50 protein-coding genes and 1 pseudogene (2 of these 51 running past the window's edge) are annotated in these 57,457 nt (G+C 62.7%); 30 read left to right on the top strand and 21 right to left on the bottom strand.

Annotated elements, in window-relative coordinates:
• The 3 genes in view from NKI47_RS04355 to tolA are tightly spaced (at most 5 nt apart) and all read left to right on the top strand, a layout consistent with a single transcriptional unit that may run on beyond the window.
• Positions 1-772, top strand: the 3' end of a protein-coding gene (locus NKI47_RS04355; RefSeq protein ID WP_502894570.1) for a TonB-dependent hemoglobin/transferrin/lactoferrin family receptor. The gene continues 1,442 nt to the left of window position 1, outside the view; only the last 772 of its 2,214 coding nucleotides appear in the window; its start codon lies off the left edge, out of view; the stop codon is at positions 770-772.
• A gap of 5 nt (positions 773-777) precedes the next feature.
• A complete protein-coding gene (locus tag NKI47_RS04350; protein WP_352568901.1) occupies positions 778-1,209 on the top strand; it encodes a hypothetical protein in 432 nt (143 codons plus the stop codon).
• A 2-nt stretch (positions 1,210-1,211) separates the two neighbouring features.
• On the top strand, positions 1,212-2,543 hold the full coding sequence (gene tolA / locus NKI47_RS04345; protein ID WP_352587781.1) for a cell envelope integrity protein TolA: 1,332 nt from the start codon (positions 1,212-1,214) through the stop codon (positions 2,541-2,543).
• Positions 2,544-2,609: 66 nt separating this feature from the next.
• Here tolA and putA read toward each other — a convergent pair whose 3' ends face one another.
• Positions 2,610-6,221 carry a bifunctional proline dehydrogenase/L-glutamate gamma-semialdehyde dehydrogenase PutA gene (gene putA, locus NKI47_RS04340; protein WP_352587778.1) on the bottom strand — a complete coding sequence of 1,204 codons (3,612 nt, stop codon included), beginning with the start codon at positions 6,219-6,221 and terminating at the stop codon, positions 2,610-2,612.
• A 162-nt stretch (positions 6,222-6,383) separates the two neighbouring features.
• Here putA and NKI47_RS04335 point away from each other — a divergent pair, with 162 nt between their 5' ends.
• A complete protein-coding gene (locus NKI47_RS04335; protein ID WP_352587775.1) occupies positions 6,384-6,836 on the top strand; it encodes an Lrp/AsnC family transcriptional regulator in 453 nt (150 codons plus the stop codon).
• A 201-nt stretch (positions 6,837-7,037) separates the two neighbouring features.
• On the opposite strand, the gene NKI47_RS04330 is transcribed toward NKI47_RS04335, so the two are convergent.
• Both NKI47_RS04330 and NKI47_RS04325 read right to left on the bottom strand, forming a co-directional pair.
• Positions 7,038-8,237 carry a cytochrome-c peroxidase gene (locus NKI47_RS04330; protein ID WP_352587772.1) on the bottom strand — a complete coding sequence of 400 codons (1,200 nt, stop codon included), beginning with the start codon at positions 8,235-8,237 and terminating at the stop codon, positions 7,038-7,040.
• Positions 8,238-8,244: 7 nt separating this feature from the next.
• Positions 8,245-8,691: a FixH family protein gene (locus tag NKI47_RS04325; protein WP_352568996.1), complete on the bottom strand. Its 447-nt coding sequence runs from the start codon at positions 8,689-8,691 to the stop codon at positions 8,245-8,247.
• A gap of 158 nt (positions 8,692-8,849) precedes the next feature.
• Here NKI47_RS04325 and NKI47_RS04320 point away from each other — a divergent pair, with 158 nt between their 5' ends.
• Positions 8,850-9,779, top strand: coding sequence for a sugar kinase (locus NKI47_RS04320; protein WP_352587770.1), 930 nt, complete (start codon positions 8,850-8,852; stop codon positions 9,777-9,779).
• Here the strand turns inward: NKI47_RS04320 and NKI47_RS04315 are convergent.
• The 3 genes and pseudogenes from NKI47_RS04315 to NKI47_RS04305 form a co-directional block, all read right to left on the bottom strand.
• Positions 9,772-10,773, bottom strand: a complete 1,002-nt coding sequence (locus tag NKI47_RS04315) for an NADP-dependent oxidoreductase (protein ID WP_352587767.1) — start codon at positions 10,771-10,773, stop codon at positions 9,772-9,774. The genes NKI47_RS04320 and NKI47_RS04315 overlap by 8 nt on opposite strands.
• A gap of 90 nt (positions 10,774-10,863) precedes the next feature.
• Positions 10,864-10,980 (bottom strand): annotated as a pseudogene (locus NKI47_RS04310) (alpha/beta fold hydrolase); the annotation flags it as partial.
• Positions 10,981-10,997: 17 nt separating this feature from the next.
• Positions 10,998-11,813: an oxidoreductase gene (locus NKI47_RS04305; protein ID WP_352587764.1), complete on the bottom strand. Its 816-nt coding sequence runs from the start codon at positions 11,811-11,813 to the stop codon at positions 10,998-11,000.
• Between the two features lie 107 nt (positions 11,814-11,920).
• Here NKI47_RS04305 and NKI47_RS04300 point away from each other — a divergent pair, with 107 nt between their 5' ends.
• Positions 11,921-12,505 carry a TetR/AcrR family transcriptional regulator gene (locus tag NKI47_RS04300; RefSeq protein ID WP_352587761.1) on the top strand — a complete coding sequence of 195 codons (585 nt, stop codon included), beginning with the start codon at positions 11,921-11,923 and terminating at the stop codon, positions 12,503-12,505.
• Between the two features lie 12 nt (positions 12,506-12,517).
• Here NKI47_RS04300 and NKI47_RS04295 read toward each other — a convergent pair whose 3' ends face one another.
• Positions 12,518-13,567, bottom strand: a complete 1,050-nt coding sequence (locus NKI47_RS04295; RefSeq protein ID WP_352587758.1) for a LacI family DNA-binding transcriptional regulator — start codon at positions 13,565-13,567, stop codon at positions 12,518-12,520.
• Positions 13,568-13,713: 146 nt separating this feature from the next.
• Here NKI47_RS04295 and NKI47_RS04290 point away from each other — a divergent pair, with 146 nt between their 5' ends.
• From NKI47_RS04290 to NKI47_RS04270, 5 genes are all read left to right on the top strand, one after another.
• Complete coding sequence (locus tag NKI47_RS04290) at positions 13,714-14,754, top strand: ABC transporter substrate-binding protein (protein WP_023676450.1); 1,041 nt, start codon at positions 13,714-13,716, stop codon at positions 14,752-14,754.
• Between the two features lie 127 nt (positions 14,755-14,881).
• Entirely contained in the window at positions 14,882-15,919 is a 1,038-nt protein-coding gene (locus NKI47_RS04285; RefSeq protein ID WP_352568997.1) for an ABC transporter ATP-binding protein, read from the top strand.
• Positions 15,916-16,803: an ABC transporter permease gene (locus NKI47_RS04280; protein ID WP_352587755.1), complete on the top strand. Its 888-nt coding sequence runs from the start codon at positions 15,916-15,918 to the stop codon at positions 16,801-16,803. The genes NKI47_RS04285 and NKI47_RS04280 overlap by 4 nt, the downstream gene beginning before the upstream one ends.
• Positions 16,796-17,587: an ABC transporter permease gene (locus tag NKI47_RS04275; protein WP_352587752.1), complete on the top strand. Its 792-nt coding sequence runs from the start codon at positions 16,796-16,798 to the stop codon at positions 17,585-17,587. The genes NKI47_RS04280 and NKI47_RS04275 overlap by 8 nt, the downstream gene beginning before the upstream one ends.
• 14 nt (positions 17,588-17,601) lie before the next feature.
• Entirely contained in the window at positions 17,602-18,522 is a 921-nt protein-coding gene (locus tag NKI47_RS04270) for a phosphorylase family protein (protein ID WP_352587749.1), read from the top strand.
• A gap of 499 nt (positions 18,523-19,021) precedes the next feature.
• Here the strand turns inward: NKI47_RS04270 and NKI47_RS04265 are convergent, their stop codons facing one another.
• From NKI47_RS04265 to NKI47_RS04235, 6 genes are all read right to left on the bottom strand, one after another.
• Positions 19,022-19,504: a GNAT family N-acetyltransferase gene (locus NKI47_RS04265; RefSeq protein WP_352454573.1), complete on the bottom strand. Its 483-nt coding sequence runs from the start codon at positions 19,502-19,504 to the stop codon at positions 19,022-19,024.
• A 187-nt stretch (positions 19,505-19,691) separates the two neighbouring features.
• The gene (locus NKI47_RS04260; RefSeq protein WP_352587746.1) at positions 19,692-21,428 is read right to left on the bottom strand and encodes an adenylate/guanylate cyclase domain-containing protein; all 1,737 of its coding nucleotides are present in this window, start codon (positions 21,426-21,428) and stop codon (positions 19,692-19,694) included.
• A 1,316-nt stretch (positions 21,429-22,744) separates the two neighbouring features.
• A complete protein-coding gene (locus tag NKI47_RS04250; protein WP_352568919.1) occupies positions 22,745-24,673 on the bottom strand; it encodes an adenylate/guanylate cyclase domain-containing protein in 1,929 nt (642 codons plus the stop codon).
• Positions 24,674-25,008: 335 nt separating this feature from the next.
• On the bottom strand, positions 25,009-26,034 hold the full coding sequence (locus NKI47_RS04245; RefSeq protein WP_352587743.1) for an aldose epimerase family protein: 1,026 nt from the start codon (positions 26,032-26,034) through the stop codon (positions 25,009-25,011).
• Positions 26,035-26,116: 82 nt separating this feature from the next.
• Positions 26,117-27,574, bottom strand: coding sequence for an NAD-dependent succinate-semialdehyde dehydrogenase (locus NKI47_RS04240; RefSeq protein ID WP_352587740.1), 1,458 nt, complete (start codon positions 27,572-27,574; stop codon positions 26,117-26,119).
• 191 nt (positions 27,575-27,765) lie between these two features.
• A complete protein-coding gene (locus tag NKI47_RS04235) occupies positions 27,766-28,716 on the bottom strand; it encodes an AEC family transporter (RefSeq protein ID WP_352470327.1) in 951 nt (316 codons plus the stop codon).
• A 149-nt stretch (positions 28,717-28,865) separates the two neighbouring features.
• Between NKI47_RS04235 and NKI47_RS04230 the strand changes: the two genes are divergently transcribed.
• The 7 genes from NKI47_RS04230 to NKI47_RS04200 all read left to right on the top strand — a co-directional run bounded on the left by NKI47_RS04230 (position 28,866) and on the right by NKI47_RS04200 (position 37,674).
• Positions 28,866-31,877 carry a caspase family protein gene (locus NKI47_RS04230; RefSeq protein ID WP_352587737.1) on the top strand — a complete coding sequence of 1,004 codons (3,012 nt, stop codon included), beginning with the start codon at positions 28,866-28,868 and terminating at the stop codon, positions 31,875-31,877.
• 106 nt (positions 31,878-31,983) lie between these two features.
• On the top strand, positions 31,984-32,532 hold the full coding sequence (locus NKI47_RS04225; protein ID WP_352587734.1) for a histidine phosphatase family protein: 549 nt from the start codon (positions 31,984-31,986) through the stop codon (positions 32,530-32,532).
• Positions 32,533-32,745: 213 nt separating this feature from the next.
• Entirely contained in the window at positions 32,746-33,030 is a 285-nt protein-coding gene (locus NKI47_RS04220; protein ID WP_023676462.1) for an acyl carrier protein, read from the top strand.
• Positions 33,031-33,069: 39 nt separating this feature from the next.
• Positions 33,070-34,257, top strand: a complete 1,188-nt coding sequence (locus NKI47_RS04215; RefSeq protein ID WP_352587731.1) for a beta-ketoacyl-ACP synthase — start codon at positions 33,070-33,072, stop codon at positions 34,255-34,257.
• A 75-nt stretch (positions 34,258-34,332) separates the two neighbouring features.
• The gene (locus tag NKI47_RS04210) at positions 34,333-35,622 is read left to right on the top strand and encodes a beta-ketoacyl-ACP synthase (protein ID WP_352587728.1); all 1,290 of its coding nucleotides are present in this window, start codon (positions 34,333-34,335) and stop codon (positions 35,620-35,622) included.
• A gap of 29 nt (positions 35,623-35,651) precedes the next feature.
• Positions 35,652-36,680: a zinc-binding dehydrogenase gene (locus tag NKI47_RS04205; RefSeq protein ID WP_352587725.1), complete on the top strand. Its 1,029-nt coding sequence runs from the start codon at positions 35,652-35,654 to the stop codon at positions 36,678-36,680.
• A gap of 1 nt (position 36,681) precedes the next feature.
• Positions 36,682-37,674, top strand: a complete 993-nt coding sequence (locus NKI47_RS04200; RefSeq protein ID WP_352587722.1) for a lipid A biosynthesis lauroyl acyltransferase — start codon at positions 36,682-36,684, stop codon at positions 37,672-37,674.
• A 143-nt stretch (positions 37,675-37,817) separates the two neighbouring features.
• Here NKI47_RS04200 and NKI47_RS04195 read toward each other — a convergent pair whose 3' ends face one another.
• The gene (locus NKI47_RS04195) at positions 37,818-38,246 is read right to left on the bottom strand and encodes a L,D-transpeptidase (RefSeq protein ID WP_254818202.1); all 429 of its coding nucleotides are present in this window, start codon (positions 38,244-38,246) and stop codon (positions 37,818-37,820) included.
• A gap of 222 nt (positions 38,247-38,468) precedes the next feature.
• Between NKI47_RS04195 and NKI47_RS04190 the strand changes: the two genes are divergently transcribed.
• The 7 genes from NKI47_RS04190 (at position 38,469) to NKI47_RS04160 (ending at position 47,068) form a co-directional block, all read left to right on the top strand.
• Positions 38,469-39,758, top strand: a complete 1,290-nt coding sequence (locus NKI47_RS04190) for an acetylornithine deacetylase/succinyl-diaminopimelate desuccinylase family protein (protein ID WP_352587720.1) — start codon at positions 38,469-38,471, stop codon at positions 39,756-39,758.
• Between the two features lie 130 nt (positions 39,759-39,888).
• Entirely contained in the window at positions 39,889-41,367 is a 1,479-nt protein-coding gene (locus tag NKI47_RS04185; RefSeq protein WP_352587717.1) for an ABC transporter substrate-binding protein, read from the top strand.
• A gap of 236 nt (positions 41,368-41,603) precedes the next feature.
• A complete protein-coding gene (locus NKI47_RS04180) occupies positions 41,604-42,551 on the top strand; it encodes an ABC transporter permease (RefSeq protein WP_352587714.1) in 948 nt (315 codons plus the stop codon).
• Entirely contained in the window at positions 42,548-43,417 is an 870-nt protein-coding gene (locus NKI47_RS04175; RefSeq protein ID WP_352587711.1) for an ABC transporter permease, read from the top strand. Before NKI47_RS04180 ends, NKI47_RS04175 begins: the two co-directional genes overlap by 4 nt.
• Positions 43,414-45,036 (top strand): ABC transporter ATP-binding protein, encoded by a 1,623-nt coding sequence (locus tag NKI47_RS04170; protein WP_352587708.1) that lies wholly within the window; start codon positions 43,414-43,416, stop codon positions 45,034-45,036. Before NKI47_RS04175 ends, NKI47_RS04170 begins: the two co-directional genes overlap by 4 nt.
• 150 nt (positions 45,037-45,186) lie before the next feature.
• Complete coding sequence (locus NKI47_RS04165; protein WP_352587705.1) at positions 45,187-45,939, top strand: CPBP family intramembrane glutamic endopeptidase; 753 nt, start codon at positions 45,187-45,189, stop codon at positions 45,937-45,939.
• A gap of 820 nt (positions 45,940-46,759) precedes the next feature.
• Positions 46,760-47,068: an immunity 53 family protein gene (locus NKI47_RS04160; RefSeq protein ID WP_352587702.1), complete on the top strand. Its 309-nt coding sequence runs from the start codon at positions 46,760-46,762 to the stop codon at positions 47,066-47,068.
• Between the two features lie 179 nt (positions 47,069-47,247).
• Here NKI47_RS04160 and NKI47_RS04155 read toward each other — a convergent pair whose 3' ends face one another.
• Positions 47,248-47,679 (bottom strand): TerB family tellurite resistance protein, encoded by a 432-nt coding sequence (locus NKI47_RS04155; protein WP_023676479.1) that lies wholly within the window; start codon positions 47,677-47,679, stop codon positions 47,248-47,250.
• A gap of 511 nt (positions 47,680-48,190) precedes the next feature.
• On the opposite strand from NKI47_RS04155, the gene NKI47_RS04150 reads away from it, so the two are divergent.
• From NKI47_RS04150 to NKI47_RS04140, 3 genes are all read left to right on the top strand, one after another.
• Complete coding sequence (locus NKI47_RS04150) at positions 48,191-48,361, top strand: hypothetical protein (protein ID WP_023676480.1); 171 nt, start codon at positions 48,191-48,193, stop codon at positions 48,359-48,361.
• A 111-nt stretch (positions 48,362-48,472) separates the two neighbouring features.
• Positions 48,473-49,303, top strand: coding sequence for a helix-turn-helix domain-containing protein (locus NKI47_RS04145; protein WP_352454591.1), 831 nt, complete (start codon positions 48,473-48,475; stop codon positions 49,301-49,303).
• Between the two features lie 73 nt (positions 49,304-49,376).
• Complete coding sequence (locus NKI47_RS04140; RefSeq protein WP_352587699.1) at positions 49,377-49,796, top strand: VOC family protein; 420 nt, start codon at positions 49,377-49,379, stop codon at positions 49,794-49,796.
• Positions 49,797-49,848: 52 nt separating this feature from the next.
• Here the strand turns inward: NKI47_RS04140 and NKI47_RS04135 are convergent, their stop codons facing one another.
• Entirely contained in the window at positions 49,849-51,318 is a 1,470-nt protein-coding gene (locus tag NKI47_RS04135) for a cobyric acid synthase (RefSeq protein ID WP_352454593.1), read from the bottom strand.
• Positions 51,319-51,320: 2 nt separating this feature from the next.
• On the bottom strand, positions 51,321-51,935 hold the full coding sequence (locus NKI47_RS04130) for a dimethylsulfonioproprionate lyase family protein (protein ID WP_352587696.1): 615 nt from the start codon (positions 51,933-51,935) through the stop codon (positions 51,321-51,323).
• A gap of 151 nt (positions 51,936-52,086) precedes the next feature.
• Here NKI47_RS04130 and NKI47_RS04125 point away from each other — a divergent pair, with 151 nt between their 5' ends.
• Entirely contained in the window at positions 52,087-53,253 is a 1,167-nt protein-coding gene (locus tag NKI47_RS04125; RefSeq protein WP_352587693.1) for an isobutyryl-CoA dehydrogenase, read from the top strand.
• 162 nt (positions 53,254-53,415) lie between these two features.
• Positions 53,416-54,300 carry a 3-hydroxyisobutyrate dehydrogenase gene (gene mmsB / locus NKI47_RS04120; protein WP_352587691.1) on the top strand — a complete coding sequence of 295 codons (885 nt, stop codon included), beginning with the start codon at positions 53,416-53,418 and terminating at the stop codon, positions 54,298-54,300.
• Between the two features lie 407 nt (positions 54,301-54,707).
• On the opposite strand, the gene NKI47_RS04115 is transcribed toward mmsB, so the two are convergent.
• The 4 genes in view from NKI47_RS04115 to NKI47_RS04100 are tightly spaced (at most 57 nt apart) and all read right to left on the bottom strand, a layout consistent with a single transcriptional unit that may run on beyond the window.
• Entirely contained in the window at positions 54,708-55,532 is an 825-nt protein-coding gene (locus NKI47_RS04115; protein ID WP_352587688.1) for a class I SAM-dependent methyltransferase, read from the bottom strand.
• Between the two features lie 48 nt (positions 55,533-55,580).
• Positions 55,581-55,943 (bottom strand): hypothetical protein, encoded by a 363-nt coding sequence (locus NKI47_RS04110; RefSeq protein ID WP_023676489.1) that lies wholly within the window; start codon positions 55,941-55,943, stop codon positions 55,581-55,583.
• A 19-nt stretch (positions 55,944-55,962) separates the two neighbouring features.
• Positions 55,963-56,295 carry a DUF6422 family protein gene (locus NKI47_RS04105; RefSeq protein WP_352587685.1) on the bottom strand — a complete coding sequence of 111 codons (333 nt, stop codon included), beginning with the start codon at positions 56,293-56,295 and terminating at the stop codon, positions 55,963-55,965.
• Positions 56,296-56,352: 57 nt separating this feature from the next.
• Positions 56,353-57,457, bottom strand: partial view of an aspartate aminotransferase family protein gene (locus NKI47_RS04100; RefSeq protein ID WP_023676490.1) — the 3' portion only. It continues 275 nt past the right edge of the window; 1,105 of the gene's 1,380 nt are visible here — the last part of the coding sequence; its start codon lies beyond the right edge, outside the window; it ends in the stop codon at positions 56,353-56,355.

The raw sequence follows: 57,457 nt of genomic DNA, 5'->3' as shown, positions 1-57,457 counted from the left end.
CGCCAGCCTTTCCGGCCTGCAATTCTACGGCACCTATGCGGAAGGCTACCGTTCTCCGTCGCTGTCGGAGACCCTGATCAGCGGCAATCATCCGGCCGGCGTCAGCTTCCCGTTCCTCCCCAATCCCGATCTCAAGCCTGAAACCGGCAAGACCGTGGAATTCGGCGTCAATTACAGTACCAACGGCGTCATTGAGGCCGACGACGCGCTGCGGCTGAAGGCGGCCTATTTCAACAACAATGTCGACGATTACATCGACGGCGTGACGCTCTCGCCGTTCGACCCGACCAGCGGCTGCCCGTTCGGTCCGGGCATACCGATCTGCTTCCAGTATCAGAATTTCGCCAAGGCCAGGATCCACGGCTTCGAGATGGAGGGCGTCTATGATGCCGCCTGGGGCTTTGCCGGGCTTTCGGCGTCGTTCACCGATGGCCACACGATTTCCTATGAAGGCGAACGGGCAGACCTTGTCACCGTCCCCTCCTCCCAGATCACCGGGCAACTCGGCTTTCGCTTCCTCGAGGACAGGCTGACCATCGGCGGCGAGGTGCAGTACAACGGCAAGCCGCAGGGCAACCCGGTGGCCAAGGACTATACACTGGTCAATGCCTTCGCCAGCTACCAGGCGACCGACAATTTCAAGGTCGATTTCCGCGCCGACAATCTGTTCGACGTCAAATACGCCAACCCGCTGAACGCATCGACGACGAGCGTCGTCTACGAGCCCGGCGTCACCCTGAAGCTGGCGGCGACGATGAGGTTTGGAGGCTGACGACAATGACAGGCATGACGGCATCCCTTCGTCTGTTCGCCGCGGTGCTGGCAATATTGCTTGCGGCGGCTCCGGCATGGACACAGCAGCAAGCACCGGCGCTGATCCTCGAGCTCAATGGCGCGCAGCCTTCCGACAAGGGCTGCCGCCTTACCTTCGTGGTCACCAACAATCTCGGCGCCGGTCTTTCCAAGGCGGCGTTCGAGATCGCGCTGTTCAACGGGGCCGGCGTTGTCGACCGGCTGACGGTACTCGATTTCAAGGAGCTGCCGGCAGGCAAGACCAAGGTGACGCGTTTCGATCTTGCCGGCACGGATTGCGGCAAGGTCAGCCGCGTGTTGATCAACAGCGCCACGGAATGCGCCGGCGCCGAGCCGAATGCCTGCATGCGCGGGCTGAAGACGCAGACCAGGACCGGCATCGCCTTCGGGGTCTGAATTTGGGACTGGAACCCGCATTCGCGCGAAACACCGTGGCGTGGCCACTAGCCGGTTTCCTGCCGCCGGAGCCGGACGATCCGGATTTCGCCATCCCGCGCGGGGCGCTGCTTGTTTCGCCGCGCGACAGGCCGGAAGACACTTACATCGCCGATGCCGACGGCGAATTGCCGACGGTGCCTGCGGAGCCATTGCGGCAGACGCGACAGATGCAGCGGCGCCGCAACTGGACGGTGGCGATCGCCTGCTCTTGCGCATTCCACGTAGCCGTGGCGCTGGCCTTTCTCACGCTGCCGGACGACCGGCCAAGGATCGAAGGTGCCGACCAGCAGGGCGACATGCTGCTCGGCGCCGACCCGCAGCAGGCGGCCGGCGATGTCGCAGACGACCCGGACGTGGCCAACGTAACGATGGTGACCATGCTCGACTCCAAGCCCGTCGAAACGGTCGAGGCGCAGGCGACCGCGGCAGAGGAGACGCTCCAGCCGGTCACCGATGCGGTGGAAGCATCGGACAAAGAAGTGGTCGAGCCGGTCAGCGAGGCGGCCACGGAAACCGCTGCCGTTGCCGACCGGACCGCGCCTGCGCCTGTTCAACCTGTCCAGCCGGCGCGCCAGGCCCCGTCGCCCGACATTCTTGCGACAGACAGGCTGGTGCCCGCCGACGACAATGCGGTGCCGCCGCCAGTCAGTGCGGTCGAAACGGCCGAGCCTGCCGAGACGAGTTCGCCGGCACCAACCGACCCGGCGCCGGCCGAAACGGTTCAGACAGCCGAGACAGTCGGCGCGGCGGAAGAACCGAAGCCGGACAGGCCGGAGCCCAGGCAGCCGAAGAAGGCAACCGCAAAGAACAAGCCGGCCAGGAAGGCCGAACCAAACGAGCCTGAAAAGCCGGCCCTGCGCAGGAAGGCGAGCAAGGCACTTGCGAAAGCCGATTCCAAGAAGAAAAAGACCGGCTCCGGCGGCCGTGACGAAACGGATGTCGCGCGCGGCATGGCCGACGGCAAGAAGGACGGCAAGATCCTGACCGCCAGCAGGGGCGGCAAATCAGGCATCGGCAATGCAGCCGTCACGAACTATCCCGGCAAGATCAGGTCAAAACTGGTGCGGGCCTTCAATTCGACACGCACGCGCGCCACCGGCACAGCTACGGTTGCCTTTACCGTCGGCTCGAACGGCAGCGTCCGGTCGGCCAGGCTGACGGGCAGTTCGGGTGTTGCCGCGCTGGACAAGGCCGCACTCGACGCAGTCCGCCGGGCTTCTCCCTTTCCCCCTATTCCAGACGGAGCCGGTCGCTCGGCCTGGCAGTTCGAAGTGCCGCTCGGTATCAGATAGCGACCGTCCCCATGCCGGCACCAAAGTTGGCGCCGCCCTGCCCGCGATACGCGAGCCCTGGCGAACCTACGCAGCGGCCAGCAGGCTGGCATTGCCGCCCGCCGCCGTGGTGTCGACGCAGACGGCGCGCTCGTGGGCGTAGGCGGCCGGATAATAGACTTCGCTGATCAGCGGCACGATCGGGCCGGCGCGCTCGGCGATGACCTTGCGCACGATGCGCGCGGCCTCGGGCGTGCCGGAAAAGGCCACGACATCGACCCGCAGCGAGCGCGCTTCGACCGGGTCCGGCCGGCCGTCGATCGCCGCCAGCGGCAGGCCCTTGCCGGTCAATGATGAAAGTGCCGCCGGCGCGCCGGGTGCGACGGCGAGCACGGCATTGCCGGCGGCCAGCGCCTGGATCGTCTGCGCAAGCAGCGTATCCGCGTCGGGACCCAGACACAGCACGCGCCCGCGCGGCGACAGCGACAGCGTGTTGGCCTCGCCGGTCGGCCCGGGCAGGTCGACCTGGCCGAAATCGATGCCGGCGGCAGTGCCGATAGCCGCGGCACCCTTGCCGCGCAGATGTTTCCTCAGGATGGCGACGCGATCCGGCCGCGTCGACCAGCCGCCAAAGGCCGGGTCCGGCAGATTGTCGGCGAGCTCGGTCGCCGTCACCTTGCGGCCTTCGGCAAGATGGGTGCCGGCTTCCGGCCCCTTGCGGAAGCGCCGGAGATAATGTGGCCCGCCGGCCTTCGGCCCGGTGCCGGAAAGGCCCTCGCCGCCGAACGGCTGCGCGCCGACGACGGCGCCGATCTGGTTGCGGTTGACGTAGATGTTGCCGGCATGGATGCCATCGACGAAATGCTGGGCGCGGCCTTCGATGCGGGTGTGCAGGCCAAAGGTCAGGCCATAGCTTTTGCGGTTGATCGCAGCGATCACCGCATCGATCTCGTCGGCATCGAAGGTGGCGACATGCAGCACCGGCCCGAACACCTCGCGCTCCAACTCCTCGATGCCCTTGACCCGAAAGACGTGCGGCGCAACGAAGCGGCCGTCCTTCGGCGCTTCGACCTTGGCGATCAGCCGGCCCTGCAGGCCCATTTTGGTGCAATAGTCACGGATCGACGCTTGCGCCTCGTCATCGATGACCGGGCCGACATCGGTCGATATCCGCCACGGGTCGCCGAGGCTGAGCGCTTCCATCGCGCCTTTCAGCATCTCAAGCATCTTCTTCTCGACGTCCTTCTGCACGTAGAGAATGCGCAATGCCGAGCAGCGCTGGCCGGCGCTCTGGAAGGCGGAGGCGAGGATGTCGCGCACCGCCTGTTCGGGAAGTGCTGTGGAATCGACGATCATGGCGTTCAGGCCGCCGGTCTCGGCAATCAGCATGGCGTCGGGCACGGCGGTCTCGGCGAGCTGCTTTTCGATCAGCTTGGCGACCTCGGTCGAGCCGGTGAAGCAGACGCCGGCAATGCGCGGATCGGCGGTCAGCGGGCCGCCGACCGAGGGGCCGTCGCCGGGCAGAAGCTGGATGACGTCTTCCGGCACGCCGGCCTCGCGCAGCAGCTGGACGGCGCGGAAGGCGATCAGCGGCGTCTGTTCGGCCGGCTTGGCAATCACCGAATTGCCGGTGACGAGCGCCGCCGCAATCTGGCCGGTGAAGATGGCCAGCGGAAAGTTCCACGGCGAGATGCAGGCGATGGCGCCGCGCGCCTCGGTGCCCGCCTCGGCATTGGCGGCCTCGGCCGCATAGTAGCGCAGGAAATCGACCGCCTCGCGCACCTCGGCAACGCCGTCGGCGAGCGACTTGCCGGCTTCGCGGGCGGCGAGCGCAAAGAACTCGACGGCGTTCGCCTCGTAGAGATCGGCCGCCCGGTTGAGGATGGCAGCGCGCTCGGCGACCGGGCGTCTTGCCCATGCCGGTTGTGCCTCCACCGCTATGCGTACCGCGGTCTCGACCTGCTTGGCGCCGGCCTCGCTCACCGTGCCGACCACTTCGGAAGGTTTTGCCGGATTGACCACCGGACGCTGCTTGCCATAGCCGGCAGCGCGGCTGACCGGCTTGGCGTGCCAGCGGTCCGGCCCGGCGAACTCGGCCCTGGCCTTGTCGATCGCCGCCAGCGTCGGCGTGTCGGTGATATCGAAGCCCTTGGAATTGCGCCGGCCGGGGCCAAAGATCGCCGACGGCGGCACGATCGCCGGATTGGCGGCGGGGCCTTGTTTCTCCACCGTTTCGAGCGGGTCGCGGGCAATGTCCTCGGGCTCGACTTCCTCGTCGGTGAGCTGGTGGACGAAAGAGGAATTGGCGCCGTTTTCGAGCAGCCGGCGGACCAGATAGGCGAGCAGGTCGGAATGCGCGCCGACCGGCGCATAGATGCGGCAGCGCGTGCCTTCGGCCCGCCGCACCGTCTCATGCAGCGCCTCGCCCATGCCATGCAGCCGCTGGAACTCGAATGTATCGCGCTCCGTCGTCATCGACAGAATCGCGGCGACGGTGTGGGCGTTGTGGGTGGCGAATTGCGGGTAGATGCGGTCGGTCATCGACAAAAGCTTCTTCGCGCAGGCCAGGTAGGAGACGTCGGTATTGGCCTTGCGGGTAAAAACCGGATAGCCGTCGAGCCCGAGCGTCTGCGCCCGCTTGATCTCGGTATCCCAATAAGCGCCCTTGACCAGCCGCACCATGATGCTGCGGTCGTATTTCCTCGCCAGCTCGTAGAGCCAGTCGATGACGAAGGCGGCGCGCGGGCCATAGGCCTGGACGACGACGCCAAAGCCGTTCCAGCCGGCAAGCTCCGGTTCGGCCAGCACCCGCTCGATGACGTCGAGCGACAAATCGAGGCGGTCGGCTTCCTCGGCGTCGATGTTGAGGCCCATGCGCGAATGGCGCGCCGCCAGCGCCAGCGACAGCAGCCGCTCGGCCATGACGGGCAGCATCTTTTCCTTCTGCGTCACTTCATAGCGCGGATGCAGCGCCGACAGTTTTACCGAAATGCCGTGGTTCTGGCGGATGTCGGGGCCGTTGGCGCCGGCATCGAGCGAAGAGATGGCATCGGCATATGCCTTGAGGTAGCGCAGCGCGTCGGCCTCGGTGCGGGCCGCCTCGCCCAGCATGTCGAAAGAATAGAGATAGCCCTTCTGCGTCATCGGCCGGCCGCGCCTGACCGCCTCGGCAATGGTGCGGCCGAGCACGAACTGCTCGCCCATCTCGCGCATCGCCGCCGCGACCGCCTTGCGGATGACCGGCTCGCCGAGCCGGCGCACCATGGCGCGCAGCGTGCCTTCGATGCCGCCCTCGCCTTCGTCGAGCACCCGGCCGGTCAGCATCAGCGCCCAGGTCGACGCATTGATGAAGATCGAGCTCGAGCCGCCCGAATGCGCCGACCAGTCGTGCGGCGCGATCTTGTCGGCGATGAGGTCGTCCATCGTCTCGGCGTCGGGCACGCGCAGCAGCGCCTCGGCCAGGCACATCAGCGCCACGCCCTCCTTGGTCGAGAGGCCATAGGCGGACAGGAAGACCTCCATCAGCCGCGGATCGGACGAGCCGCGCACCGCGCGCACCAGATCGGCGGCACGGGCCGAAATCGCGTTGCGGTCTTGCGCGGACAGCCCAGCCGCCTCGGCCAGCCGCTTCACGGCCTGGTCTTCGTCGGGCAAATAATTGGCGCGGATCTGCTGGCGGATGGTGTCGAGCGCTGGCATGGCGGTCCTGTAGAGCGAGCATAAGGGAGCAGGCCGGCGGTCACCGGACCGAATGGCGCAAACTAACATAAGTAGGGATTTCGGTCGGTCCAAAGAAATCGACAGGACAGGTCAATTGATCTACTGTTTGGCCAGTTCATCTCCGATTTGCCTGGAAATCTGATGACTGAAGACCAATTGGACCGCATCGACAGGAACATCCTGTCGGCTCTGGGCAGCAATGGCCGGCTTTCCATGTCGGAACTGGCGGCAAAAGTCGGCCTGTCGAAGACGCCGGTGCAGGCGCGAGTCAAACGGCTGGAGAAGGACGGCTTCATCAGGGGCTACCAGGCGATCATCGACCGTGAGCGCATGGGCGAAGGCCATGTCGCCTTCGTCCAGGTGAAACTGTCCGACACCCGCTCGGCCGCGCTCGACGCCTTCCACCGCGCCGTGCAGGCGGTGCCGGAGATCGAGCAGTGCCACATGATGGCATCGAGCTTCGACTATCTGCTGAAGGTCCGCACCACCGACATCGCCGCCTACCGCCGCGTGCTTGGCGAGCGCATCTCCGCCCTGCCGCACGTCGCCCAGACCTCGACGTTTGTCGCGATGGAGACGGTGAAGGATCGGTAGGAAACGCCGGCGGGACAGCGCCCCCCCTCTGTCCTGCCGGACATCTCCCCCTCCAGGGGGGAGATCGGTTGTCACTGCCGCTTTCGCCAATCTCTAAACGTCGCAGGAGTGAACGGCGCACCGAAGCTGCCAATCTCCCACTAGAGGGGGAGATGTCCGGCAGGACAGAGGGGGGCGCGAAGGATCGCTACCCCGCCACCCTCACTCCGCCAGCGTCTTCAGGAACGCCACCAGCGCCGCGCGTTCGCGATCCGAAAGCTGCAGCGGGTGGACCTCTGACACACCCTCGACACTTGCCGGCGCCTTCGAATAATGCGCCACCACCTCGTCCAGCGAGGAAAACTGCCCGGCATGCATGTAGGGCGGCCGGGCGGCCGCACCACGCAGCGACGGCGTCTTATACGCGCGAACGAGTTCCGGCCCGGCCTTGACCATGAAACGCAACTCGCGGCAGGCGGCGGCATCGCCGTCGCGAAAGGCGCCGAAACAGTTGAACGGATCGGCCTCGACCTGCGCCACCGCGTCGACGCGGCCGCGATCCGGCGGCAGACCCGCGACCGGCGGCACGCCGGTGTTGTGGAAGCTGCCGTCGGTAAAACGCGGGCCGTTGTGGCACGTCACGCAATTGGCCTTGCCGATGAACAGCCTCAGTCCGAGGATTTCCTCCGGCGAAAAGGCGGCGTCGCCTTTCGGCTTGGCGCCGGCCACCAAATCAATGGCAAAGCGGTCGAAGCGCGTCTGCGGCGGCGCGATCGAGCGCTCGAAGGCGGCGATCGCCTTGCCGATATTGGCAAAGACGCGATTGACCTCCTCGGCTTGCGCCCCCGGCATGGCGTTCCAGGCCGCCCTCTCGGCATCGGTGCCGAGCGGGCTGGCATTGGCCGGCACGCCCGAAAGGTCCGGCAGCGGCCCGAAGATGCGCTCGTAGCGCTCGCCGAAGCGGGCCTTGATGTAATGCGTGAAGGCGGCGCGGTTGCCGGCCTGCTCCAGCGGATTTTCGAGCGGTGTCAGCGCTTGCGCCCACAGGCTGTCGCGCCGCCCGTCCCAGAAGAACCAGGGATCATGCGCGACGCCGGCCAGCGGCATGGTCCGCCGGTTGGTGCGGCCGACGCCGACCGCTTGCGGCAGGTCGTCCTGGAATTGGCGGTCGATCTTGTGGCAGGTCGAGCAGGATACCGTGCCGCCGCCGCTCATCCCGGTGTCGAAGAACAGCGTCGAGCCGAGTGCCGCGGCGGCCGGCACGTCGGCAAAGCGATTCGTCGTGTCGGGCTTCAGCGGCGGCAGCCTCGACAGCGCCAGCGAGGCAATGGTCTGCTTTTCGGCATCGGAAAACTCTGGTCTGCCGCAGCCGGCAAGCACGGCCACCATCAGCAACGCGAGAAGACTGGAAAACCGGCTCATCAGTGGCTCACAGCACCACATTGAAGACGACAGTGTCCGAACCGGCCGCAGCGGAAATGGCAAAATGCAATTGCCACCACCCGCTCATCGTGAATTTGACCCCGTCGATGCGATAGCGCCCCGCGCCGAGGTAATCGGTCGCCTGCGGGCTGGTCGGCAGACCGTGCTTGTGCTGCGGCATGCCGCCGGAAATCGTTATCGCAGCACCTTCCACCGGCGCACCCTCGACGGTTTTGAGCGTGAGCAGCCAGGATTCCAGTTCGCCCTGCCGGATGACGCCTTTCTCGGGCTCGAAAGTCGCCGCGAACAGCTTGTTCGCCGTCGTCTTGGAACGGCCGACATCCGAGCTTGGTTGCGGCGCACGCGGCGCCGTCAGATAGACGATTGCCAGCACGCCGGCGAGCAAGGCAGCCAGGCCGAGGCCTCCAAGAAGATAACGCCATAACGATGCCAAACCCATTCCTGTTCTGCGGATAACGTTTCGCTGGGCAGATCGCGTCCCACGCCCCTGTGGGAAATCGCGCCCAGTGCAAGAATCCGCCGTCGCCAAGCATGGCGCTGCCGGCAGCAAAAAGCTACAGCACCGCAATTGCACGGATGGAGGAGTACTTCATGGCAGGAAACGGCATCGCCTCGATCGGCGAGTGCATGCTCGAGCTTTCGGGCCAGGCCGGGCCGAACTGGCGCATGGGCTTTGCCGGCGACACGTTCAACACTTTATGGGCGCTGCATGCCTTGAGCGGCGAGCGGCCGGCGACCTATGTGTCGGCCTTCGGCGACGACCCGTTCTCACGCGACCAGATCAAGTTCCTGGCCGAGAACGGCATCGGCATCGGCGCCAGCCCGGTGATAGCGGGCGCCCGCCCCGGCCTCTATGCGATCACGCTGACCGGCGCCGAACGTTCTTTCACCTATTGGCGGGCCGATGCGGCCGCAAGGCAGTTGGCTTCGGACCCAGCCGCTTTGCAGAAAAGCCTTGAAAACCAGGCGCTTGTTTATTTTTCCGGAATCACTTTGGCAATCCTCGACGACGACGCACGCACGGTGCTGCTGATGGCCGTGGCCAAGGCGCGCGCGGCCGGCTCGCTGATTGCCTTCGACCCCAATTACCGGCCGCGGCTATGGCGCCAAAGCGAGGAAGCGCAGGCCGAGATCCTCGAGGCGCTCGCCGTCGCCGACATCGCGCTCCCGACCTTTCCCGACGAGCAGATGCTGTTTGGTGATACGACACCGCAGAAAACAGCTGAACGGCTGCGAAAGCTGGTCGGCGAAGTCGTCGTCAAGAACGGCGAGGAACCGGCGCTGATCGCGCAAAACGGAACCTTGCAATCGGTGCCGGCGGTACACGTCGCCACCCCGGTCGACACCACCGGCGCCGGCGACTCCTTCAACGGCGCCTATCTCGCCGCTCGCCTTGCCAGCCATTCCCCGGCAGAGGCGGTGCTGCGCGCCCATCGCGTCGCCGCCGCCGTCGTGCAGATGCGCGGCGCCCTGGCGCCGTTCGAGACGCTCAAGGCTGCGTTCGAGGCAACTGCTATCTGACCTTGATGACGACCTTGCCCTTGGCGCGTCCTGTTTCGACATAGGCCAGGGCGTCATTGGTCGCTTCGAATGGAAAGACCCGATCCACAACCGGGCGGATCGCGCCGGCGTCGATGAGAGCGGTGATTTTGCTCAGCTGATCGCCCTGCGCCCACATGAAAAGGAACGAAAACTGCACGCCACGGCGCCTGGCTTTGGCCCGAATTCCGCGACTCAGGAAGCGCAGCACCAGCCTCAGCATCAAGTTCAGTCCCTTTTCCCTGGCAAATTCGGGATCCGGTGGACCGGAGATGGAGATGAGCTTGCCACCCGGTTTCAGCACGCTCAGGGATTCTTCCAGTGTCTTGGCGTCCTGGCTGTTCAAGACGACATCGTAGCCCGACAGAACTTTCCCGAAGTCGTCTTTCCTGTAGTCGACGACGACATCGGCGCCGAGACTTTTGACCAGATCGGCACTCGCCGCGCTCGCGGTTGTCGCAACGGTCGCGCCGAGGTGCTTGGCTAACTGAATAGCAAATGTCCCGACGCCGCCGGAACCAGCCTGAATGAAGACCTTCTGTCCCTTCTTCAGGTTTGCCCGTTCGATGAGCGTCTGCCAGGCGGTGAGACCGACCAGGGGAATCGACGCCGCCTCTTCCATACTGAGATTCTCGGGCTTCAAGGCTACGTCGGCCTCATTCACGGCAATGAATTCGGCGAATGTCCCAATCCGGCCATCGCGCGGCCGCGCATAGACCTCGTCGCCGGCCTTGAACTTGCTGACTTTCGATCCCACGCGGATAACCTTCCCAGCCACGTCGTGGCCCAGGATGAAGGGCCGGCGGTAGGGCAAGATGAGCTTGAATTCTCCGGTTTTGACCTTGGAATCGAGCAAGTTCACCCCTGCGGCATGGACCTCGACCAAGACATCGCTTTCCTGGAGCTCCGGCTCCGGCATTTCGGCCAGCCGCAGGGTGCCCTTTTTATTATACTTATCGACAACGAATGCCTTCATGGCAGTTACTTTCTAAGAATGTCTGTTGCTGTTCGGGGACGAAACAAGCCGAACGTTTTCAGCTGCATGGCCGCCCTGCGGCAAGGCCTCAGCCTCGAGGAAGGACAGCGCCTTCGGAACAAAATCGGCGTAGTTCTGAAATATCCCGCCATGCCCGGCATCCGGATAGATGACCAGATGCGCCCCCGGGATACGCCCGGCGAGATCCTCTGCCTCGCCGTTATTCAGACCGGCAGTCGGAACTGCTTGCGCAGGCTCTTGTCGAAAATCCCCGCGGGGGCAAAGCGGCGCAGCAGGCTGACCTGGCGCGCTGCCTTGCCAGCGGTATAGCGCCGCCGCGGACGGGCATCGGTCGCTGCCTTGACAACCACATCCGCCACCACTTCCGGCCGATCGGCCTTGGGCATCACATCGCCCAGCAGCGCCTTGAGCCCGGCTCGAGCCCGATCGTATTCCTTCAACAGCGAATCCGGCTCGATGCCGTTCTGGTCGAAGACGGTGCGGACGAATGCCGGCTCGATGACGGAAACGCGGACGTTGAAGGCGCGCACCTCGTGGTCGAGCGATTCCGAATAGCCTTCGAGCGCGTGCTTGACCGCCGAGTAATGAGCTGAGTATGGCGCGGGTACCAGTCCCAGAATCGAGCCGATATTGATGATGCGCCCGTCGCCGCGCCGCCGCATCGACGGCAACACCGCATTGGTCATCCGCATGACGCCGAACAGATTGACGTCGAATAGGGCTTGTACCTGTGCGACCGAGGATTCCTCGGCGCCTCCTAGCAGACCGACACCGGCATTGTTGACCAGGAGATCGATCCGGCCGGTCTGCGCGAGCACGTTGGCAACGAGCGCATTGACGGCCGCATCATCGGTCACGTCGCATGCCAGCATGGTCACTCCGCCCGGACCATTACTGGTCTTGCGGCGACTTGTCCCGAAGACAGTGAAACCCGCCCGCGCCAAGGCCTCGGCGCTGGCGCGGCCGATGCCCGAGGAGGCTCCGGTCACGATTGCGGTCTTTTCAGAATTCCCATTCATTTTTGATGTTCCAGGTTCGAGAGGTCTAGCTTATTTCCACGAATTGAATTATGGTCGTAATATCAGGTTATGAGCATAATGCAATAGCAGGACAGGAAAGAAAGACCATGCGCTACGAAAAGGGCCGAAAAGACGCGTCACGCAGCCGGATCATGGAGGTCGCCGCCGAACGTTTTCGATCTGACGGCATCGCGGCGTCCGGGCTGGCAACCATCATGAGCGACGCCGGGCTGACGAACGGCGCCTTCTATCCGCACTTCCAGTCGAAGGCGGAGCTCGTCCGTGAAAGCGTGGCGGCGGCCTTGGACGCGCAGTCGCATCAAGTGCAGGAAGCGTTGGACGCCGGCGGCCCGGAAATGGCCATAGAGGCATATCTGTCGGCCGAGCACCGGGACAATCCTGGAAAGGGCTGTGCTTCGGCCGCGTTGTTGCCGGAAATCGCGCGGCAGCCGCCTGAAACGCGAGCCCTCTATGCCGAGCGCGCTCAATCCCTGGTGCGCCAGATAGCTGAAGCTCTGCCGCAGACGAACGATCCCGAGGGCGCTGCGTTGGGCATGTTTGCAACGCTCATCGGCGCGCTTCAACTCGCGCGCGCCGTGGAAGGGACGGAATTGTCGGATCGTATCCTTGCGGCGGGAGCAGTTGCCGCAAAGGCGCTGATCCGGCCGGTTCAAGACGAGGTGGCCCCCTGAGGGCAGCCCGGATTATTCGGCCGGCTCGAATCTACCTTGCACCAAGACTGTCTCCACCGGCCCAAGCGGATTGATGATCCGGCTCTCCAGGACTTCGATAAGTTTGCGTCCAACACCCGCCATATCCACGGAATGAACTCCGATCTTTGCCGGCAGGAAGCGTGCCAGCCGCGTGCTGTCACGGGTGACGATGTGGACGTCGCGGCCTGGTGTAAGACCCCGCTTGCCGAGAGCGTGCAACGCTCCCAGAAGGCCCAGTTCGTTGGCGCACGCCAAGCCCGTTGGCGGATCTGATGACGCCAGCAAGCGATCGAACCAGCCTGCGCTCGATTCCATGGTGAACATGCCATGACCGATCAACGATTGGTCGATCGGAATACCAGCCTCGGCCATTGCCCTTCCATACCCGGAAAGACGCATGGCACTCGCCTGGTCCTCCGGAACGAGAAGTTGCAGCGCAATGCGTCGACAGCCCTTATCCATGAGCCGCCGGGTCGCCTCGTAGGCAATCTGTTCATTGTCGACATCGACATAAGGATACGCGATATCCATGTCGGTTCTTCCAAACGCGACGAACGGCATGCGTTTATCCAGCAGCAGCTTGACGCGCGGATCAGCCGACACCAGGCGCGTGATGACCAGGCCGTCTGCGCTGCGCGCCTGAAGCTGCCGCTGCACACTCTCAACGGGATCGTCGTCGGGAGTGGTGGAATAGATGGACAGACTATAACCGGCTTGCCGCGCCGCCAGCGTCATGCCTTCGATTAAAGGAAGCTTCAACAGATCGGACAGATGGTCTCGTGTTTCCATCGGGAGTACGGCCGTCAGCGTCTGCGTTCGACCGGTTTTGAGCGCGCGACCATGATGATTTGGTAAGTAGCCGACCCGCTTAGCCGCCTCCTTGACGCGGGCTATGGTCGAGGGCTGCACTTCCGGTCCATCTTTCAGAGCGCGGGAAACCGTGGTCACCGACAGGGAAAGTTCCGCGGCGATCTGCTTTAGATTGGCCATTGTTCGCCCGACTTCATTTGCGAAAGCGCCGGCTGATTTGCTGACCGCCATAACGTTACCGAATTCGACATCCCGGTCAATCGAAACTCCCGTAGGAAGCAGCTTGACTCCAGCGCATTGAGATGCAATCGTAACGTTACGATTACAAAATAATGGCTCTTTTGAGCGATGTTTGATAAAGTTGGGGAGGAGAACCTATGTCCTGGCTACGCATTTCCTTAACAGCATTCGCAATCTCAGCTGCCCTGCCCGTTCATGCGCAAACAGTCACCATCACGACCGCAGGTGGGGATTATGGTAACGCCATGAAGGAAGCCATGTGGGGCCCTGCTGCAAAAGAGCTTGGCTATGATGTCCGCGAGGAGACCCTAAGCGACGGCCTGGCCGCCTTGAAGATGCAGGTCACCTCGGGTGCGGTCACGACCGACGTCATTCACCTGGGCTCACCGGAAGGTGCCCAGGCCGCCGCACAATCGCTGCTGGAGCCACTCGACTACAAGATCATCGATCCGAAATCCGTCCCGGAGGGTGCGAAGTCCGACTACTGCTATCCGTTTGACTCCTATGGCACCGTCATGTCGTGGAACACCAAGACCTATGGCGAGAACCCGCCGAAGACATGGGCGGAATTCTGGGATGTTGCCAAATTTTCTGGCCGTCGCGCGTTGCGCGCCAATGCGCAAGACTCGATCGAGATCGCGCTGCTCTCCGATGGCGTGGCACCGGCGGACGTCTATTCCGTGCTCAGCACGCCGGAAGGGCTAGAGCGCGCCATCAAGCGGCTTGAAGCGATCAAACCAGATGTCGCCGTGTGGTGGACCTCGGGCGCTCAGTCCGCGCAGTTGCTGAAAGACGGTGAAGCGGATTTGGTCATTACCTGGAACGGACGCGCCCAGACCGTGAAAGCAGATGGCGGCGCGGCTGACTACACGTTCAAGGGTTCGGTCATCGGCACGGACTGCCTTGGGGTGCCGAAGGGAGCGCCGAACAAGGAAGCCGCGATGAAGCTCATCGCAGCGATGACGCAGCCCGCGCGGGTTGCGAAGCTGACCGATTTCATTGCCTACGGCCCAGTCAATCCTGCGGCATATGAGGGTGGCCTTATTCCCGAGGACCGTCTGAAGACCCTTGCGACCGCGCCTGAAAATGCTGGCACTTCGGTGTTTTCCAATTCAGAATGGTGGGTCAAGAATGGCGAGGCTGCCCAAAGAGCCTTCGATGAAATGATGGCCCGCTGACTCTCAGCTCTAACGCATGTCGCGCAAAAATGTGCAGCGCGCGACAACGACATGCATGAAAACAAGAACCTAAAGCGCGTCGCGTGAAGCCAGTCGAACGCGACGCGCTTCAAGGCTGGAGCACATGATGAAGTCGCTCGCGATCACCATCGAAAGCGTGCACAAGGCTTATGGGTCCTACGTCGCACTGGATGATGTTTCGCTCGACATCCAGGCTGGCGAATTCCTCACGCTGCTAGGGCCATCGGGATCGGGCAAGACCACGTTACTCATGGCTCTGGCCGGTTTTGTCCGGCCGGATTCCGGTAAACTTTTCTTGGGCGATCGAGACATCACCCGCCTGCCGCCCAACAAACGAGACATCGGCATAGTATTCCAGAATTACGCCTTGTTTCCCCACATGAATGTCATGGCGAACGTCGCGTATCCGCTGGTGCTGCGCAAGGTACCGAGAGCGGAGGCGCGTCAGCGGGCGCTTGATACCTTGGCCCGCGTGAAGCTGGATGGTCTGGCGGAGCGCAATATTGCCGCACTATCCGGCGGCCAACGTCAACGGGTGGCATTGGCGCGGGCTATCGTCTTCGAACCGCGCGTGATGTTGATGGACGAGCCGCTGTCGGCGCTCGACAAGAACCTGCGCGAGAGCATGCAGTATGAGATCCGGCGTCTGCATGATCATCTACGGATCACCACAATCTATGTAACCCACGACCAGCGCGAAGCGCTGATTATGTCTGACCGGATTGCGGTGATGAATTCTGGCCGCATCCAGCAGATAGATACGCCGCAGCGGATTTATGATCGTCCATCGACCCGCTTCGTCGCGGAGTTCATGGGCGAGGCCAACATTGTGGCCCCGGGCTCAGCGCGCAGAATCGACGGCGCCGAAGCATCACGCGAAACTCTGATGATCCGCGCCGAAAGCTTCCATCTTGATGCGAAGCTCGTCGGGGGAGACGGAGTGGCTCTCGAAGGAATACTGCGCGCCAAAGCGTTCCGCGGCGAGAACTGGCTTTTGACGCTGGCGCTTGACGGCGGGCAAGAGGTTCTTGTCTGCATTCCGGCAGCGCTGGCCGGCGGCTGCGCCGAGCTTGCCGCCGGTCAGCGGATGACCGCATATGCACCAGCAGCGAAGGTTCACGCGATACCGGGAGCGATGGCGTGATCGTCGTCCGGGACCCGGCGCTCGCGGCGGATGCGCGGCGCGAGCGGCGGTTTTTTCTTTCACTTTCGCTCCCGGCGCTGTTCATCGTTGGACTGGCGGCGATACTGCCCATCCTTTGGATCATCCGGCAATCCTTCCTGACCACCGGGGGTGAGTACACCGTCGGCAACTACGAGAAGGTCCTTTCGATCGGACTGACGTGGTCGGCGCTCGTCACGACCCTCGAACTGTCCTTGGGTACGCTGGCGGGCTGCATTCTCCTCGGCACTCCTCTGGCGCTGGCGCTGGCCAGCGTCAGACCAAGGCTGGCCAACGTGCTCATGGCGTTCGTCATGCTGCCGCTGTGGACCTCTATTCTGGTGCGTACCTATGGTTGGCTCGTGCTCTTGCGGCGCGACGGCCTGATCAACGCGGCTTTGACCGGTTCAGGCCTGACGGCGGAGCCATTGCCGCTGGTCTACAACTTCACGGGAACGCTCATCGGCATGGTGCACTACATGCTGCCACTTTTTCTGCTGCCTGTTTATGCTGCGATGCGCGATATCGACCCAAATCTCATTCGCGCGGCTGCGAGCATGGGAGCCACTCTCAGGCAGGTCATCCGCACAGTCATTATGCCGCTTTCGGCGGGCGGCATCTTCTCGGGTTCGATCATCGTCCTCATCTACGCCATAGGTTTTTTCATCACGCCGGCGGTGCTTGGCGGCGGCAAGGTAAATCCGCTCTCTACCCGGATCGAGCGTACACTATCGACCTTTCAGGACTGGGGGTCGGCAAGCGTCCTGGGCATTCTGCTCCTCGTTCTTATGGCGCTGATCGGTGTGATGTTGCTGGCGGCACGCCGTCTGGTGGCCCAGAACGCCGTGGAAGCCTCCCATGCTTGAAGCCTATCCGCAAAACAGGCTCGCCCGCATTTTGCTCTGGAGCTTTGCCGCTCTTGTCATGGCATTTCTGATGCTGCCGACGCTCGTGGTGGTGCCGCTTTCCTTTTCGGCGTCGAATCTCCTCGAGTTTCCGCCGCACGCCTACTCGTTGCGCTGGTACGAGAACTTCTTCGGCTCGGCAACGTGGATGGCCGCGCTCAGAACGAGTTTGATCCTTGGGACGTTGACGGCGTTGATCGCGGTGCCTTTCGCGCTGCTCGCCTGCATTTCAATGAATCGGCTGGGCGGAAAGACCGCTGCGGCCATCCAGAGCGTCCTGCTGACCCCCTCGATCACCCCAGGTATCCTGCTTGCGATCGGTCTCTTCTTTGTGTTGGCCGCACAACATCTGATCGGAACGCTATTCGGTGTGCTGGTCGGACATGTGGTGCTGGCCGTTCCGGTCGCCTGCATTGTGTTGCTACCCGCTCTCGCCCGCTTTGACTGGAACCAGGTTCAGGCGGCGCGCAGCCTCGGTGCAAACTGGGCCAGGTCCATTGGCGGAATCATCGTTCCGCAACTTCGGATCAGCTTGCTGTCGGCGACATTGATGGCGTTCCTGACTTCGCTCGACGAGTCTGTGATTTCGATCTTCATCGCAAGTGGTCGCAACAGCACGATTCCGAAGCTTATGTTCCTGTCGCTGCGCGATCAGATCGATCCGACCATTGCGGCGATCTCGACATTGTGGACCGTCATCGTCGTGGCCGTGGTCCTGATTGTGACCCTTCGCCAAAAATCCTGACCGAGACTGGAAACATGCCCACCAATTACCATGCAGCCGACGATCTGACGGATCATTCGACGGACATCCCTCAGGTAGGGTTGGCCATCATCACAGGGTCGGCAAACTGGGGGCTTGCCTTCCCGGAAGATGTCGAATTCGATGGTGTGCGCACCTTGCGGCGCGACATGAGTTTTGAAACACCTTTCGGTCGCACCGACAACTGGAAGCTGCTCGAGTTCGATGCGTCGATCACAGCGGAAGGGAGAGCAAAACGCGCGCTGTGCATGTATTCGCACGGCAATCCCCGCGACCGTATCGACCATTCCTGCCATCGCCGCGCGTTCTGGGTATTGATGCGGGCGGGTGTACGGCAAGTTCTCGCCTGCTCGACTGTAGGCGCCGTCAACAAGGCGATCCAGCCGGGCGACATGATGGTGACCGCCGATATCATTGAACTGACGCAGACCCCGTTTTCACTGCTTCCTGACCGTCAGAGCTTTGACTGTTCGGGCAAGCAAATCGTGTGTCCAAGATGTGCGGCGGTTCTGGTCGAAACGGCCCGCCGTCATTGGCCAGCCGAATGCCGCGTTTATGGCATCGAACAGCAGTTGGTGGCTGCCCATTGTTATGGGCCCCGGCTGACAACGCCTGCCGAAGCCTTGGCATATCGGGGCATGGGGGCGGATGTACTCAACCATTCCATCGCCCCTGAGGCGACCTTGTCGCGCGAGATCGGCGCGTGTTTCGTGCCTTGCGCGTTCGTGACGGCGGGCTTCAACGACTATATGGATCGCAATCGCCAGAAATTGCTGCAGGAGGACGTGCTGCCCAGTCTCTCCATGACAGCCTCGCGGGTCGCGCTGGAGACCGCCGCGCGACTTCCCGCTGATCCGGAATGCTCCTGTCACGGCTTGAAGTCGCCTCAGCCGAAAGAACGCTCCAGCCGGTTCTGAGACGACCTTGGTGCGCCGGATAGCTGAAGCTCTGCCACCGACCAAGAATCCCGAGGGCGCTGCATTGTGCGTGTTTGCGACGTTCGAAACGCTGAGGGCGGCGTTTGAGGATTACGGTCAAAACTCAATCAGACTGGCTGCCGCCAATGGCCCAGATGGGCGGAACTTGCCGTTTGAATTAGTCGGCGGGAATGAGCACAGAGCGCCATTTGCTGACAATCATGGCGCTTCACCATTGCGGTCGTTCTCGCTACGACCTGATGCGGACCCGAAGCGGATGGTCGTTTGATCCGGTTAAACTCAACGCGCCACCCTACCACGTGCGCCATCTCGAGACGTTCGCGAAAACCTCCACGTCGGTCGCGACTCGACCATGGAGCGGAAGTACAGGCGAAGTACTGTTTCGTTCGAGATGGCCTGGTTCAATCTCCAGCATCCTCCTCCTGCCATACTGGCCGGAGCGAGTGCCGGCCGCGAGCGAGTGGCCTTTGAGCGTAGCTCAGAGCGTCTTGCTCATCATCAGGATCGGAACCGGAGCGCCGCCACGGTCATCGACGAATTTCTCGGCGGGTTGGTAGCCGCAGGCTCGATAGAGCGGCTCTCCTGCCATCGTGGCTGCCAGATCGGCACGGCGGAAGCCCTCAGCCTTAGCGGCACGTTCACACAGCGAAAGGATAAGGCGGCCGACGCCTCGCCGGACAAAGTCCGGATGCGTATACATGGCTCTGATACGCGCCGCGTCCGTGGCTGGATCAAGCAGTGCCGCGTTGCGTCCCGGTGACTGATCACCACCATACATGGTCGTGCGCCGGCTCCAGCCACCGCACCCTGCCAGGACGCCGTCGTGCTCCACGACGAAATAGGTGCCATCATCGACAAGCTGCGTGTCCAGCCCCATGATTGCGCGGCTGGATCGGATCTGGTCATCGTCGAGAAACGGTTTCTGGAGTTCGGAGATCGCTGCATCCATGAGCGCAATCATGGAAGCGAGGTCCTCGCGTCGCGCTATCCGGTGCCGAAAGTCTTCACTGGCCATGTTCAAGCACACCGTGAGGCGAAACAAACGCACGATATGGCGAATTTCGTTCCGTCAGAAGACCAAAATATTCGCTGCTGCGGCAGCCTTGGGACGCCTGTCGACAGCAGGCCGAAGGTATAACCAATGACAGTCATTCTGGCAGCCCCGCCATGCGATAGCCTTCCACGATATGCCGGCGCACGTCTTCGGCTGGGAATGGCTGCGAATCCGACCAGTGCCGGATAGTGAAGTGCGGATTGCTTATCATGAACATTTTCGCCTCCCAGCGCGCTTCCTCCAAACGGCCAAGTTGCGCAAGGCTTGCTGCAAGCAGGCGTCGTGAAGTCGTGCGATAGGTTTCGGGCCTGCGCAGCGTTTGGATCGCGGATTCGTAGTCGCCCATGGCATATTGGGCCTGGCCCAACATCCAGTAATACCAACCGGGCGGGTGAGGGTTGAGTCGCAGTGCCCTGCGGACCTGCTCTATGGCTTCGGCAGGTCGCCCCTTTTCCGTCGTCAACTCGGCCCGCATCGCCCAAGCGTCGGCGTGGTTGGGGTCCAGCTCGTGGGCAGCATCGAATTCGGCATCCGATTCCACCCAGCGACTCTCATGTCCCAGTATGACGCCCAATACCCATCTGTTCCCGGCGTCGTTCGGGTCGAGTTCGACCGCCAGCTGTGCTTCGGCGAGCGCTCTTGCGCGGTTGGGGTCCATCGGTTCGTCCCAGAACTCCCAGCCCAGCCAGAGGTTGAGTGCCAGCCAACGGTGCGCCTCCGCGTATTCCGGGTCGAGCGCGATTGCCCGGTTCAGCAGCAAAATGGCCTCTTTCGCGGTGAGCGCCGTTTGCAGGCCAAGGGCCCGGGCACGCACACAGAGATCATAGGCCTCCAGGTTGCTCGGTCTGTTGCGCGCCGGCGCGGCGATCAGGCGGCCAACCAGAGCCTCGCCAATCTTGCCGGTCACCTCGTCCTGAACGGCGAAGATATCTTCTAGGCTCCGGTCGAATCTTTCGGCCCAAAGGTGGTCACCCGCGATCGCGTCGATCAGTTGGGCGTTGATACGCACCCGTCCAGCGGCCCGCCGTGCACTACCTTCAAGAAGATGGCGAACTCCCAGTTCTCGCGCGATGCGACGCACATCCACGTGCCTGCCTTTGTATGCAAATGCCGAGTTGCTGGCGATGACGAACAACTCGCTTGTCCTCGACAGATCCGTGATCAAGTCTTCGGTGAGGCCATCGACAAATGCCTCCTGCTCCGGATCATTGCTCATGTTCATAAAGGGGAGGACGGCAATGGAGGGCTTGGCGGGGAGCTGCAGAGGCGCTTTCTCCGCGAGCCCGCCATCGTCCGATGCGGTCGACAGCCGGATCCGGTAGACAGACACTGGTTCGGTGACGTTCTTGATCGCTTGCGGACCAAGTTCGTCGAAGCCGCAATCGAGCTTCCGCTTGACTTGGTCGTAGACGCTGCCGGACACACAGACATCTCCTGCCCCGGCCATTGCCTGGAGCCGCACTGCGACAATGACGCCGTCGCCGAACAGATCGCCGTCCTCGACAACGACATCGCCCAGATTGATGCCGATATGCAGGTAGATTCTCCGGTCGGCGGTCACACCCTCGTTTGCGGCCGCCATCCGCTTCTGAAGGTCCACGGCGCATGACACGGCGTTCACCGCGCTTCCGAACTCGACCAGAACGCCATCACCCATCACTTTCACAATACGGCCATGACGGTCGCGGACGAGTGGTTCGAGGATTTCCTTCCTCCTCCTCCTTAAAGCGGCCAACGTTCCTTGCTCGTCCAGGTCCAGAAGTCGACTGTAGCCCACCACGTCGGCAGCCAATATGGCGGCAAGGCGGCGTTGGGCGCGTTCTTCGGCCATTTCGCGTTGCTTTCATTGAAAGCAGAAGAGCGAATTTTATGCCGCCCATTTCAAAAGTCTATCAGGTTGACTTCGAGGCTCGATCGCCAAGCAGCTACATAGGGTGATCGCGCCTGTCGATTGTCCCCACTGGGGCCACGACTTGCGCTTGGGGCTCGTCTTGGAGAAGGTCAGCAAGGGGTCAGTGCCGAGTGCCGCGAATGTCGGCTATCGGGCGGTGAAATGGGCTGACGAAGGGCAGCTCAGGGTCAGATCGCGTCATGCGACGCTCGCAACTGATCGACTGCAAGGGTCGGAACTCGGTCGTCTTAGAGTGATTTGGGTTTTGGCGGCTAGAGCGACCCGGCATGAGGTGGTCCGGACTGTGAACGAGGGTGTCGGCAGAGCGCGTCTCATAGGGGGCCACAAGCCAGTGCCCCGCCGCCGACAAACACCGGCGGGCGGGTGCCTCGGGGACACGATGGTAGATTGCCAATGCGTTCGCGGGTGTGGCCTTAAGTCGCAAACTATTGGCTTCAGAAGCAGGGCGTCGGGCTTCATTGACGGTGCTACCAACACCATATGGTCCGTAGCCCTCCCAAACGAGAGAAGCTCGCCCCGACGGGTCGCACTGCGGCCGTCAGCCGGCAATTGCTGTGAACTAGGAAACCATCATGCCTGAAAATATCAGACTAACTTCGAGAGACGTCCCTCTCATTCAGCTAGGCCTCTATCAGTGCCGCTTCCCGGTGAGCGAAGACCCGTCAGTACCCGGCGGCTATCGTTTTTGTGCTGGGCCAACTTCGCCGGATCGCGTCTACTGCGATCACCACCACCACATTGTGACCGCCGTGGACCCTCGTCGAGCCCGTTCGGGTCTCCACCTCGCTCAACGACGCGCCGCGTAAGTCTGGCTGGCGGCGGCCTCCCGGCCAGGCGCTATGCGCTCCAATGGCTACGACCTTTCCGTCGGCTCGGTCTGGCCCATCCTCCCTTATGCCGTCTTCGCCGATGTCTCCCCCTTCGCCCGATTGAGAACGACGACTTCTCGCCGAAGCGATCGCTTCGGAATGCCGTCGTAGCCCGACCCGAAGCTCAGTGAGCTTTTGTAGAGGTCGAGGGTCCAATCCAACGTCTGGACTCCACTGGAGTGCCTGCACTCGAGAGAGATTGGCTCTCCGGCAGCCGATAAGGACCCAAATTTAAGCGCCACTTGCCGCCATTCATCGTTTGGCCAGTGAACTGTCGCTTTCGATGCACAGCGGTCGTTCCTGGCAACGCGCGCCGTTCGCGCGCTGGCGAGCAGCGGCCCTCGCCTTTCTTTGCACAGGGGTGTTCTATGGCTGCCCGAGAGGCTTCGCCTCCCCCGCCTCGCATTCCGACAATCGCACAGGTTTGGCGAGTTTCGCCAGCGCCTCGGGCTTGGCGCAAGCCGGAAAGCCGGCGAGCGGCATTGTTTCAATAAACCGGCTGCGCTCTTTAGTGCTCAAGCCCACTTCATTAATCATGCTCTCGACGGTCAGGTCCGGGTACTGCTTGAGAGTTTCCCTAACCGAAGCATTCGCCTCATCCATTCGACCCAGAGCCGCAAGGGAGCTGCTAAGCACCACCCACTTCCACTTGTCGTAGTTGTTAGGCGTCATGCGCTCCAGCATCTTCAACGCGTCCTCATATCGGCCGGCCATAAAATAGGCAGGGGCGAAGAAGTTGGACGTCCACATCGGGTAGTTCGGGTCGAGCCGCATTACTTGGTCGACCATCTGAGCGCCGCGTTCGGGTTCATTGAAGCGTGCCGCAAAGCCGGTATAGAATGTCAGGATTTCGGACGAACCGGGAGCTAGACGAAGGGCCGTGTCCAGCTCAGCCTTGGCGCGGGCGTTGTCGCCCTTCTGGCTGAGGCTCATACCAAACACGGCGTGTGCCTCAGCGTCACTTGGATCGAGCCGCACCGCGCGTTCGGCCACATCGGCAGCCGCCTTGATCTCGCTCTCGGGATTGATACCGAAGCCAGCCAATATACCATGAGCATGATAAAGTTCTACCCAGGCCCGGGCCAGCCCGGGGTCCAGCTCAACGGCGCGGTTGAGAAGCGCGATGGCCTCCTCCTCATCCGCTATGGTGATCTTTTCAATCTTCTCGGTCCCGAGCAGATAATAATCATAAGCATTCAGGTTTTCAGGTCGTTTACGTTTGGCCGCGGCCCGCCCGGCCGCCTGAATCAACCCTACGCCGCCGCCCAGACGGTTGGTGACTTGCTCTGCGATCTCGGTCTGGACGGCGAAAACGTCCTCAGCAGGCCGGTCCCAACGATCCGACCAAAGATGGTTGCCGGTTTGTGCATCGATCAACTGCGCGGTGACCCGCACCCGCCCATTTTGCCGCTGGATAGAGCCTTCTAGTACGAAGCCGACATGGAGCGCACTTGCTACCTGGCGGGCATCCACCGGCTTGCCTTTGTAAACTTCCGTCGAATTCCGGGCCACGACCTCAAGTTCGGGAAACCGCGCGAGGTCGGTTATGATATCCTCAGTCAAGCCATCGGCCAAACGCCCGGTGGCCTCGTCGCCGCCATAATTATTGAAGGGCAGCACCGCGACCGATGGCTTGGCCCCCAGCGGCGCGGGCTGAAAGAACCACCAGGTCCCTCCACCCGCCAGAGCCAGCACGACGATGGCCGCTGCAGTCGTCCTGGTCCAGCGCGGCATCGCCTTGCGTAAGGTCCAACGCACCCGCTTGCCATCGAGCCTCAGTCGGTACATCCGCACGGGGCGGCTGATGTTCTTGACCTGCTGCTCGCCGGCGAAATCGAGGGGCAAATCAAGCTTGCCCTGCAGATGGTCAAAGGCCGTGCCCGATACGATCACGCCGCCCGGCTCAGCGAGTTGCTGCAACCGCGCGGCGACATTGACGCCGTCGCCATAGACATCGCCGTCAACCAGCGCAACGTCGCCCAGATTGACCCCGATGCGGAACACGATGCGCTCAGGCTCTGGCAGACCTTCATTGCGCGCGGCCGCCGCGCTTTGGATTTCCGCTGCGCAGGCGACTGCGTCGACCACGCTTTCGAAGGCGACAAGCGCGCCATCGCCCATCAACTTGACGACGCGGCCATGGTGCTGGGAGATGGCGGGGTCGAACACCTCGGAACGAACGGTTTTCAATCGCTCAATGGTTCCGGCCTCATCGGCCTCCATCGCCTTCGAGTAGCCAACCATATCGGCCGCCAGGATCGCCAGCAGCTTCCGATTGAGAGGGGGAACCGCCATATGCGCCTCTTTATGGCACAACCCTACACCCATGGAAGCGTCGGAGCCAGAACGCGCCGTTGGCCGCGCGGTGAATGACCGCTCGTCAGCCGTTCCTGACTTTCGACCGGGTGCGGATGAACGTCTTCAACGGGTCAACTTGCGTCGTCAGGGCTCTCGGCGTCAAAGGTCCGAGAGGGTTCGAAGTCGGTCGTTCAGAGTGATTGCGTTTTGACTCCAGAGCGCCGCGCGTCATTGGACGCGCAAAGGACGCTATAACACTTTGAATTTTGCATGATCCTTTCCGAACCGGAGGTCAGCGCAGCAAAACCATGCCGGTTTCCGGGGGTCATGCCCTAAGGCAGCCTGAACCGGTATTCCGTCACGTGATGATAGATCTGGCCCGGCCACAGCGTGGCTTGCGGGAAATACGGCCGGTTCGGCGCATCCGGCCAGATTTGCGGCTCCAGGCAGAAGCCCGAAAAGGCCTTGTACTGGCGTCCGCCCAGTCCAGGCGAGGACGGTGCCAGATACTGGCCGGTATAGAGCTGGACACCTGGCTCGGTGGTCCAGAGCTCCATCTCGACGCCGGAATTCGCGCCTTGCGCCCACGACGCCTGCTTCAGCGGCCCGCGCGTCGAGGCGAGGCAGAAATTCTGGTCGTAAGGGAGCTGCTCGCCCTCGGTCTCCATGCGCAGCGGCCGCGCCTGGCGAAAATCGAAGGGCGTGGCGTCGACCGGCTTTACCGTGCCTGTCGGAATGAGATCCGCGTCGACCGGCAGATAGGCGCCGGCATTCAGCATCAGCCGGTGATCGAGAATGTCGCCGGCGCCGCCGTCGTCCAGGTTGAAATAGGAATGCTGCGTGAGGTTGCAGAGCGTCGGCTCCTCGCAGGTGGCGGTCAGTTCGACGCTGAGCGTGCCCGGGATCTTGAGCCGGTAGGTGCAGGTCACGTCGAGCGCCCCGGGAAAGCCCATCGTGCCGTCCGGGTCGTGCAGGGTCAGCGTGACAAAATCCCTGCCATGCAGCGAAACCGCCCAGGCCCGGCGCGAAAAACCTTGCGAACCGCCATGCAGCGTGTGCTTTTCGAGGAAATTGCGCTCGGTCTGGTAGCGTTTGCCGGCAAGCGTGAAGCGGCCGTCGCGGATACGGTTGGCATAGCGCCCGACGACAGTGCCGAAGAAGGCGGTGTCCGTCTCATAGTGCTCGAAACGATCATAGCCGAGCACCAATGGCGCCTCGTGCCCGGCCAGGTGCAGATCCTGGATGATCGCACCCAGGCCGATGATGTTGGCGGTAAGGCCGCCGCCACGAATGGTGAAACGGCGGACTTCCTCGCCCGCCTGCGTCGTGCCGAAAACCTCGCCGTCCTTCATCGCCATGCCCGCAAGTTCATTGATCGATGCCAGCCTGGCCTTTTCCGAAGCGGCTCAGGGTCTTTTTCGGCATTACCGCATGAGGCTTCTAGAGACCAAGTCCGCCGATGCAGACATATTTGGTGTCGAGATAGTCCTCGATGCCCTGATGGCCGCCTTCCTTGCCGAGGCCCGATTCCTTGACGCCGCCGAACGGCGCCTCAGGTGTGGTGATGAGCCCTTCATTGACGCCGACCATGCCGTATTTGAGTCCTTCCATGACCCGGAAGGCGCGGCCGAGATCGCCGGTGTAGAAGTAGCAGGCCAGGCCGAACTCGGTGTCGTTGGCGAGTGCCACGGCCTCTTCCTCGGTCTCGAACTTGAACACCGGCGCCACCGGGCCGAAGATTTCTTCCTTCATGAAGCGCATCTTCGGCGTCGCATTGGCGATCACCGTCGGCTGGAAGAACGAGCCGCCGAGCGCGTGGCGCTTGCCGCCGGCGACGACCTTGCCGCCCTTGGCGGTAGCGTCGGCAATCAGCTCCTCGACCTTCTCCACCGCCTTCTCATCGATCAGCGGCCCCTGCTGGACGCCGTCTTCGAGGCCGGAACCGACCTTCAGTCCGTTGCTCGCAGCAGCCAATTTTTCGACGAACCGGTCGTAGATGCCGGCCTGCACCAGGAAGCGGTTGGTGCAGACGCAGGTCTGGCCGGAATTGCGGTACTTGGCGGTGATGGCGCCGGCGACGGCCCGCTCGATGTCGGCGTCGTCGAAGACGATGAACGGCGCATTGCCACCGAGCTCCATCGACACTTTCTTGACGGTCACCGACGACTTCTGGATCAGGATCTTGCCGACCTCGGTCGAGCCGGTGAAGGTGATCTTCTTGACCAGCGGGTTGGCACAGATCTCGTCGCCGATCTCACCGGCAGCGCCGGTCAGGATATTGATTACGCCTTTGGGGAAGCCGACTTCCTCGGCAAGCGCGCCCCAGGCAAGGCCGGAATAAGGCGTCTGCGACGCCGGCTTGACCACGGCGGTACAGCCGGCGGCAAGCGCCGGGCCAAGCTTGCGGGCCAGCATCGAGGATGGGAAATTCCACGGCGTGATGGCGGCGACGACGCCGACCGGTTCCTTGGTCACCAGGATACGGCGGTCAGCCCAGGGCGACGGCACGACGTCGCCATAGGTGCGGCGACCTTCCTCGGCGAACCACAATATGTAGGACGCGGCCGAGCCGATCTCGCCCTTCGATTCGAACAGCGACTTGCCCTGCTCGATGGTTAGTAGTTCGGCCAGCACGTCCTGATTGTCCATCATCGCGTCGTGCAGCTTGCGCAACAGCTTCGAGCGTTCGAGCGCGGTGGTCTTGCGCCATGTGTTGAAGGCAGCGTCGGCGGCCTCGATGGCGCGGCGGGTCTCGGCCTTGCCCGACTTCGGCACGGTGCCGATCTTGAGGCCGGTGGCAGGATTGTTGACGTCGACCGTCTGGCCTGAATCGGCCTGCACCCATTCGCCATTGATGAGATTGGCCTGCCGCATGAAATGGCTGGTTTTCTGAAGCATGATCTCGCCTCCGTTCGGCACCTGGCGGGCCGGTCGCTGATTTCGTGAATGGACGTGCGCGATAGCATCGCTAGAGCCACTGCTCTTAGCCCAGGGCAAGCCCCGCAAGCAATCACAAGATGGCATATAGGGTTTGGGCCAGCCAAAGCGAGAGGCGATGCAGCCGGGTTCTTATCCAAAAACCCGGGCTCTTATCCAAAAACATGGACGACCACTGTCAGCCAAAACGCAGTGGTCACGACCGCACAGGCGGTGGCGATGGTCATCTGGTTCGACGCCAGCGCCTGGCCGGTGTTGAACTGCACCGCGATGAGATAGGAATTGATGCCGGACGGCAACGCCGCAACCATGACCGCCACCTTGGCCGTCAATGGCGGCAGGCCGATCAGCCAGACCAGGCCGAGAACCAGCGCCGGCATTAGGAACAGTTTCAGCGCCGACAGCGCCAGCGCCGGCCTTACATTGCCGGAAATGCCGAAACGGCGCAGGCTGAGCCCCATGGCGAACAGCGCCACCGGGGCGGCCGTGCCGGCCAGCGCGTCGCTCAGCCGCGTCGCAAGCACCGGCAGCGGCGCACCGGTGAAGCGCCACGCCAGCCCGGCCAGTATGCCGATGATCAGCGGATTGATGAATACCCTCCTGAGAAAGCTCCTGACGACGCGGAGCGGATGCACAGGCTCGCTGCCGCCGCGGCCGAACATCTCGAAAAGGATGATCGAGGCCATCATCATCACCGGCAGGTGAATGGAAACGAGCAGTGACAGCACTTCGAACCCCGCCGGCCCGAACACGCCGATGATGAAGGGCGCGCCGAGCAGGACGACGTTGGAGTAGGACGACGACACGCCGCCGACGACGCCGGCGCGGGCGTCCCGCCCGAAGATGCGCGTAATGACCAGATGGCCGGCAGCCCAGGTAAGCGCCACCGCCGCGAAATAAGCGCCCCATAGCGACCACGGCGCCACGCCGTGGAAATCGGCCTTTACCATGGTCTGGAACAGCAAAAGCGGCATTGCCACGTTGATGGCGAATTCGGATACGCCCTCGCCGCTCGCCGGCTTCAAATAGCCGGTCAACCCGGCAAGATAGCCGAGCCCGACGAGACTGAAGACGAAGAGGACGGTTTCGGTAAGCGGAGACATTTTTCCCGTGATAGGCGAGCCCCGGCGGCGGCGCAATCGCCCTTCCCTCGCGAATGTACCGGCCAACAATCCGGCCGCTCGGATCTTGCCCGAATTTGCTCATGGTTGGATGCCAGCGCTATACAGGGTTGTCGGGGGACACGCGGCGAATGGGCCTTGTCGGAAATCAGCACTTCTTCAAGCAGGCGTGGCTGACGGCTTTCGTCGGCGCCATGCTTTGCCTCGTGGTGACCTCGGCTCATGCCGCGGAGCCGGCGAGCCTCAAGGGCGTGGCGCTGATTGTCGGCCAGTCGAAATACCAGCACATAGCGGCTCTTCCCAACCCCGCCAACGACGCCCGCGACATCGCCAAGATGCTGACCGATCTCGGCTTCGACGCGCGCAGCGTCACCGACCGCGACACGGCAAAGCTGAAGCGCGACCTCGAGCGTTTCGCCGAGGATGCAGAGGACGCCGACGTCGCCTTGATCTACTATTCCGGCCACGGCATCGAGGCCGGCGGCGAAAACTATCTGGTGCCGGTCGACGCCGACGTTTCTTCATTGAAGGACGCCGATCAGGCCCTGGTGCCGATCTCCGCCGTCATGGACGAATTGAAGACGACCGTGCCGGTAACGATCATGCTGCTCGATGCCTGCCGCACCAACCCGTTTCCGGCGGATGCGGTGCTGCGCCGGGCGCCGACGGCCTCGGCCTCGCCGATCAGCGCCGGCGGATTGGAGCCGGTGCGCGGTGCCAGGGCACTGGCAAACGCGACCGCGACGGAAAATCTGGGAACGGTGATCGGCCTTGCCGCCGAGCCGGGGCGGCCGGCACTCGATGGCATCGTCGGCGAAAACAGCCCCTACGCAGCGGCACTTCTGCGCCACCTCGCGGCGATGAAGGGCACCGAGTTCGGCTCGGTCATGCGCATGGTGACCGAGGAGGTCTATCTCGACACCAAGGCCAAGCAGCGGCCATGGGTCAATGAAAGCCTGCGCCGGCTGCTCTACTTCGGCGTAGCACCGCAGGAACCGACCGGCGACGACGGCCTGATCACCGGCGAGCGGCGGCAATTGCTGCTGACGATCGCCGAGTTGCCTGACCCCAAGCGGGCACAGGTGGAACTGGCCTCGCTGCAGGACGGCGTGCCGCTCGACGCGCTTTATGGCGTGTTGAAGGCGCTCGGCACCGAAAAGATGCCGGAGGACCCCACCGACCTGCAAAAGCTGCTCGACGCCCAGGCCGAGCGCCTGAAGAAGATGATCTCCGAGCGCGACGCGCTGCGCACCGACGACCCCGAGATCAGCCGCCTCGTCGCCTCGGCCGACAAGGCGATCGGCCAGGGCGCCATCGTCACTGCGCGCAACTTCCTCGACCAGGCGGTGGGCCGGGTCGAGCAGGCCAGCGGCGTGGTCGACCGGGCAGAGGATCTGGTCAGGCAGAAGCGTCTTGCCGACGCGGCGATCTATGCCAGGCGCGCCGACGCTTCGGCGCTGGTCTTCGACTATCTGTCGGCCGCCAACGATTACGGCAAGGCCTTCTCGCTGGTCGAGAGATGGGACGACAGGCTGCGCTGGAACTACAAGAACCAGGAGGCGGAAGCGCTCAACGCGCATGGCAGCGCCACCGGCGACAGGCAAGCGCTGCAGCACGCCATCGACGCCTACCGCGTCATCCTGAACTTCATCCCCAATGGCGAGCAGAACCGCGACTGGGCGATCACCCGCAACAACATGGCTGTGGTGCTGCAGACGATCGGCGAGCGCGAGCGCCAAATCGACCGGCTGGAAGAGGCAGCGAAGATCTTTCGCGATTCGCTTGCCGTGTTCGAGCGCGAGAAGGATGATCTCAACTGGGCGGCCGCCCAGAATAACCTGGCCAATGTGCTGTTGAAGATCGGCGAACGCGAGAGCGACCCGAAACGCCTGAACGAGGCGGTGGTGGCGATGCGCGCCACGCTGGAGAAGCGGCCGCGCGACAAAGTCCCGCTGGACTGGGCCGCCTCGCAAAGCAACCTTGGCCTTGCGCTTTACGCGCTTTCGGAACGCGAACCGGGCGGCGAGCGCCTGACCGAGGCCGAGGCCGCCTACCGGCTGGCGCTTGAAGAATACACGCGCGAAAAGGCGCCCGTTCAGTGGGCGATGGTCCAGAACAATCTCGGCAATACGCTGGTGTCTCTCGGCACGCAACGCAACGACAAGGCGAAAATCGACGAGGCAGCCGCGGCATTCCGCGCCGCGCTCGAAATCCGCACACGCGACACCTTCCCGCTCTCCTGGGCGAGCAGCCGTCTCAATCTGGGTAACGCGCTGAGCAGTGCTGCCCGTTTCGATCTCGGCACCGGCCTGCTCGAAGAGGCGGCTGCCGCTTATGGCGATGCGCTGACCATATTCACACGCCAGCGCTTTCCGACGGATTGGGCTTCGGCGGAGAACAATCTCGGCTCGATCTACCAGACGCTCGGCCAGCGCACGCGCGATCCTGCCAGGCTTGAGCAATCGGCCGCTGCATACCGGGCGGCACGGCGCGTCTATACCAAAAAGGAGTTTCCGCTCGACTGGGCGATGACCCACTACAATCTCGGCAACACGCTGCAACTGCTCGGCGGCGTGACCGACAAGCCGGTGCACTACGAGGAGGCGATCGAGGCCTATCGCGATGCACTTCGCGAATACAAGCGCGAGACGACGCCGCGGCAATGGGCACTGGCGCAGGCCGGTCTAGGCTCGGCGCTGCAATGGCTGAGCATGAGCGAGGCCGATCCCGGCAAACTGGCCGCTTCGATCGCCGCGCGCCGGGCAGCGCTGGAGGTGCTGACCTTCGAGAACTCGCCCGTCGACTGGGCAAACGCCCAGAACGGCATCGGCATGAGCCTGATCAATCTCGGCAATCTCGAACGCACCGGCAAATATCTGGACGAAGCCGAAGCCGCCTTCGAGGCAACGCTCAAGGTCTTCACCCGCGAAAGCCAGCCGATGCAATGGGCCTTCGAGCAGAACAATCTCGGCGACGTCCACTGGAACCGCGGCAGCTATGGCGGCGGCAATGCCGAATTCCAAAAGGCGATCGAATTCTTCGAGAACGCCAAGCAGGGCTTTACCGAAGCCGGCTACACACTCCCGATCCCGCTGACCGACCGCAAGATCGATCTGGTGAAGAAGCAGATAGCGAAGAAATAGGCGTCTCGGCCGCAGGTTGCACTCGGCTTGTCTTTCAGCCGGCTTTGCCGTCCCTATATGCCGGTCACCGGGGACCTGCCTGCCGGTCACCCGAAAAGGATGTCTGATGCTTCGATTTGTGCTGGCGCTGCTGTTGCTTGCCGTTTCCGCCACAGCCCATGCGACGGAAGCCGGCTGGGCGCTGCTGCGCGACGGCGGGCATGTCGTGCTGCTTCGCCATGCCATGGTCACAGGCACCATCGATGCGGCCAATTTCGATCTCGGCAAATGCGCCACCCAGGTCAATCTCTCGGAGCGCGGCAAGCAACAGGCGCGCAAGATCGGCGCGCTGTTTGGCGCCCGCGCGGCACCGGTCGAGCGCGTGCTGTCCAGCCGCTATTGCCGCTGCCTCGAAACCGCGCGCATCGCTTTCGAAAGCGAACCGGAGCCGTTCGCACCGCTTGACCTGCTGAAGACCGACGAAAAGGAGAAGGCCGCTCAGATCGCGGCGATCCTGGCAGAGATCCGCGGCTATTCCGGCTCCGACAATCTGGTCATGGTCACGCATCTCGAAGACATCAAGGAATTGACCGGCATCTCGCCGCGTGAAGGCGAGGCCGTGGTCGTCGAGCCGCAGGGCGACGGACTGCGCGTGCTCGGCCGCGTTACCTTCTGACCGCGCCGGTCGCTCCTCGCGTCGAGCGAGATAGGTGTTGCCGAAATGCCACTGCCACGAGAAGCCGTGGTTGGATTCCGATCTCATCTTGCTCCGCCTGGGCAGCAATCCCATCTGCGCCCGGCGTATCAGGCCTTTTCCTGCCCGGAAAAACCGATTAGACAGCCCAAAACACATGCGGACAGATTCCGCCCGCAATCGAAGGAAAAGCCCTTGTCCACCACGTTCGACAAAGTCGCCAAGATCATCGCCGACACTAGCGAGATCGACATCGAGACGATCACGCCCGAAAGCCACACCATCGACGATCTCGGCATAGACAGCCTCGACTTCCTCGACATCGTCTTTGCCATCGACAAGGAATTCGGCATCAAGGTGCCGTTGGAAAAGTGGACGCAGGAGGTCAATGACGGCAAGGCCTCGACCGACGACTATTTCGTCATGAAGAACCTGTGCGCCAAGATCGACGCGCTCGTCGCCGCCAAGAACGCCATCTAAGCACAGCGCTTGACGCGCCCTCACCCACAACAGCCGCCCATGAACCCCCGCGACGTCGTCATATCAGGCATCGGCCTTGTCTCGTCACTGGGCGAGGGTCCGGATGCGCATTGGCAAAAGCTCATCCAGCCGCGCCTTGAACCGGTTCTGGAGGCCTCGCGCTTCTCGCCCTATACGGTCCACCCGCTGCCGGAGATCGACTGGAACCTGCAGATCGCCAAGCGTGGCGACCAGCGGCAGATGGAGACCTGGCAGAGGCTCGGCACCTATGCGGCCGGCCTTGCGCTCGACGATGCCGGCATCAAGGGCAATGACGAACTCTGCGCGACCATGGACATGGTGGTGGCCGCCGGCGGCGGCGAGCGCGACGAGGCAGTCGACGCGGCCATTCTCGCGGCATCGGAAAGCCGCAACGACCGCGACGTGCTGCTCAACGAGAAGCTGACCACGGAATTGCGCCCGACGCTGTTTCTGGCACAGCTCTCCAACCTGCTCGCCGGCAACATCTCGATCGTCCACAAGGTGACGGGATCGTCGCGCACCTTCATGGGCGAGGAAGGTGCCGGCGTTGCCGCTGTCGAGACGGCGGCCGCGCGCATCCGCTCCGGCCAGTCGACGCATATACTGGTCGGCGGCGCTTTCCAGACCGAACACTCCGACATGCTGCTCGGCTATGAACTGGCCGGCTACCTGCATCGCGGGGCGTGGCGGCCGGTCTGGCAGAGGCAAGGCGCCGAAGGCGGCGGCGTGGTGACCGGATCCGGCGGCGCGTTTCTCGTCCTGGAGCAGCGCGAGCATGCGGAAAGCCGTGGCCGGAAGATCTATGCGGAACTCGGCCCGGTCCTGTCCGGCCGCGCCAGGCGCCGGCGGGGCGAACTCGATGGCGAGATCGACACGCTGCTGAAGCAGGCCGCATTGCCGAATGGCGAGCTGCTCGCGATCTCCGGCGCTTCGGGCGCCCATGCCGCGACCGCCGCCGAGAAATCGGCGCTCGACGCCAATCCGGCGATCGCCGCACGCGGCTTTTCGACGCTGACCGGCCACATGAAGGAAGCGCAGTTCCCCTTTGCCGTTGCGCTGGCGGCATTGGCTGTCGACCGCAAGGCCGCCTATCCTGTCTTCGACGCCACAGTCGAAAAACCGTTTGCCGGTGTCCCGAAGACCGTCCTTGCAACGGCGATCGGCTATCACCAATTCGAGGGCATGGCGCTGATCAAAGCCGCCTAGAGCATCGGACCGAAACGTGTGGCGCGGTTTTCGGGCGATCCGACGCTCCAAGAGAAACAGGTTTTTGGACAACAAATGGCCAATCTGAACGACCATATGGGCAGGCCCATCGTCGCCGTCACCGGCATCGGCGTGGTGACGTCGCTCGGTGTCGGCAAAGCCGACAATTGGGCGGCACTTACGTCAGGCAAATCCGGCATCCATCCGATCACCCGCTTCCCGGTCGATCATCTCAACACCCGCATCTCCGGCATGGTCGATTTCCTGCCGTCGAGTTCCAAGGGCGCCAGTCTCCTCACCTATGAGCTTGCCGAAACCGCCGCCCAGGAAGCGATGTCGGAGGCAGGCCTCGATGCCGGCGATTTCGGCGGACCGCTGTTCCTCGCTTCGCCGCCGGTCGAGCTCGACTGGAGCGAGCGCTTTTCGCTCTACAATTCCGACAAGCCCAATAATTCAGACAGGCATGATTCCGGCGCCGAAAGGCTGCTGCGGGTAGCGCGCGGCCTCAGAGAACTCGACATCTTCGAGACCACCCAGTTCGGCTCGATTGCCGACCGGCTTGCCGACCGTTTCGGCACGCGCGGCCTGCCGATTACGCTGTCGACCGCGTGCGCTTCGGGCGCCACGGCGATCCAGCTCGGCGTCGAGGCGATCCGCCGCGGCGAATGCGACAGGGCGCTGTCGATCGGCGCCGACGGCTCGGCGACCGCCGAGGCGCTGATCCGCTTCTCGCTTCTGTCCGCGCTCTCGACCCATAACGACATCCCCGAAAAGGCCTCAAAACCCTTCTCCAAGGATCGTGACGGCTTCGTGCTGGCGGAAGGCTCGGGCGCCCTGGTGCTTGAATCGCTGGAGACAGCACTTGCCCGCGGCGCCACCATTCTCGGCATATTGCGCGGCTGCGGCGAAAAGGCCGACGACTTCCATCGCACGCGCTCCAAGCCGGACGGTTCACCGGCGATCGCGGCGGTGCGCGCCGCCCTTGCCGATGCCGGCTTGAGTGAGAACGGGATCGATTATGTCAACGCCCATGGCACCTCGACGCCCGAAAACGACAAGATGGAGCATTTGTCGCTGTCGACGGTGTTCGGCGAGCGGATCTCGTCAATGCCGGTCTCGTCGAACAAGTCGATGATCGGCCATACCCTATCGGCTGCCGGTGCTGTCGAGGCAGCATTTTCGCTGATGACGATGCGCGAAAGCGTCATTCCGCCGACCATCAACTACGACAATCCCGACCCGGCGATCGTCCTCGACGTGGTGCCGAACACCAAGCGCAACGCCGAGGTCGGCACCGTCCTGTCGAACTCCTTCGGCTTCGGCGGCCAGAACACCTGCCTTGTCATGGCGCGGGAACCGGTCTAAGCGACAGCCAGACTGAACCGACAGGCACCATGCGCGCATTGCAACTTATCGAGGATCGCCGGCTTGAAACGGTGGACCTGCCGCCGCCGCCGCCGCCATCGCTCGGCGAGGTGACGCTGCGCATCAAGGCCGTGGCGCTGAACCATATCGACGTCTGGGGCTGGCGCGGCATGGCCTTCGCCAAGCGCAAGCTGCCGCTGGTCGTCGGCGCCGAGGCCTCGGGCGAGGTCGAGGCGGTCGGCCCAGGCGTTTCCAGCCTTGTGACCGGGCAATTGGTGTCGATCTATGGCGCCCGCACCTGCGGTCTTTGCCGCGCCTGCCGCGAAGGCCGCGACAATCTCTGCGAGCATGTCTCGGGCGTGCACGGCTTCCATCTCGACGGCTTTGCGCGGGAAAAGATCAACCTGCCGGCGCGCCTTCTGGTCCCAGCTCCGCCCGGCGTGAGCGAAATCGGCGCGGCGGTGGCGCCTGTCACCTTCGGCACAGTCGAGCACATGCTGTTCGACAATGCCCGGCTGCAGTCCGGCGAGACGATACTGGTCCATGCCGGCGGCTCCGGCATCGGCTCCGCCGCGATTCAGCTGGCCAAGAAGATGGGCTGCACGGTCATCACCACCGTCGGCTCGAACGACAAGATCGACAAGGCCAAGGCGCTCGGCGCCGACCACGTCATCAATTACCGCGACGACCGCTTCGAAGGCGTCGTGCGCAAGCTGACCAAGAAGAAGGGCGTCGACGTGGTGTTCGAGCATGTCGGCGCCGACACATTTGCCGCCTCGATGCTGTGCCTCAAACGCGGCGGTCGGCTGGTCACCTGCGGCTCGACCTCCGGCGTGTCGACGCAGATCAATTTGATGCAGTTGTTCCAGCAGCAGCTGAAGCTGCTCGGCTCGTTCGGCTGCCGCATGGAAAACATGGCCGACGCCATGCAGAAGATGGCGGCGGGCCTGGTGGCGCCGGTGATCGACACCGAGGTTGGCTTCGACGGCATCGATGCGGCGCTGAAGCGCATGGAAGGCCGCGACGTCTTCGGCAAGATCATCCTGCGCGTCGGCTGAAATGATCGGCAACGCCTTCAGGAAGATCCGCAGGGACGTGGGATTCCGCTATGGCAGGCGGCTTCGCCAGTTCAACTACTGGCTGGTCGCGCGCGTCGCGATGATCATCATCTCCGCGCTGCGCCTGCTGCCGCCCGACAGGGCGCTCAATTTCGCCGACCGCGCTGCCCGCCGCATCGGCCCTTGGGTAGCGCGCCATCAGGTTGCCGTCGACAATCTGCGCAAGGCCTATCCGGAAAAGAGCGATGCCGAGATCGAGACGATCGCTTCCGACATGTGGGGCAACATGGCCCGCCTGGCCACCGAATACATCTTTCTCGATGCTTTGTTCGACTACGATCCCACTGCGACGAAGCCGGGCCGTGTCGAGGTCAGGGGCGTGGAGCATTTCGTGCGCATTGCCGGCGAGGACAAGCCGCATATCGTCTTCACCGGGCATCTCGGCAATTTCGAGCTGCTGCCAGTGGCGGCGGCGACCTTCGGCATGAACATCACGGCGCTGTTTCGCCCGCCCAACAACCCTTACCTCGCCGACTACATCCTCTCGACCCGCCGCTCGAGCATGGGATCGCTGCTGCCGTCTTCGACCGGTGCCTCGTTCGCACTTGCGGCCATCCTCGAGAAAGGCGGCAATATCGGCGTGCTGGTCGACCAGAAATTCACCGGCGGGCTCGAGACGACATTCTTCGGCCGCCCCTGCGAGAGCAACCGGGTTCTCGGTACCCTGGCGCGGCACTACGATTGCGATGTCTACCCGGCGCGCTGCGTGCGCCTGCCGAACAACCGTTTCCGGCTCGAGATCGAGGACAAGCTCACCTTGCCACGCACCGCCGGCGGCAGTGTCGACGTCCGCGCCACCACCCAGCTTCTCAACGACGTGGTCGAGCGCTGGGTGCGCGAAGACCCCGGCCAGTGGATGTGGTTCCACAAGCGCTGGGAGATCAGCGGCCGCAAAAAGCGTCGGCCGGCGACAGTGCGCGACAAAGCCGCCTGAGCGGAACGATCTTTTTGGGCACCGGCCCTATTTTGTTCTTGCTTTGTGCCGGCAGCTATGCTACTAATTTCAGTATGGTACTATTTGGCCCCGACGAACCCGCCGCTCCGGCGGGTTTTTTATTGCGGGCCGAGGAGCAGGCCCTAATTCGTCACGAGGATCCGCGTATTGCCGAAGCCGGCTTTGCGCACCATCGAATAGAACGCGGCGGCATTGCTGGGGTGGAGGCGCACACAGCCATGCGATGCCGGGCGCCCCAATTGCCGGATCGCGCCGGTGCCGTGGATAGCATAGCCGCCGCGGAAGAACACCGAATAGGGCATCGGCGACATGTCGTATTTGCGCGAATACCACATCCGGGCCGTCCGCTGTGGCCGGTAACTGCCGCGCGGCGTGATGTAGCCTTTGCGGGCGGTGGAAACGCTCCACCGGTAATACGAAAGCCCGTATCTTACCGTCATTGTCTGTGAGGAAATATCGATGTTCGCGACCAGGCTGGCCGCACGGCTCTCGAACGACGAACCGAACAGCATCGCTACTAATGCTGCTGCCATGAGAACAGTGTTTTTCATGCAATCAAACCCCTTTGATGCCCCTTGCCTGCCTGCCCTCGCGCTGTTCTCCAGCGTTTTGATGGCAAGCCAGCGAGCTAACACCTACTCCCTGACGATTTCACCAATCCAAAGCAGCGAATTTGAACGATTTCCCGCAATAGTTGCCGTAACGACACGCAATCGCCTCGCAATTCGCCATCGGGCTTGCAAAACCGCCTCATCCGCTGCTCAATTCGCCGAATGAACGAACCGAACGAACGGCTCCTCAAGGCGATCGATGACCGGGCCGATGATCTGGTTGCGCTGACCGCGGATCTGATCCGCTTTCCGACCATCAATCCGCCCGGCGAAGCCTATCGGCCGTGTGCCGAATTTATCGGCGCGCGGCTGAAGAAGCGCGGTTTTGAGATCGAATTCATCCGTGCCGAAGGCACGACTGGCGACACTGACCATTATCCGCGCGTCAACCTCGTCGCCCGCTTCGATGGCCGGGCGCCGGGTGCTTGCGTGCACTTCAATTCGCATATCGACGTCGTCGAGCCCGGCGACGGCTGGAGCCTCGATCCGTTCGCCGGCATCGTCAGGGATGGCAAGGTCTATGGCCGCGGTGCTTGCGACATGAAAGGCGGGCTTGCCGCCTCGATCATCGCCGTCGAAGCCTTCATCGAGGTCTTTCCCGATTTTCCCGGCGCCATAGAGATTTCGGGGACGGTCGACGAGGAGTCCGGCGGCTTTGGCGGCGTCGCGCATCTGGCCAAGCTCGGCTATTTCTCCAGGCCGAAGGTCGACCACGTCATCATTCCCGAGCCGCTCAACAAGGACCGCATCTGCCTCGGCCATCGCGGCGTCTGGTGGGCGGAGATCGAGACCAAGGGCGAGATCGCGCACGGCTCGATGCCGTTCCTCGGCGACAACGCAGTGCGCCATATGGGCGCCGTGCTGCGGGCCTTCGAAGACGAATTGTTTCCGGCGCTCGACCGCAAGATGACGCGCATGCCGGTCGTGCCCGAAGGCGCAAAACGCTCGACCATGAACATCAACTCGATCCATGGCGGCCAGACGGAGGATTTCCGGCCCGGCCTGCCCTCGCCCAACGTGCCCGATTCCTGCCGGCTGACCATCGACCGCCGCTTCCTGCTCGAAGAGGATCTCGCTGCGGTCAAGAGCGAGGTGACCGATATCCTCGAACGGCTGAAGCGCGAGCGCAAAAAGTTCGATTACGAAATCCGCGATCTGATGGAGGTGCTGCCGCTGATGACCGAGCGCGACGCGCCGGTGGTTAAGGCGGTCGCGCAAGGCATCATGGAGATATTCGACCGCGAACCGGATTACGTGATTTCGCCCGGCACCTACGACCAGAAGCACATCGCCCGGATCGGCCACATCTATGACTGCATCGCCTATGGCCCGGGCATTCTCGATCTCGCCCACCGGCCCGACGAATGGGTCGGCATTGCCGACATGCTGGACTCGGCAAAGGTGATGGCGATCGGCCTCGGCGTTCTGCTGAGGGGCGCCGGCCCGCGATGATCCGGCCATGGGCGGAAAAACATTCCTCCCGGCGTCGGCGGACGGTACGAAACGCAATTTACTCGGCGGCGAATTCACGCTTCTATCCGCCCGGGTTTGAGCACGTGTTTTAGACATGGGGAGTTGCACGATGAAATTGTGGAAAACCATTCTGGCCGCCGCGGCGCTGGCGTTGGCCGCCGGGACCTCGGCGATGGCCGCGCGCACCGACCTGGTCATCGGCATTACGCTCGAACCCCCGCATCTCGACCCGACGGCGGGTGCCGCGGCGGCAATCGACGAGGTGCTCTATGCCAATGTCTTCGAGGGCCTGACCCGCATCGGCCCGAACGGCGAGGTGCTGCCCGATCTCGCCGAAAGCTGGAGCATTTCCGACGACGGCAAGGTCTACACTTTCAAGCTGCATACAGGCGTGAAATTCCATGACGGCAGCGACTTCAATGCCGACGACGTGAAATTCTCGCTCGATCGTGCCCGCGCCGACAATTCCGTCAACGCGCAAAAGAGCCTGTTCGCCGCCATCGACAAGGTCGAGGTCGTCGATCCCACGACGGTGAATGTCACGCTGAAGAACCCGCAAGGCTCGTTCCTCTACAATATGGGCTGGGGCGACGCGGTGATCGTCGCGCCTGAGACAGCCGACACCAACAAGGAAAAACCGATCGGCACCGGCCCGTTCAAGTTCCAGAACTGGGCCAAGGGCTCGTCGATCACGCTGGTCAAGTCGGACAATTACTGGGGCGCCCCGGTGTTCCTCGACAAGGCCGAGTTCCGCATCATACCGGATGCCGCCGCCGCCGTTCCGGCGCTGCTTTCCGGCGACGTTCAGGCCTTTCCGTTCTTCGACCCCGACAGCGTCGCCCAGGTCAAGGACGACCCACGCTTCAAGGTGGTGATCGGCTCGACCGAGGGTGAAACCATCCTGTCGATCAACAACAAGAAGCCGCCCTTCGACAAGCTGCAGGTCAGGCAGGCTATTTCCTTTGCGCTCGATCGCAAGGCGATCATCGACGGCGCCTCGGCCGGCCTCGGCGTGCCGATCGGCTCGCACATGTCGCCCGCCAGCAAAGCCTATGTCGACCTCACCGGCCTCTATCCGCACAATGTGGAGAAGGCCAAGGAATTGCTGAAGGAAGCCGGCCTGGAGAGTGGGTTCAAGGCGACGCTCAAGCTGCCGCCGCCCTCCTATGCGCGGCTTGGTGGCGAGATCATCGCCTCGGAGCTTCGCGAAATCGGCATCGATCTCGAGATCATACCGGTCGAATGGGCGCAATGGCTGGACCAGGTCTTCACCAAGAAGGATTACGACCTGACCATCGTTTCCCATACCGAGCCTAACGACATCGATATCTATTCGCGCAAGGACTATTACTTCAACTATGACAATCCGGCCTTCGACAAGATCATCGACGAATTGAACCTTACCTCCGACGAGGCCAAGCGCACGACGCTGCTCGGCGAGGCGCAGAAGGTCCTGGCCGATGACGCCGTGGTCGGCTTCCTCTACGAATTGCCGAAGGTCGGCGTCTGGGACGCCAAACTGCAGGGCCTATGGGAAAACGCCCCGATCCAGGCCAACGACCTGACCAAGGTGAAGTGGACGGATTGATCGCTGACAGAAAGGCGAAAGTTGCACTCCGTCACACCCCCCTCTGTCCTGCCGGACATCTCCCCCTCAAGGCGGGAGATTGGCAGTTTCCACGCCGGCACTGTCCTTGCAACGCTAGTGGTTAGCGAAAGCGGCGATGAGGGCTCAATCTCCCCCCTTGAGGGGGAGATGTCCGGCAGGACAGAGGGGGGTGGGCGGGAACGCTACCTTCGCCCGGTGCTTGCATCAGGCAGCTCATGACCGCCTACCTCCTCAAGCGCCTCGCCATCGCCATCGTCACGCTGGTTCTGGCCTCGATGGTCGTTTTTGCCGTACTGGAGATCATTCCCGGCGACCCGGCGCGGCTGATGCTTGGCCTGAACGCCAGCGCCGACCAGATCGAATTGCTGCGCAACCAGATGGGTCTCAACGCTCCCGTCGTGCTCCGCTATCTGCATTGGGCCGGCGGCTTGCTGAGCCTCGATTTCGGCCGTTCCTACACCTATTCGGTGCCGGTCATCGATCTGGTCCGTGAGCGCCTCGTCGTCTCGCTGCCGCTGGCACTGATGGCGCTGGCGCTGTCCACCGTCATTGCCATCCCGGTCGGGCTGTTTTCCGCCAGCCGGCGCGGCCGGGCCGGCGACACGATCGCGATGGGTGCCGCCCAGCTTGGCGTCGCCGTGCCCAACTTCTGGTTTGCGCTGATGCTGATCTATCTGTTCGCCGTCTGGCTGCGGCTGGTGCCGGGCGGCGGCTTTCCCGGCTGGAGCGCCGGCGTCTGGCCGGCGCTGAAGTCGCTGCTCCTGCCGGCAGTCGCTCTCGCTCTGCCGCAGGCGGCGATCCTCGCCCGGGTCACCCGCTCGGCACTGATCGAAGTGCTGAACGAGGACTACATCCGCACCGCCCGCGCCAAGGGCCTGCCCTATCGGCTTGTCTTGTGGCGGCATGCGCTGCGCAACGCCTTGATCCCGGTGGTCACCATTCTAGGCCTGCAATTCGCTTTCCTGCTTGCCGGCACCATCATCATCGAGAACGTCTTCTATTTGCCCGGCCTCGGGCGGCTGGTGTTCCAGGCAATCAACCAGCGTGACCTGATCGTGGTCGAGAGCGTCGTCATGCTGCTGGTTGCAGCCGTCATCGTCGTCAATTTCGTCGTCGATCTCTCCTATGCGGTGGTCGATCCGCGCCTGAGAGGCCGGCAATGACGCTGCACATCGACATCCCCGACGAGAACCTTGCCAGCATCCTGGCCAAGGCGTTTCGAAACCGTTCGTTTCTTGCCGGCTTCGTCATCACCGCACTGGTGACGGCGGTCGCGATCATCTCCTTCTTGTGGACGCCTTACGACGTCACCAGGCTGGTCATTTCCGACAAGACCCAGGCGCCATCGTTGGCGCACTGGTTCGGCACCGACCATTTCGGTCGCGACATCCTGTCGATGATCATGGTCGGCGCCCGCAACTCGATCGCCGTGGCGCTGGTGGCGGTCGGCATCGGCATGGGCGTCGGCGTGCCGCTCGGCGCCTTTGCCGCGGCGCGTGGCGGCATCGTCGACGACGTGCTGATGCGGCTGAACGACCTGGTCTTCGCCTTTCCGGCGCTGCTTTCGGCAATCATGATCACCGCCATCTTCGGGCCGGGCGCGTTCAACGCCATCATTGCCATCGGCATGTTCAACATCCCGGTGTTCGCGCGCGTCGCCCGCGCCGGCGCCCTGGCGATCTGGCCGCGCGAATTCATCCTCGCCGCCCGCGCCGCCGGCAAGAGCAGGACGCTGATCAGCATCGAACATGTGCTGCCCAACATCGCCACGCTGCTGCTGGTGCAAGGCACCATCCAGTTCGCGCTGGGCATACTGGCCGAAGCCGGGCTTTCCTATGTCGGGCTGGGCACGCAGCCACCGATGCCGAGCTGGGGCCGCATGCTGTTCGACGCCCAGACCCGCATGGTGGTGGCGCCGTGGATGGCGATCTTTCCGGGCATGGCGATCGTCATCACCGTGCTTGGCCTGAACCTGCTCGGCGACGGCATCGCCGACATCCTCGATCCGAAATCGCGGCGGCAGCGATGAGCCTGCTCGAAATCGAGAAGCTGTCGCTGGCCATCGGCGGCACGCCCATCCTCAGGGACATCGAGCTGTCCGTCGCGCCCGGCGAAGTCATGGGCCTGGTCGGCGAATCCGGCTCCGGCAAGTCGATGACGGCCCTCACCGTGATGCAGCTCTTGCCCTGGGCGGCACGCGCCAGCGGACGCGTTACCTTCGACGGCATCGATATTCTGGCGGCGAGCGAGGACCAGATGTGCGCGCTGCGCGGCGACGACATCGGCATGGTGTTCCAGGAGCCGATGACGGCGCTCAACCCGGTCAAGACCATTGGCGAGCAGGTCGCCGAAGGTATTCGCTGGCACACCAGGGCGAGCCGCGCGGACGCCGAGCAACGGGCGCGAAAAATGCTCGACCGGGTCGGCTTGCCGGCGGCGCAGTTCCCGCTGTCGCGTTATCCGCATGAGCTGTCCGGAGGCCAGCGCCAGCGCGTCGTCATCGCCATCGCCTGTGCGCTGAAGCCCAAGCTGCTGATCGCCGACGAACCGACGACCGCGCTCGACGTGGTGCTGCAGGCGCAGATCCTCGACCTGCTGCGCGACTTCGTTGCGGAAAACCGCATGGGGCTGCTGCTGATCTCGCACGACCTCGCCGTGGTGACCGAGATGGCGGACCGCATCACCATCCTGCGCCATGGCGAGGTGATGGAGGCCGGCGACACGGCGCGCGTCCTGTCCGGACAGCTTCATCCCTATACGCGCCAGCTGGCGCAGGCCTCGATGCATGTGCCCGCGCGGGCCCGCACACATGACAGCGGATCGGCCAAACCTCTTCTTCGGGTAGAAAATGTGACGCGGGATTATCCGGGACGGCGCATATCGCTGTTGAAACACGCGGCTCCCATCCGCGCCGTCGACGATGTCTCCTTCGCGATGGCGCCCGGCCAGTCGGTGGCGCTGGTCGGGCGCTCCGGTTGCGGCAAGTCGACGCTTGCCCGCATGGTCCTGGCGCTGGACAGGCCGACATCAGGGACAATCCGCTTCCGCGGCGACACCCTCACCGGCAAGAGCGAGGCGGAGCTGAAGCCGGCGCGGCGCGACATGCAGGTCGTGTTCCAGGACCCGTACGGTTCGTTCGACCCACGCCAGAAGGTCGAGAGATTGGTGGCCGAGCCGCTGCATGTGCTGGAGAAGCAGCCGGCGCCCGCCGCGCGGCGCGAGATGGTGGCGCATGCGCTGCACGAGGTCGGCCTCTCACCGGGCGACATGGACAAATACCCGCACGAGTTTTCGGGCGGCCAGCGCCAGCGCCTGTCGATCGCCCGCGCCATCATCACCCGGCCGAAGCTGGTCGTCGCCGACGAGCCGGTCTCGGCGCTCGACGTCTCGATCCGCGCGCAGATCCTCGATTTGTTCGCCGAGCTCAACCAAAAACTCGGCATCGCCTATCTGTTCATCACCCATGATCTGACCGTCGCCCGCGCCATCACCGACGAGGTGATGGTCATGCATGATGGCAAGATCGTCGAGCGCGGCAGGACGAGCGAAGTGCTCGACCACCCGCAATCCGAAGCGGCCAAGGCGCTGGTCACTGCTGCTCCCGATTTGCACCGGGCAATTGCAAAAAGGCTGCAGGAACAGGGGTGAGCAGCCGGTTCGCAAAGCGAGTTCATCGTGCCGGTGGCACGATGAAAGGCCAGCGAACGCCGGGACGCTGCGGAGCAGCGGGGACCCCGCTGTGTCGCTTCGTGGCACGGCTTAACCTTATTCGTTCGGCACACGGCGGGAGAATGGCCATTGACAGCAAACGGTTATGAAAGGCGCGACGGGCCGGAGCCTGATCGGGTTCCTCCGCTGGGCCTGGGCGGCTCCGCTGCTCTGTTCGGCGCGGGTGCTCTGCTGCTGTTCCTGACAACGCGGGTAGCCGTCCCGGCGTTCGTCTCCGCCACCGGGGCAGAGCCTGTGGTGATGTGGTTCCTGGCCGCAAGCATCGTCCTTTTTGGCCCCCTGCTTCTCACGGCTGCCCTGCTGTTGTATCGGGAACGGCGTTCAGGAAGGCCGGGGTCGTTGGGCGCGCGGCTATGGCTTCGCCCGATGAATGGCGGCGACTGGCTCTGGGCTGTTGGAGGGCTGGCGGCCGTCGGCGTGCTGACCGGCGGCATCGGCGCCGCGCTCCGGATGCTGCAAGACGGGAAGACTCTTCATCCCTCGTTCATGGCTTTCGAGCCGCTCGGTCCCGGCCGATACTGGATTCTCGGCGCGTGGCTTCCGTTTTTTGTGCTGAACATCGTTGGGGAAGAGTTTGTCTGGCGGGGTTTCGCGCTGCCGCGGCAAGAGATTGCCTTCGGCAGGCCGGCTTGGCTGGTCAACGGGATCCCGTGGTTGCTGTTCCACGCTGCCTTCCCCTGGCAAGTCCTGTTGACCCTTGTGCCGATCACGTTGCTGCTGCCCTATGTCGTCCAGCGGCGTCGCAGCACATGGGCCGGGATGGTTATCCACGCCGGGTTCGGAGCGATGGGCTTCTTGGTCCTGGCGTTCGGGCTTGCATGAATGCCGCACGAAGTGAAGGGCTTGACGCGGAGCGGAGCAAAGCTGCCGAACCAAGGAAACGACGAATCTGAGAATGATGAACGCGACAAACCCGAGTGCGGCAGTTCAAGTCCTGCCAGACAATCTCTGAACCCTTACACCGGGGCCCACTTTTGGTACCTTCCGGGGGGGGGCGAGTTCAAGGGAACGTCAATTCGCACACATTCCAAACTGAACGCGAGAGGGTAAACGTCATATGGACTACCTAAAGGAAAATCTCATTGGAAAAGAATTTCGATCAATTAAGTACGAAAACGGCAGTATCATGATCGTACTTGAGAGAGGTTCTATCGCAGTAAATACCAAAATTTCATGCTCTATCCTGGCATACATGCAGTCTATCAATATTATTGACGTTGTCACCGACTCCGGATGGGTTTCCATTATATTCTCTGACAGATCTGAGATTCGCATATCGCGAGTAATTGAGCGCGGGATTTCTCCGGAAAGCTTTGTCTATCACGGCGAGGATAACATAATAATAGTGGATAATTCAATAAGTAAATGAAGTCAGATCATGGAGATTGTAGCGGCTTCGACTGTGAGACGTGGCATACGTGACTACTTCGAGGGCATTGTCCTTCTCCCAAGGCTACAGGACGCCAGCTTTCGGCCTGAACGACATCTGATTGCGCGACGGGACTTTGCCGGCGAACTTTTCTAAATTGCGGTGACGAATTAGGGGATGGGGTGACGGGTGCACTTTGTCGCCTTCGCCTAGTCCCCCAACAAAGGAGGCGATAAACCTCCCTCTGTTCCAAACGACTAACAGGAGGGGCTAATGGTCGACCTATCAATGCTCGAGTGGTTAGAGGAGTGGTACCAAGGGCAGTGCAACGGCGATTGGGAACACCAATACGGCATAAAAATTGATACGATCGACAACCCTGGATGGGAAGTTTCAATAGATTTGCACGGGACGCAGCTCTATGGAAGAAAGTTTACAGACGTAAGCTTTCAGTATGGCGACGAAATAGATTGGTTTTTTGTAACAGTAAAGGACGGTACTTTCAAGGGATTTGGAGGGGCAAGGAACTTGTCGAAGATTATCGAAGAGTTTAAAAAGTTTGCGATGGATACGCAAAGGTAAATAGAGCAATTAGATGCCTCAAGATTTTTTTTCGCCAGATGTACAAAACGGGAACTACGGTGACAGTGCTGGACTGCACCCCGTAAGTGAGACACGGTAATTTCTGTGACAGGCTATCCTTGGAGGATGGCCTATGACAGACAAAATGACGTTCAGAACGTCAACAGTCAGCCGATGCCTCAGCCTTGCGGCTTCACCACGTCGGCCGGGCTGATGTCGAGCAGGTCGAGCGTGCGGCGCAACAGCTGCATTTCGCTCCCGGCGAGTTGCGAATCGGCCTTGGCGATTTCGGCCATGTGGCGGGCGAGCAGCTTGCGCCGTTCGACGTCGAGGTCGCGGAACTGCGCGACGGCCTGCGAGCCGTTGGTCTCGTAGCCGAATTCGTTGAGATATTCGATGACGCTGTCGATGCTGGTTTCGGGAATGCCGAAGGCGTCCCGGCAGATACGCCTGAAGGCGGTCATTTCGCTTTCGCTGACCGATCCATCGGCCAATATCATACGGAACAGCATCAGCAGCTCCGCCGACAGCACCGGATCGTCCGCGACCTTGCGCACGCCAGGATCGCCGTCGAAGATCGAGCGTATCTGGTCCAGCAATCCCATCGCCATCAGCCCCTTCCGATTCGTTCGGAAGGTAGCGCGGAATCGGATTTGCGCAAACGGGGTGCGAATGGTGAAAAGGACAATCGCTTCAGGTTTGAATTCGCCTCCTCACCCTTTTAGGGCGTTGGCGCTGCCCCTCACCTGCCTGCCGGCGTCCTCTCCCCGTTTAGTGACGGGGAGAGGGGCGCTCTCGTCACCGATTTCGCCAATCGCAGGCGATGCAAGAAAAGGCGCCGACGTTGCGACCAGCCCTTTCTCCCCGTCACTATACGGGGAGAAATGCCCGGCAGGGCAATGAGGGGCGGCGGCGACATCGACAATTGGTGGTCTCCGCCACAATTTGGAAACTGTCATTCGTCTGAAGCGATGCCCTTCTGATCGAACGCGCAGCACCGTTCTGGCCACTCCCATAAAACTGCTGGCCAATCCGGCAAGCCCCGCTGCGTGCGCTCATTGGTGTGTGACCGCGCGCCTGATACTATGCCGCTGTACGAATCATGTTGAGGAGGGACCGAACATGAATCTCAGTGCGCCTACCCAGCTTATTTTCATTATATCCCTTGTCATCGCCATCATCGGCGTTCTCGCCGCGCTTGGCGTTCTTGCGTTTATACCTTTGAATGCCGCGTGGATTGTCGTCATCGCCTACATCGTGCTGGCCGCCGGCTGCCTGATGCGCGGGGCTTAAACACATCCAGACAACTCCGAATCTCAGGCAACTCGGACCGCCCGGCCAAAAGCCGGGCGCTTTTGATTCCGACGGATGGTCTGTTAAAGTCGCTTGGCGGAAGGAAAGCGCATGCCCGCCGACAGCAAAGACGGCAGCCATCACGACAGCCCAGGCCTCGATCGATTCGAGATGGTGCGGCGCGCGCCGAGCCATCGGCTTCAGGGCGCCGTCACCGACATGTGCGGCTTTCGCGAAACCATGCCAGGCCATTTCCGCGCCATCGAATATGCCTCGCTGACCGTGCCGCTGGTCATCAGCTTTGCCGAACCCTTTGCCATCGGGCTCGGCAGGGACCCCAGCGACAATGACCGCTTCGCCAGTTTTGCCGCCGGCCTTTATGCCGGGCCGGTGGTGATCGAATCCTGCGGCGGCACCTGCTGTGTGCAGATCAATTTCACCCCGCTCGGCGCTCGTCGCTTCTTCGGCCGGCCGATGAGCGAACTGACCGACCGCATGGTCGGCCTGGATGACGTGCTCGGCGTTGAAGGCATCGCCCTTCGTGAAAGGCTCGGCAATGCGCCGGGTTGGAGCACACGCTTCGCCATCGTCGAAGCCTTCGTCGCCGATCGGTTGGCAACCGCAGACCGCACTCAAGCCGACATAGTCTGGGCCTATGAGACGATCGTCTCGACGCGTGGCCGGACCCGCATCTCGACGCTGGCCGAAAAGCTTGGCTGGAGCCGCAAGCATCTTGCCGGAAAATTTTCGGACGCGATCGGAACCGGCCCAAAAACGCTGTCGCGCATCGTCCGCTTCAACCATGCGCTTGGCCTGTCGAGACAGGCGAACAGCGCTTGGGCCGACATCGCCGCCGGCTGCGGCTATGCCGACCAGGCGCATCTGGTGCGCGAGTTCCGCGACCTCGCAGGCGTCACGCCGACCACTGTCGCCGCGAGGTAACATTTCTTCAAGACGCGCAACCGGCCTTCGCGCAGACTGGGTTGATCGACCAACCCGTTGAAGGAGATCAGCCATGCCGAACACCACCGAACCACCGCGGCTTTATCCGGCGCTGCGCTACAGAAATGCCGGCAACATGATCGACTGGCTGTGCGAGGCCTTCGGCTTCAGCGTTCGCGCCCGCCATGGCGAAGGCGACGTGGTGCACCACGCCGAACTCGCATTCGGCTCTTCGATCATCATGCTCGGCACGGCGCGCGACGATGCCTATGGCAAGATGGTCGGCGCGCCCGGCTCGGGCGGCGGCAAGTCGATCTACATTGCGGTCGCTGATGCCGACGCGGCATACGCGCGCGCAAAAACCGCCGGCGCGGAGATTCTGGAAGAGCTCACCGACCGCGACTATGGCAGCCGCGAATTCATATGCCGCGATCCGGAAGGCAATGTCTGGTCGTTCGGCACCTACTGGCCGAAGGCTGACGAGAAAGCATGATCCCGAAAAGTGGAGACCGGTTTTCGGACAAGATCATGCTCAAGCAAAGTATCTAACGCGCCAGCCCAAAAATCGCGTCGCAGTCGAGGTGGGTTTCCAGTTCGGCTGCGATCTCGTCGAGTGCCCGTTCGACCTCGGCGCGGTAGTCGATGCCGCCGCCCTTGACGCCAAGGCTTTCGAGGAATTTCGCCCGGAAGGCATCGGCGGAAAACAGCCCGTGCATATAGGTGCCCAGCACCTTGCCATCGGCCGAGATAGCGCCGTCATCGATGCCGTTGATAACGGCGGACGGCCGCAGCGTATCCGGACCGGTGGTGCGGCCGAGATGGATCTCGTAGCCGTCGAGCGGCAGATCAAACGGCACCGAGCGCGCGCTGACGTTGCGCACCGTCTTTTCCGGCTCCATCACCGTTTCGACGTCGAGCAGGCCGAGGCCTTGCGTTTCGGTAACGCTGCCCTCGATGCCGTCGGGATCGCGCACGATATGACCAAGCATCTGGAAGCCGCCGCAAATGCCGACGATATGACCACCGCGTTTCCTATGCGCGGCAAGGTCGCGGTCCCAGCCGTTCTCGCGAAATTTCAGGAGATCGCCGATCGTCGACTTCGAGCCGGGAATGACCACCAGACCCGCACCTTCGGGCAAGCGCTCACCAGGCGGCACGAACACCACCTCGACCTGCGGTTCGGCCTTGAGCGGGTCGAGATCGTCGAAATTGGCGATGCGCGAGAGCACCGGCACGGCGATCTTCAGCGCGCGCTTCTCGCCGGACGCCAGTCGCTCGAGCACGACGGAATCTTCCGATGGCAGCCGCGCCGCCGCCTTCAGCCACGGCACGACGCCAAAACAGCGCCAACCGGTGAATTTTTCGATCGCCTTGATGCCGTCTTCGAACAGCGAGACGTCGCCACGGAACTTGTTGATGAGATAGCCGACGATCATGCGCCGGTCCTCCTCCGGCAGGATCAGATGGGTGCCGGCGACCGAGGCGATAACGCCGCCGCGATCGATATCGCCGACCAGGATCACCGGCACGCCGGCGCGCGTCGCAAAGCCCATATTGGCAATGTCGCGGCTCCTGAGATTGATCTCGGCCGGCGATCCCGCGCCCTCGACGATGACCAGATCGGCGCCCTCGCCGACCTTTGCCCAGGAGTCCAGCACCGCATCCATCAGCCGGCCCTTCAGCGCCTGGTAGTCGCGCGCCCGCGCCTCGCCGAACACCTTGCCCTGCACGACGACTTGAGCGCCGACATCGGTCTGCGGCTTGAGCAGCACCGGGTTCATGTGGACGGTCGGCGCCACGCCGCAGGCGATCGCCTGAAGCCATTGCGCGCGGCCGATCTCACCGCCGCCTGAATCGCCCGGAATATCGGCGACAGCGGCGTTGTTCGACATGTTCTGCGGCTTGAAGGGCCGCACTTTCAAGCCGCGCTTCTTCGCCGCGCGGCACAGACCGGCGACGAGCACTGTCTTGCCGACATCCGAACCCGTGCCCTGCAGCATGATTGCCTTGGCCATTATCAGCCCCTGCCCTGCGCAACGGTTGCGGTGATCGTCGACTTGGCTGCCAGCGGGCCGCCGCGCCAGAGATAGAGCGCCAGCAGCGGCTCCTTGCCAGTGCGCATGGCGTGGTTGACGTCAGAGGCATGGTGGATCACCTCGCCCGCCGCTCGAAGGCGAAAACCGCCGTCGCCCATGCGCCATTCGGTGCCGCCGGTCAGCGGGATGTAGATCTCCTCCGCGACATGGTGATGATCGGGGTAGACGATGTCGGGTCCAAGGATCAGCAGGCCGGCCGCAACCTCGTCATTGACGAAATGCCCGCGTGTACCGAACACCTCCAGCCAGCCGTAATTGTCGATGAAAACCTTGCCGAAATCCGCCTCGCCATAGGTTTGCCCCCAGCGCAGATCGCCGCGACGCTCCGCAACCAGCCGCGCCAGCGGCTTGGCCGCAGCGGGAGCGAGTTCGACGATACGGTCGAGCTGAAGGAGACAAGGCAGTGCATGCGGTTCGAGCGGCCGGCTTGGCATGTCCCAGCCGATTCGGGCCACGGCGTCGCGCACCAGCGCATCATCGAACGTCTGGAGATAGGCATGGAAGCGTCCAAGCAGTTCGTCGAAATTTGTCGTCACACTTTGCTCCAAAGCGCATTCGCACACAGCCGCTGCCCAGATGGTTGGATGGAGACGATCGGGTTGCGCGGCGGCATCATTGGTCTAGATTGGACTGCGCGCAAAGCCAAAAACGACAGGCCAGCAGGCCGGAAACATCAGGGAGCACGCCATGGACGCCGCTGTCGATGCGGGCACCAGCCAGTTCGAACTCAACGAAGACCAGCGCGCCATCCAGGAGATGGCGCAAGCCTTCGCCGCCGACCGTGTGGCGCCGAACGCACTCGACTGGGATCGCAACAAGTATTTCCCCGCCGATGTGATCCGCGAGACAGGTCCGCTCGGCCTTGGCGGCATCTATGTCCGCGAGGATGTCGGCGGCTCGGGGCTCGGCCGGCTCGACGCCGTGCTGATCTTCGAAGCGCTTTCGCGGGCCGATCCGGCGTTTTCCGCCTTCATCTCGATCCACAATATGGCGGCATCGATGATCGACCGCTTCGGCAGCGACGAGCAACGTCGGCGCTTCCTGCCGAAGCTGACCTCGATGGAATGGCTGGCCAGCTACTGCCTGACCGAGCCGGGTTCGGGATCCGATGCCGCGGCGCTGAAGACGCGTGCGGTCAAAAGCGGCGGCGATTATGTGCTGAACGGCGCCAAGCAGTTTATCTCCGGTGCCGGCGACAGCGACCTCTATGTCGTCATGGCGCGCACCGGCGCCGACGGGCCGAAAGGCATTTCCACCTTCGTCGTGCCGAACGATGCGCCCGGCCTTTCCTTCGGCGCCAACGAGCGCAAGATGGGCTGGCACATGCAGTCGACCCGCCAGGTCGTCTTCGAGGACTGCAAGGTGCCGGCGGAAAACCTGCTGTCGGTCGAGGGCGCCGGTTTCGGCATCGCCATGGCCGGGTTGGACGGCGGCCGGTTGAACATCGCTGCCTGCTCGCTCGGCGGCGCGCAATCGGCGCTCGACAAGGCACTCGCCTACACCGCCGAACGCAAGGCTTTCGGCTCGAAGATCAACCAGTTCCAGGCGCTGCAGTTCAAGCTCGCCGACATGGAGACCGAACTGCAGGCAGCGCGCGTCTTCCTCTACACCGCCGCCTCGAAGCTCGACCGCAACGCGCCGGATGCCTCGAAATGGTCGGCGATGGCCAAGCGCTTCGTCACCGACACCGGCTTCAACGTCGCCAACGACGCCCTGCAGCTGCATGGCGGCTATGGTTACCTGCACGACTACGGCATCGAGAAGCTGGTGCGGGACCTGCGTGTCCACCAGATCCTCGAAGGCACCAACGAGATCATGCGCGTCATCATCGCTCGCGCGCTGATCGGACGATAGAGAATTTAGTGAATAGTGAATAGTGAATGGTGAATGGTGAATGGTGAGGCTATCATATAGACCATGAGGTAATACATGATCCATACTGACTACTTACTACTGACTACTGACTATTCACTATTCACTATTCACTATTCACTATTCCACTCACGGAGCGCCATTATGACCACCATCGCCTTCATCGGCCTCGGCAATATGGGCAATCCGATGGCCTCCAACCTGGTCAAGGCCGGATATGCCGTGCACGGCTTCGACCTGGTGCCGGAGAACCTCGTCATCGCCAGGGAACACGGCGTCGTCGTCATGGCCAACGCCGTTGCGGCGGTGAAAGACGCCGATGCGGTCATCACCATGTTGCCGGCCGGCAAGCATGTTCTGTCGGTTTACGCAGACATAGCGTCCAAGGCAAAAAAAGGCGCGCTGTTCATCGATTCCTCGACCATCGATGTCGAGTCGGCTCGAAAGGCCCATGCCATCGCCGCCAAGCACGGGTTGCTGTCGATCGACGCGCCGGTCTCCGGCGGCACGGGCGGTGCGGCGGCCGGCACGCTGACCTTCATGGCCGGCGGTTCGAAGGATGCCTTCGCCAAGGCCGAACCAATCCTCAAGCCGATGGCCGGCCGCATCGTTCATTGCGGCGACGACGGCGCCGGACAGGCGGCGAAGATCTGCAACAATATGATTTTGGGCATTTCGATGATCGGCGTTGCCGAGGCCTTCGTGCTGGCGGAAAAGCTCGGCCTGTCGCACCAGGCGCTGTTCGACGTCGCCTCGACCTCGTCCGGCCAGTGCTGGTCGCTGACCACCTATTGCCCGGTGCCCGGCCCGGTGCCGACATCGCCCGCCAACAATGGCTATAAGCCTGGGTTCGCGGCGGCACTGATGCTGAAGGACCTGAAACTGTCGCAGGAGGCCGCACAGAGCGTCGGTGCAGCAACGCCGCTCGGCGCCGAGGCAGCCCAGCTCTATGCGCTGTTCAACGCACAAGGGAATGCCGGCGCGGATTTTTCCGGCATCATTAATTTGCTCCGTGGTAACCCGGCGTAACCTTCCAAGTTCACAGGTTTTCGATCTGCCCAAAGCGGAAAGTCGGCAAATTTAGGTTTGCTTAAGCTCTTGCTAACCCTGCAGTAACGATATGCGTTTAGAACGGATTGCGAGGCGGACATCCGCCCGGCGCTCCGGATCAGGTCTCGCGTACCGGAGCCCGTAAGTTTCGCCGTTAGTTTCGCAAGTGTATTGTTGGCGAAGCGCCATGCGTATCTGGCAAAGCCGCGTTCCGATGGAGCGCGGTTTTTGCGTTTCGCATTCTTCAAGGACAATGAGGCGATCGCCCTGGCGCGTCTCCAGATGATCGTCGGCGTCGTGGCTGCTGTCCTGAGCTACGTCGACCCACAGGTGGTCGCGCCCCAACCCCCCAGCGCGTCGGTGCCATGGCTCATCGGTCAGCTACGCTACTTGCGTGCGAGCACGACGTGGGCCTCTTGGGGGAACATCAGCTCCCCTTCAGTTGAATAGATTGCCAGCGAAAAATTTAGATCACCGGTGATCGCTGCGATGACTGCTTCCCGATGTCCGGCATCCATTCCGCTGACCAGCCCGGCCTGCGGAGTCGCCGCCAATTGTAGTCGCACATATTCCCTCGACGAGGGAAATCGGATGTTCTGTGTCGTCGTGTGGATGGTCACCTGACGAAATCCCGCCTCGGCCACCAATCGGTAAAGCTCGTCCGCATCAGCGAGTGAATGCTCAGACCTTTTCGTTGCCGAAGCGCCTGGACCGAGGTGTCGATCCAAGGCATCCGCCAGCGCCTTCGCCGCAGGAGTGTGCTCAATAGCGCTGAAAACGTTTAAAGCCAGTCGGCCGTCAGGCACCAGAACCCGGAACATCTCACGGAGCGCACTAGATCGATCCGGAAAAAACTGCAGTCCGAGCTGGCAAAGAACCAGATCGAAGGCGGAGTCAGGGAACGGCATTTCGAGCGCGCTTCCCTCGTGCCAGTCGATACGCGCTCCAGCGCCTCTCGGGAGCGACCGAGCAACGGCGAGCATGCCCGTATTGATGTCGAGGCCGACGACCTGCCCACTTCCCATACGCTCGGCAGCCGAGCGTGCCACCACGCCGGTGCCGCAAGCTACGTCCAGAATCCGCTCACCAGATTGAGGCGCAGCACGATCCATCAGGTCCGCAGCCCACAGGGCTGTGATTGCCGGGACTAGGTAGCGCTCGTAGAGGTCCGCGGCGCTGCCTTCCAGCTGCCACTGCTCCTGTTTGGCCATAGTTTCCCTCCCGCACAACGATCTCGGGCAACGGGCCCGATCGGCGCTTCAGCAGCCATCATAAAGCGCGTGTCTGTCGACTAGCAACCGGGCAATGGAAACCGGCAGGGTGCTATTCTTCTCGTTCCGTATCACAACGGTCTTACACCATCCGCCCCAAGTAGAATCAAACTCACATTCCACTGTGCACTCCACGCGCGGCATCTCGCCAATATTTACGAGGCCGATATCCACGAGTTTGTAGCGAGCGATCGCCTTTGGATATTTCCTGAAAACACTCTCAATTTCTGACACGAAGCCCTTGTGCTCTTCTGGAACCGGCCTTTTGAAAGGTGTTTTGGCGTCCTGCGCAAGACATACAGTGATGACCGATTGCATAACCAAGGCTAGGATCAAAGAAATGGTGCGCATCAACTGTCTCCAATACGCCTTACGTGGAGAGATGTTTTGATGGTGGATGGCCGCAACTCCGGGACGGGGGGAAGGCCGTATCGAGGGTAGTCTGCGTCAAACATGGCCCACCATCGCCCGTGTAATCGTTGCACGGGCAGTTGCCGTGCGCCTCTATGTGCGCGTTGCAAGGGTTCCCGAACCCAAACCCATCATCAGGTAAAGTTACTCCCGCCCGCGCCAGTAGCGCCGCGGCTTCTTTCCGCGCGCTAATGATCAAGAACGCGGCCTTTTCCAGGGCTTCCGATTGTTCGCGCGTGAGACCTTCCCGAGACAGATATTTAAAGATCCTCGTCTGGCGAACTCTTCGCATGAAGCGGCATTCAATCTCCGGGCGCCCGATTCCCGGGCGCCCGGCAAACGTTCCATCTTACCGCTTGCGCAAATCTGCTTGCGCCAGGTCGAGCGCCGTGGCGATGCGGTCGCAGGCCATGTCGATCGTCTCGCGCGTCCAGATCAGCGGCGGCGACAGGATCATCGTGTCGCCGGTAGCGCGCAGCATCATGCCCTGGACAATCGCGTGGTCGCGAACCATCACCGCCGCGCTGCCGGCCGGCAGGAAGCGCTCCTTGGTCACCTTGTCCTTGACGATCTCGATCGCCCCCATCAGCCCGAACGAGCGCACCTCGCCGACCAGATCGTGCCCACCGAGACGTTCCTGCAGGGCCCTGGCGAAGTAAGGCCCGGTGTCGTTCCTCACGCGCTCGACCAGGCCTTCGCGCTCGATGATCTCGAGGTTCTTCAGCGCCACCGCGCAGGCCACCGGATGCCCGGCATAGGTGTAGCCGTGATAGAATTCGCCGCCCTTTTCGACCAGCGTCGCCGCGATGCGGTCGCCGACCAGCAGCGCCGACAGCGGCTGATAGCCAGAGGTCAGCGCCTTGGCCGTGGTGATGGTGTCGGGCTCGACATCGAAGGCTTGTGCGGCGAACCACTCGCCTGTGCGGCCATATCCGGTGATGACCTCGTCCAGCATCAGCAGGACATCGTATTTGCGGCAGATGCGCTGCACCTCCGGCCAATAGCTCATCGGCGGGATCTTCACCCCGCCTGCCCCCATCACCGGCTCGCCGATGAAGGCGGCCACCTTGTCGGCGCCGGCTTCGAGGATCGCGTCCTCGACCGCTTTTGCCGCGCGCAGGCCGAAATCATGGTCGCTTTCGCCGGGCAGTGCGAGCTCATAGGCATAGGGCATCATCACATGGACGATGTTGGGCACGGCGCCGCCGAGCTGCTTGTGCATCAAATCCATGCCGCCGAGCGAGGCGCCGGCGATGGTCGAGCCGTGGTAGCCCATCTTGCGTGAGATGATGCGGTTCTTCTCGGGCCTGCCTTCCAGCACCCAATAGTGACGGACCAGGCGCAGCGCCGTGTCGTTGGCCTCCGAACCGGACGAGCCGTAGAACACCTGGTTGATGTGCCTTGGCGCGATCTCCGCCAGCTTTTTCGACAGCAGAACCGGCGTCGGCGTCGAG

Source organism: Mesorhizobium sp. M0633 (assembly GCF_040320645.1).
Classification (GTDB): domain Bacteria; phylum Pseudomonadota; class Alphaproteobacteria; order Rhizobiales; family Rhizobiaceae; genus Mesorhizobium.
The sequence above is the reverse complement of the archived record's forward strand: the minus strand, read 5'-3'. Positions and strand labels throughout refer to the sequence as shown.

Coding starts and splice junctions, on each gene's coding strand:
- NKI47_RS04110 (WP_023676489.1), bottom strand. CDS start 55,943: ATGCGCACCATTTCTTTGATCCTAGCCTTGGTTATGCAATCGGTCATC.
- mmsB (WP_352587691.1), top strand. CDS start 53,416: ATGACCACCATCGCCTTCATCGGCCTCGGCAATATGGGCAATCCGATG.
- NKI47_RS04115 (WP_352587688.1), bottom strand. CDS start 55,532: ATGGCCAAACAGGAGCAGTGGCAGCTGGAAGGCAGCGCCGCGGACCTC.
- NKI47_RS04150 (WP_023676480.1), top strand. CDS start 48,191: ATGAATCTCAGTGCGCCTACCCAGCTTATTTTCATTATATCCCTTGTC.
- NKI47_RS04250 (WP_352568919.1), bottom strand. CDS start 24,673: ATGGCGGTTCCCCCTCTCAATCGGAAGCTGCTGGCGATCCTGGCGGCC.
- NKI47_RS04350 (WP_352568901.1), top strand. CDS start 778: ATGACAGGCATGACGGCATCCCTTCGTCTGTTCGCCGCGGTGCTGGCA.
- NKI47_RS04275 (WP_352587752.1), top strand. CDS start 16,796: ATGCTTGAAGCCTATCCGCAAAACAGGCTCGCCCGCATTTTGCTCTGG.
- NKI47_RS04225 (WP_352587734.1), top strand. CDS start 31,984: ATGCTTCGATTTGTGCTGGCGCTGCTGTTGCTTGCCGTTTCCGCCACA.
- NKI47_RS04315 (WP_352587767.1), bottom strand. CDS start 10,773: ATGAAGGCATTCGTTGTCGATAAGTATAATAAAAAGGGCACCCTGCGG.
- NKI47_RS04270 (WP_352587749.1), top strand. CDS start 17,602: ATGCCCACCAATTACCATGCAGCCGACGATCTGACGGATCATTCGACG.
- NKI47_RS04260 (WP_352587746.1), bottom strand. CDS start 21,428: ATGGCCGAAGAACGCGCCCAACGCCGCCTTGCCGCCATATTGGCTGCC.
- NKI47_RS04140 (WP_352587699.1), top strand. CDS start 49,377: ATGCCGAACACCACCGAACCACCGCGGCTTTATCCGGCGCTGCGCTAC.
- putA (WP_352587778.1), bottom strand. CDS start 6,221: ATGCCAGCGCTCGACACCATCCGCCAGCAGATCCGCGCCAATTATTTG.
- NKI47_RS04135 (WP_352454593.1), bottom strand. CDS start 51,318: ATGGCCAAGGCAATCATGCTGCAGGGCACGGGTTCGGATGTCGGCAAG.
- NKI47_RS04290 (WP_023676450.1), top strand. CDS start 13,714: ATGTCCTGGCTACGCATTTCCTTAACAGCATTCGCAATCTCAGCTGCC.
- NKI47_RS04145 (WP_352454591.1), top strand. CDS start 48,473: ATGCCCGCCGACAGCAAAGACGGCAGCCATCACGACAGCCCAGGCCTC.
- NKI47_RS04195 (WP_254818202.1), bottom strand. CDS start 38,246: ATGAAAAACACTGTTCTCATGGCAGCAGCATTAGTAGCGATGCTGTTC.
- NKI47_RS04230 (WP_352587737.1), top strand. CDS start 28,866: ATGGGCCTTGTCGGAAATCAGCACTTCTTCAAGCAGGCGTGGCTGACG.
- NKI47_RS04200 (WP_352587722.1), top strand. CDS start 36,682: ATGATCGGCAACGCCTTCAGGAAGATCCGCAGGGACGTGGGATTCCGC.
- NKI47_RS04155 (WP_023676479.1), bottom strand. CDS start 47,679: ATGGCGATGGGATTGCTGGACCAGATACGCTCGATCTTCGACGGCGAT.
- NKI47_RS04245 (WP_352587743.1), bottom strand. CDS start 26,034: ATGGCGATGAAGGACGGCGAGGTTTTCGGCACGACGCAGGCGGGCGAG.
- NKI47_RS04105 (WP_352587685.1), bottom strand. CDS start 56,295: ATGCGAAGAGTTCGCCAGACGAGGATCTTTAAATATCTGTCTCGGGAA.
- NKI47_RS04170 (WP_352587708.1), top strand. CDS start 43,414: ATGAGCCTGCTCGAAATCGAGAAGCTGTCGCTGGCCATCGGCGGCACG.
- NKI47_RS04320 (WP_352587770.1), top strand. CDS start 8,850: ATGGCAGGAAACGGCATCGCCTCGATCGGCGAGTGCATGCTCGAGCTT.
- NKI47_RS04305 (WP_352587764.1), bottom strand. CDS start 11,813: ATGAATGGGAATTCTGAAAAGACCGCAATCGTGACCGGAGCCTCCTCG.
- NKI47_RS04175 (WP_352587711.1), top strand. CDS start 42,548: ATGACGCTGCACATCGACATCCCCGACGAGAACCTTGCCAGCATCCTG.
- NKI47_RS04295 (WP_352587758.1), bottom strand. CDS start 13,567: ATGGCGGTCAGCAAATCAGCCGGCGCTTTCGCAAATGAAGTCGGGCGA.
- NKI47_RS04235 (WP_352470327.1), bottom strand. CDS start 28,716: ATGTCTCCGCTTACCGAAACCGTCCTCTTCGTCTTCAGTCTCGTCGGG.
- NKI47_RS04125 (WP_352587693.1), top strand. CDS start 52,087: ATGGACGCCGCTGTCGATGCGGGCACCAGCCAGTTCGAACTCAACGAA.
- NKI47_RS04210 (WP_352587728.1), top strand. CDS start 34,333: ATGGCCAATCTGAACGACCATATGGGCAGGCCCATCGTCGCCGTCACC.
- NKI47_RS04300 (WP_352587761.1), top strand. CDS start 11,921: ATGCGCTACGAAAAGGGCCGAAAAGACGCGTCACGCAGCCGGATCATG.
- NKI47_RS04185 (WP_352587717.1), top strand. CDS start 39,889: ATGAAATTGTGGAAAACCATTCTGGCCGCCGCGGCGCTGGCGTTGGCC.
- NKI47_RS04265 (WP_352454573.1), bottom strand. CDS start 19,504: ATGATTGCGCTCATGGATGCAGCGATCTCCGAACTCCAGAAACCGTTT.
- NKI47_RS04180 (WP_352587714.1), top strand. CDS start 41,604: ATGACCGCCTACCTCCTCAAGCGCCTCGCCATCGCCATCGTCACGCTG.
- NKI47_RS04330 (WP_352587772.1), bottom strand. CDS start 8,237: ATGAGCCGGTTTTCCAGTCTTCTCGCGTTGCTGATGGTGGCCGTGCTT.
- NKI47_RS04205 (WP_352587725.1), top strand. CDS start 35,652: ATGCGCGCATTGCAACTTATCGAGGATCGCCGGCTTGAAACGGTGGAC.
- NKI47_RS04240 (WP_352587740.1), bottom strand. CDS start 27,574: ATGCTTCAGAAAACCAGCCATTTCATGCGGCAGGCCAATCTCATCAAT.
- NKI47_RS04335 (WP_352587775.1), top strand. CDS start 6,384: ATGACTGAAGACCAATTGGACCGCATCGACAGGAACATCCTGTCGGCT.
- NKI47_RS04285 (WP_352568997.1), top strand. CDS start 14,882: ATGAAGTCGCTCGCGATCACCATCGAAAGCGTGCACAAGGCTTATGGG.
- NKI47_RS04160 (WP_352587702.1), top strand. CDS start 46,760: ATGGTCGACCTATCAATGCTCGAGTGGTTAGAGGAGTGGTACCAAGGG.
- NKI47_RS04190 (WP_352587720.1), top strand. CDS start 38,469: ATGAACGAACCGAACGAACGGCTCCTCAAGGCGATCGATGACCGGGCC.
- NKI47_RS04215 (WP_352587731.1), top strand. CDS start 33,070: ATGAACCCCCGCGACGTCGTCATATCAGGCATCGGCCTTGTCTCGTCA.